We start from the raw sequence: 57,243 nt of genomic DNA, 5'->3' as shown, positions 1-57,243 counted from the left end.
CAGGTTCCTTACCACATGCCGGGTGTTCAGAACGAACAGGATGCTGGCCCCCATCAGGTAGAAGACCGCGGCGGAGGTGAAAAGGGTCAGGAAGCTTAGCCCCCAGTGGCGGAAGACCAACCTGAGCCCGTCCCTTACAGAATACCTAAAGCTCCCCATCGATCTCGTACCTTCCCCTCTTCTCGTCTCGGACTATCCGACCCATCTTCAACTCCACCACCCGCTGACGGTAGGAATCCACCAGGTACTGGTTATGGGTGGCCATGAGGATGGTGGTCCCCATGGCGTTTATGGACAGCAACAACTGCATTATCTCCTCCGCGGTGTGAAGGTCCAGGTTGCCGGTGGGCTCGTCCGCCAACAGGATCGACGGAGAGTTCACTATGGCCCTGGCTATGGCAACCCGCTGCTGCTCACCGCCGGACAGCTGGGGAGGGTACAGGAACCTGCGGCGCCACAGGTTCACCCGCTCCAGCACCTCATCGGCCCTCTCCTTCACCTCCCGGGGGGGCATCCCAAGCACCTCCAGGACGAAGGCCACGTTCTCGAACACGTTTAGGTGGGGCAAAAGACAGAAATCCTGATAGACCACCCCCACCTCCCGGCGGAAGAGGGAGAGATCCACCCGGCCTATCTTCCTTAAGCTGTAGGACCCCACCATCACCTGCCCCCTGGTTGGCAAAACCTCCCGGGTTATGGTCCTCATCAGGGTGGTCTTGCCGGACCCGGTGGGCCCCACCAAGTACACGAACTCCCCCTTGGGGATGTCCAAATATATGTCCTCAAGAGCGGTTATATCCGGGTGGAATATCTTAGTAACCCCAGATAGCCGTATGTCCATCGGCTTCTACCTCCTGCGCATGCTGAAAACCTGGACGGCGGAGCTCACTATCCGTCCAGCAGTGAGGCCGTAGAACTCCCGGAGTTCCTCCGGGGAGCCGCTCTGGCCGAACCTGTCGTCGGCGCACACCATGCCCACCGGCACCGGGTACCGGGAGGACAGGCACTGGCAAACCGCGCTGCCGAGCCCACCGTGCAGGCTGTGCTCCTCCGCCACCACGCAACACCCAGTCCGGCGGACCGACGAGAGAACAACCTGCTCCGCCAGGGGCCGGACGCTGTAACAGTCTATTACCTCCGCCTCTATCCCCTGGCTTGACAGCACCCGGGCGGCCTTCAACGCCTCGTGGACCATGATACCACACGCACATATGGTGACCCCATCTCCCCGGGTGAGGAACCTGGCGCCCCCAAGGGGGAAATCGCCGTCATCGTCCTGGTAAACCCCTGGCACGTTCCCGGCGGTGAGCCTCACGTAGGCGGGACCCTCGGATCGGGCCAGCCGCTCGATAAGGCATCGGGCGGACACCCCGTCGGAGGGGACCAGCACCGGCATGCCCGGCATGGCGGTCATGAGCCCCAGGTCCTCCACCAGCTGATGATGGGCCCCGCTGGGCCCACGGTCCAGCCACCCGAAGGGGCTAACCAGCACCACCGAAAGGGCCGGTATGGCTATGGCGGACCGTATCAGATCGTAGGACCGCCCCACCAGGAAGGGGCTCGACCAGGAGGCGAACACCTTCTTGCCCCCCAGGGCCAACCCAGCGGCGGTGAGCACCACCTCCTGCTCCGACGTGCCAGCCACGAAGAACCGGTGGGGGAACCTGTCCCTGAACTCCCCCCCCAAGGTCCCCTCCCGAGAGTCCACCACCACCAGGTGGGGCACATCCAGTGCGGAGCGGCAGAGGGCCTCCTCGTATCCGTGCCACATGGGACTAGGTCCTGTCATCCAAAGGCCCCCTCCCTTCGTACTCTATCTGGCCGATCACCGAGTCCACGTCACCCCTGGAGAGGGCATCCCCACCCCTGGGCAACGGGACGCCTCCTCCCTCGAGGGTGCGCAGGATCACCGCCTTGGGAGCGTTGGCCCCCATCACCTGCGCAAAGGCCGTCTCCATGGAGGGGAAATCGTGCCCGTCCCCCTGGGAGACCGCCCAGCCGAAGGTGGCCAGCTTGCGCCCCATGGACTCCGGGTCATCCGCGGGACCCCAGGGCTCCCCCCCGTGGTCCGTCACGTTTATCACCGCCACCAGCCGGTCAAGCCGGTGGAAGGAGGCGGAGAAGGCCGCCTCCCAGGAGAGGCCATCCCTCAGCTCCCCATCCCCCATGAGGCAGAAGACCCGGCTGGGCAGCCCGTCCATCCTGAGCGCTATGGAGAGCCCCACCGCCATCCCAAGCCCCATGCCGGAAGGGCCCGACGGGGCGTCCACCCCAGGCACCCGGCGACAATCGGGGCTACCCTGCAGAAGGGCCCCCAGCCTTCCGAAGCTCCAGAGCTCCTCCCGGGAGAAGAAGCCCCGCCGGGCCAGCACCGAGTAGAGGGCGGGGGAGCCCCTCCACTTGCTCAACACCAGCCGGTCCCGCTCGGCCATCCTGGCGTCGGCAGGGTCCACCCGCATCAACTCCCAGTAGAGGAAGACCAAAAGGTCCACCAGGGCCAGCGATACCCCAAGGCACCCCACCTTGGACAAGCCTATCATCCGGACCACGTCCTTCCGGACCTCCTTGGCCAAGGTGCCCAACTCTCGGGACCGCACTGGGTCCATCATGACCCACCCCCTATGCCCAGCTTGGACACCGCAAGACCCATGGCCTCCCTCAGAGCCCCCTGGGCCTCATCGAGCGCCGACACGTCCACCGGGTCCCCGAACTCCATGGGACGGTCCCCGGAGGACATGGGCACCAAGAACTGCCCCGCGAAGGCCTCCACCTTGGGATCGTAAGGGATGGCCACGCAGGGGATCCGGGACGCCACCGACAGCACCACCCCGTGGAGCCGCATGGAGACCGTCCCCCGAAGGGATCCCGCCACCGCTTCGAAGTCCCGAAGGGACCGCATGAGCCTCACGTCCCCCATCCTGACCCCGAAGGTCTCCAGGTCCCTCAGGGCCAACAGGTCCTCCTCCGCCAGGGCCAAACCCACCACCGGCAGGCCTTCCTTGAGCACCAGATCCCGGATGCAGTAGGCCACCTTCTTGAGACTCACCGACCGGGTGGGCCGGACGTTGACCCCTATGAAGGCCCCGGTCCTCTCCCCCACGTTTGGCCTCAAGGCCAACACCGGGTCCGGAGCCATCATCACCGCCCCTATGCCCATGGACTGGGCCAGCTTGACCGACGGGGCGTCCCTCAAGACCCTAACCTTGCAGGCCCCCAGTGACCTGGTGGCCAGCCGGCGACCCAAGGAGCTACTTAAGGGACCAAGGGACTGGCCGAAGGCCCAGGGAACCGCCCCGGCCCGGCGGGCCATGAAGGTGACTCCCCAGTAGTAGAGGGGGCTCTTGAGGCTGGTCACGTCCTGGAATAGCCCCCCTCCCCCCAGGAGCAGGGTCCTGGAGGAGGATAGGAACCTGAAGACACTCCTGGGGCTCCATCGGTCCTCGGAGCGAACCCCCAGCTCCCCTGCGGTCTGGTCCGGGGAGGCGGACAGGACCCCTATGCGGTCCCTATCCACCCCGCTGAGGCATAGGAGCTCCACCAGGGCCTTGGCCAGAAGCTCGTCCCCCAGGTTGCCGAACCCGTAGTAGCCGCAGAGGACCACGTCCAGCTCCCTCATGGGCGATCAACCCCCTTGAGCAATGGAAGCGACAGGGAGAGGGCCAGGCACCCGGCAAATCCAAGCAGAGACCCCACCCAAAGGCCGTTCAGCCCCCTCAAAAGGGTCAAGAACAGGGGGGTGTGGAGGTGACAGAAGGAGTTGAGGGCGGACGCGAAGGCCAGGGAGGAGCCGATCCTAAGCACCTCACCGAAACGCCCCCCAAGGCCCCGGCGGGAGAGCCAACCGTAGAGGAAGAGACACGGGTAGCCGATGAGCTCCTTGGTCCTGGGGCGAACCAGCAGCGCCCTCTCGAGCCACTCCCTCAGGGTCAGCTCCCACTGGGGCACCAGGGCGGTGTTGTCGCTCCTTATGGCCATGAACGCCAGGGCCAGGAGCAGCCCGGAGGCCACCAGCAGCTCCCCCCACATGGGGGGCCTCGACAGCATCTCCCGCCCCTCCGGGTAGACCCTCTTCAGCAGGTCGTTCAGGAGAACCGCCGCAGGGGGAACCACCAGGGTGAGCTTAACCCCCGAGAAGACCCCGACCCTCAACATGTAGAAGCTGAAGCCGTACATGGCCCCTATGGCGAGTCCCGCCACGGCGGTCACCGCGAAGCCCCTCATCGCTCCCCGGAGGGGGTTCTCCTCCTCCAGGGCGGTCAAGGCCCCCTCGGAGGCCCCAAGGGCCCCCAGGAGGGCGCCCAACAGCCTCATGGGCAGCCCACCGAAGGGTATCGCCAGTAGCCCTAGGGTCCCCAGGGCAGCCAGGATCCCCATGGACCCCAGGCGCCCAAGGAGGCGGGGGAAGTGGGGGGCGAACCGGGCCCGGAGCCGAAGCCAAACCCCGAGAAGGGCCAACGCGGCCCCCAGGGCCCCCAGCCAGGACCTGGGCACGTCCCCCTTGGGGGAGGGGAACCTGAGGTGGTAGCGCCGGGCCTCCAGGGAGGAGCTCAGGTGCCGCAGATCCTCCCTGAAGCTTCCCAGCCGGTCCGCCGGGTATAGGTCGTAGGGCCTGACCAAAAGGAGCCTGACGGAACGCTCGTGCACCGCCCGGACCATCCGCTCCACCAGCTGCTCCCGGGTGATGTTCTTGGAGAACACCTCGTCCTTCACCACGCTGTGGATGGGGATCACCCGGGGAAAGCTCTCCTTCACCAGGTTCGACATGCCCACCTGCTTTACGAACTCCGTCTGGGCCAGGAAGAGGCCGTTGCCCCTTATCAGCGCCCCCAGGGGCTCCAGGTCCGGGTAGCCCGCCACGGAAAGCCCCGCGGGCAGGATGCCCCTTATGGGGTAGGCCTCCATGAGCCCCTCCACCGCCATGGCCACGGAGGACCCACCCACCCCGACGCAGGGGGAGGGCCTGAATATGATCGGAAGGCCGTTGGCCCGGGCGAACTCCAACCCCTCCACGTCGGGCACCAGGCCGCCGTCGGAGGCCTCTGACATGCCCAGGGGCAGCACCACCGCCAGGTTAGCGCCGGAGGAGATCCGGCTGGAGGCGGGGAACTTGGCCTCCAGGTAACGGGCGATCAGCTGGACGCCCCGGTCCTCCGCGGGACCGAAAAGCACCGCCCTGTCCTGGGGAAGCCCCTGGGGGAACTTGAACGGCAGGTCCCTTACAGGGGAGAGCCTAACCGGGGAGAGGCCCGCCAGAAGGTCCTTGCCGGTGAGCTCGCTAACCAGGATGCCCCCAAGGCCAAGCCCTTTGAGCTCCCTCAGGAGCGCACCGGGGGACAGCGTCCCCTCCCTGGCTAGGGAGGTGAGGTCCCTGTAGTCGCACACCAGCCCCACGTTCCTGTCCCCCATCTCGGACCTCACCCGGGGTATCAGGGCAAGCGCCGATATGACCAGGGCGGCCAGCATCAGAGCCGCCGAGAGTTTGGAGAGCGAGGGCCTACTCATGGGCCTTCACCCCCAGCTGAAGGTAGAGGGGGAAACCCAGATTGTGGAGCATGCGGCTGAGACACACCATGGGGAGCCCCACCACGTTGAAGTAGCAGCCCTCGATGGACTCCACCAGCAGGGAGCCCTTCCCCTGGATAGCGTAGGCCCCCGCCTTGTCGTCCCCCTCGCCGGTGTCCACGTACGCCCAGGCCTCCTCCTCCGTCAGGGGCCTGAACCGGACCAGGGTCCTCTCCACCCGGGACTCCTCCCCGTGGGGGGACACCACCGATACGCCAGTGAGGACCCGATGCTCCCTGCCCTGGAGGGCGGTTATCATCTCGAAGGCCTCGGACCGGTCCCGGGGTTTGCCCAGGATCCTACCATCCACCTCCACCGCCGTGTCGGCCCCGATCACCCAACTCAAGGGCTCCCTAACGAACACATCCCTGGCCTTGGCCAGGGACAGCCTGAGCACCATATCCTCCACGGTCTCCCCGTCCAGAGGGGTCTCATCCACCGACGACGGAATCACCCTGAAGTCCTCGGTCACTCCCCGGAGCAGATCCCTCCTCCGGGGGCTGCCCGAGGCGAGGACCAACGTCACTTTGCGATCCAAACCCCTATCACTCCTCCGATGAAAGTCCCAAGGTTGAAGTCCATCCTGAAGCTGAAGCCCACGCTGAAGGCCATGAGATCCACCCTTCCGGTGTCCACCCCAAAGTAGAGGAGGTCCCGGAACAGGGGGGCGCTGAGGGAGAAGATCTGCAGCAACTTGCCCAGGAAGGTGCCCATCATGAGACACAGCAGCACCAGCATCCACCCGGGCACCCGGGGGGACAGCGCCCCGACCTTGGCCATGGTCAGTACACCCCCAGGAGGGAGAAGCCCACCACACCCAGGCCCACCACCGCACAGTAGGCCCCGAATACCCACCAGGCCCTGAAGAGGGACACCCTCTTGAGCACCACCAAGGAGGCGAGACCCAACAGGGAAGCGGTGGCGAAGCCGAAGACCCAGCCCTGCGGCAGGTATGCCATGAAAGCCCCCTCGAGATCCAGCCACTCCAGCAGGGTTGCCCCAACTATGGCGGGCACAGACAGGAGGAATGAGAACCGAAAAGCCTCCACCGGGGCCAGCCCCATTATGAGCCCCGCCACGATGGTCATGCCGGACCTGGAAACTCCGGGCATAACCGCCAACCCCTGGGCTAAACCCACCATCATGCCCACCAGAAGCCCCACCCGACGATCCCTCTGGGGAACGTAACGGGATAGGATCAGCACCGCCCCGGTGATCACGAGTCCGCAGCCGACCCAGAGGGAGTTCTGGGAGGCCATCTCCACCACCGGCTTGAGGGGGATCCCAAGCGCGGCGGTTACCGCCGTACCCGCCAGGATGGACCAACCGTACCGCCAACCGTCGGACCGTCGGGCCTCCGGGGAGCGGAAGCCACGGATGAACTGCTGGAGGAGGGTGGCCATGTCCCGCCCGAAGTAGGCGAAGACCGCCAGCAGGGTGGCCACGTGAAGGGCCAGGTCCAGGCTCATCTGGGGACCCTTCATCCCCATGAAGATCTGCATAAGTGCCAGGTGTCCGGAGCTACTGACCGGCAGGAACTCCGCCAGCCCCTGAACCGCACCCAGGATAATAAGGCTCAAGGTCGAGCTCAAAATACCTACCCCCTAACCTTCGCCAGGTCCATTACCACGCAGGCCAGGTTGTGGGCGTGATCACCAACTCTCTCCAGGTTGCTCAGTATGTCTATGAAGACCACCCCCGCACCGGGGCTGCACTTGCCATGGTTAAGCCGGTCTATGTGCCGGGCCCTGAGGCGCTTCTCCATCTCATCTACCCGATCCTCCAGGGCCATCACCTGATTGGCCAGGTCCAGATCCTCCCGATCCAGCGCCTCGATGCTCATGGCCACCGCCTGGTGGACCAAGGAGAACATCTCCTCGAACTCCCGTATGCCCTGGTCGGAGAACTTGAGGTTGTGATCCCTCATGTATTCGTACATCTCAACCAGGTTGGTGGCATGGTCCCCCATCCTCTCTATGTCACCCACCCCGTTTATGCAGGAGTTGAGGATGAAGGATAGGTCCTCCGAGAGCCCCTTCTGGCCTATCAGGGTGCCATAGGCCACTATCTCATGGGTTAGCTCGTTGACTATCTTCTCGGTGTTCAGAACCTCCCGGGCCTCCAAATCACTGCCATTGACTATGGCCGCCCGGCAACCCTCCAGCATGGACTTGGCGAACCGGGCCATTCGCACCATCTCCTTCTTGAGGGCGTCCAGGGCAGCGGCTGGGGATGCGGTAATCAGGTTCCGGTCCAGGAAGGCGGCCCCGTAGACCTTGACCATGCCATCGTCGGGGACCACTCGTCTCACCAGGTTGACGAAGGGCCTGGTGAAGGGCAGGAAGAGCAGGGTGTTGCCCACGTTGAATAAGGTGTGGGCGTTGGCCACCTGGCGGGATATGTCCGATGAAGTATGGGATATGAACTCCGAGTACCAGGGAAGAAAGGGCAACAGTATCAGGGTGCCCATCACGTTAAACATAACGTGGCATGTCGCCGCCTGTTTGGCAGACCGGTTGGCCCCGAGGGAGGCCAAAACGGCGGTTATGGTGGTACCTATGTTGTCACCCATGATGAACGCTATGGCCACGTTGAGGGGCATGAAGCCCTGGGCCGCCATGGCCATGGTGAGACCCACCGTGGCGGAGCTGGACTGGATCACCATGGTGACCGCAGTGCCGGCTAGGACCGCCCAGAGGGGGTGATACCTGAAGGGCATGAAAAGGTCCTGCCTTTCCTTCAGGAACGACATGGCGTCCCCCATCATGTGCATCCCGATGAATAGGACACCGAAACCCGCCAATCCAGCCCCTATCTCCCGCTGGCGCTTGTTCTTGGCCAATAGGAATACGAAGGCCCCAATCGCAACGCTGATGTAGGCCAGGTCGGTTATCTTGAAGGCCATTATCTGGGCGGTGACAGTGGTTCCTATGTTGGCCCCCATGATGACCCCAAAGGCCTGGTAGAGGGTCATGAGCCCCGCGTGGACGAAGCTTACGGTCATCACCGTGGTGGCGGAGCTGCTCTGGATTATGGTGGTCACCGCGGTGCCCACCAGCACCCCCTTCACGGGGGTGCCGGTGAGCTTGGCGATGAGGCGCCTCAGCCTGTCACCCGCCAGGTTCTGAAGCGAGTCCCCCATGACCTTTATCCCGTAGATCAACATCCCTATGCCGCCCACCAGCTGAAGGAGCACCTTCAGTGACATCTTCAAAAACCCCTCCAAGGTTTAGTTTAGAAGCTTTTACCCCCGCAGGCACCTGAATCCGGCTGGGGGAAGCGGATCCTGGATCTCAGGGTAATCCTCACCCCTGCCGGACCAGCAGGGGCACTATGGCCGGATAGCCCTTGGTGTAGCGGCTCAGCACCTCCCTGGCACTCTTGCGGATGGCGGTCCTCATGGCATCGTCCCCCATGGGGGCCTCCAGGGCCTTCACCACCGCCCTCTCCAACTCGCCGTAGAGGTCCTTGGCGTCCTGCCGGTGCAGGAAGCCCCGGCTGTCCATGTCCACGCCACGGACGGAACCGTCGGGCCCCAGGGCCACCGCTATGGTAAGGATCCCGTCCTGGGCCAGCTCCCGGCGCTCCTTGAGGAGGCTCCCCTGGAACTCACCCACCGCCAGCCCATCCACCATTATGGTGCCCGCCTGGACCCGGCCCTCCACACTGCCCTTTCCGCCCTGGGACAGGGAGAGCACATCCCCGTTGGACATTACGAAGACCCCCTTGGCGGGGACCCCCAGATCCCTGGCCAGTTGGGCATGCCTAACCTGATGCCGGTACTCTCCGTGGACCGGCACGAAGCACCGGGGATTTACCAGACTTATCATCATTTTGAGCTCCTCCCTGGAGGCGTGGCCGGACACGTGGATGGCCTGATCCCTCTCGTAGACCACCTCGCATCCGCAGGAGAAGAGCATGTTTATGGTGCGGCTCACCAGCTTCTCGTTGCCCGGTATGGGGGTTGCAGATATGACCACCAGATCTCGATTTCCGAGCTTGATCTGTCGGTGCTCTCCCTTGCTCATGAGGACCAATCCGGAGAAGGGCTCCCCCTGGCTTCCGGTGGTTAGAACCACCACCCGGTTGGGTTGCATCCCGTCCGCCTCCTGGGCAGGGATGAACAGGTCGTCCGGAGCGGAGACGTACCCCAGCTTCCTGGCCAGGTCCACGTAGGCTATCATGCTGCGCCCCACAAGGGCCACCTTCCGGTTGTACCTCATGGCTATGTTGAAGACCTGCTGGGCCCGGTGGAGGTTGCTGGCGAAGGTGGCTATAACGATCCTCTTGTCCTTGTGAAGCCGGAAGAGCTGCTCGAAGGTGCGCCCCACGGTCCTCTCCGACTGGGTGAAGCCCTCCCTCTCCACGTTGGTGGAGTCCGAGAGCATCAGCAAAACCCCCTCCCGTCCCAGCTCGGCGAAGGCCCCGTAGTCGGTGGTCCTGCCGTCTATGGGCTGGGCGTCCAGCTTGAAGTCCCCGGTGTGCAGCACCACCCCCGCGGGGGTCCTGATCCCGTAGGCAAGCGCATCGGGAATCGAGTGACAGACCGCTATGGCCCTCACCGAGAAGCTCCCCAGGTCCACCGTGTCCCCCGCCCCTATCTCGTGGAAGACCGGCTTGTAGCGGGGGCAGACCTCCGCCAGCTTGTTCTTTATGAGCCCTATGGTGAGCCGGGTGGCATAAACCGGCACGTCCAGCTTGGGCAGCACGTAGGGAAGACCCCCTATGTGGTCCTCGTGACCGTGGGTGATGAATATGCCCCTTATCTTGCCCCGGTTCTGCTCCAGGAACGACACGTCCGGGATCAGGAGATCTATCCCCAGCATGTCCTCCTCGGGGAACTTGAGGCCGCAGTCTATGACGATCATCTCGTCCCCGTACTGGAGGGCCGATATGTTCTTGCCTATCTCCCCCATCCCACCCAGGGGTATCCACTTCAGTTCCTTGCCTCGATTGGATGGCTTACCCTTCCCCCGCCGCCTGTTGGGCTTGCTGGGGGAGGATCCGCCGGATTCCTTGCCCATCCTTTCAACTCCCTTCCCAGTGGACAATCCTACCACAGTTCGGGCTAAAAATAAGCGCAAGGGGGAAACTTGCCACGAGAAAAATTCCACATCACGTCGGCCCCCCTTTGCAAAACCGAGATCCTGTGGTAAGATCCTCTATGTTCGATTGGGGAATGGTGCAACGGCAGCACGCCTGACTCTGGATCAGGTAATCCTGGTTCGAATCCAGGTTCCCCAGCCATGACATAGCGGAGGCGGCCAGAGGTCGCCTCTTTTTTTGTACCCACTGGAAGATAGGCTGGGGGCCGGACCACCAGGTCCGGCCCCCATTGGCTAGTACAGCATCATGGCGCCGATCAAACCGGCGATGATGAGGGGTATGTTGAAGTGGATGAAGGTGGGGACGCAGGTGTCCCATATGTGGTTGTGCTGCCCATCCGCGTTCAGCCCCGAGGTGGGACCCAAGGTGGAGTCCGAGGCGGGGGATCCCGCGTCCCCCAGGGCTGCGGCGGCGGCCATGACACAGGCCAGGGCCCCGGGAGTCAGCCCCAGCTTGATCCCCAATGGACAGTAGATGGCGGCCACCACCGGGATGGTGCCGAAGGAGGTCCCTATCCCCATGGTGACCAGGAGGCCCACCAGGAGCATCAGGAGAACCCCGTAGAACTTGCTCCCCCCCACCAGGGTAACCAAGCTGTTGACCAGGGCGTCCACCGCTTTGGTCTCCCTTATGACCGAGCCGTAGCCCGCCGCCACCAGCATGATCATGGCGATCATCCCCATGATGCCGATCCCGCCCGCCATGACGTCGTCCAGCTTGCGCCACCGGATGACCCCACCGGCGGCCATGAGGCCCAGGGCCACTATGGCCCCAAGGGGCAGGGAGCTGGTCTTAAGCTGGATCACGAAGGCCACCAGCACCGCCGCCAAGGTTATGTAGTGCTCCTTGGTCAGCGATTGGGCCTCGTGGACTCCCTCCATGCCGATCACCGGCTTGTCATCGTAAACCCGGTCCCGGGCATAGGTGACGAATATGGCCAACAGGAGGCCTATCACCATTCCCACCCCAAGGATCCAGGTGTAGTTCCACATGTCCCCCTTGGCCACGTTGACCCCGTTGGCCGCCATCTGGTCCGACAGGATCCCGTGGAATATGAGGCCGAACCCCGCGGGGAGAACTATGTAGGGGGCCTTGAGGCCGAAGGTGAGCGCGCAGGCCACCCCGCGGCGATCCATCTTGAGCCGGTTGAAGAGGGCCAGCATGGGGGGGATCAGTATGGGTATGAAGGCTATGTGCACCGGGATCAGGTTCTGGGAGAGACAGCTCACCGACGCTATGAGGATCAGGAGGAACGCCTTCCTGTTCCCCACCACCTTGGACAGCTTGGCGCTCAGCAGCGACGCCACCCCGGTCTGGCTTATGGCCACCGCCAGGGCGCCCAGCAGGACGTAGCTCAGCGCGGTCTCCGAGTTGCCTCCCATCCCGCCTATGAGAACCCCCATGGTGTCCCCCAGCGACATGCCGGCGGACACGCCGGCCACCAGGGCGGATATCAGAAGCGCAAGGATGATGTTCAGGTTCAGAAGACACAGGACGATCATGACTAGCACCGACAGAACCACCGGGTTGGTCAGCATCACGCACCTCGACCTCCTCGCTCCTTTTTTTCGGCCCCCGGTCTAATAAACCATCACCTCCCAAAGCAGGCCCCTATCACCTCCGGGCCCCTCGGGGACCTTATTGTACATATTAAAGCGCAACCACCCGATAGTCCACAAGGTGTTTCAAGAAAAATTCGCATGTTCGCCATCAAGGGAAAAGACTTGATGGGATACCCGCCGGGGGCTAGCGCCTCTCCAAGTGAAACCGCTCCGGCGTCAGGTACACATATCTGATGGGGTGCCCCTCCGGATCCAGGCAGTTTATCACCAGCTTGACGTTGTCCCAACCGGCGTTGAGCACGTAGGTGCCCACCGGCAGGGTCACGGTCCTGAAGCTGTCGCTTCGCCGCTGGTAAACCAGCACGTTCCTCCCCTCGGTGGAGAGGAGCCCCCCGGCGTAACGGTCCCATCCGGCCCCCTCGGCGGAGGGAGAGGGGGCCCACCACAGGACCGAAGCCAAAACCAGCCAGCGCGCAAAGGATCTCAAACTCAAGCCTAACACCCCCGAAAGCGGTTCTATGAGCCCTTATTTTATCGAACCGGCGGGGAGGAAACTGAAAGGGCGGGGAGGAACCCCGCCCTTTCGGTTTGAATCAGCCGCCCCCTATCACCGGGAAGATGCTCACCTGATCCCCCTCCTGAAGGGGGGTGTCCTCCCCCTTCAGGTGAGCCACGTGGTGTCCGTTCACCAGCACTATCACGTTGGGGGACATGGCGCCACCCTCCAGCACCGCCCGTCTGAAGGCGGGGCCGTACCGATCTGAGAGCAGGCTAAGCAGCTCCCGGACGGTGCCGGCGCTGGCCTGATCTTCCTTTCGGCCCGCCAGATCCCTGATGGTGGCGAAGAAGAGGACCTTCAACCGCACATCACCGGGCCCACTGGAGTCCCAGCTCCCTGATCTTATCCTCGGTTGGGACCCCGTCGCTGGTCCAGCCCCTGGCATCGTAGTATCTGGGCAGCATCTCCGGCACCCGGCTCACCTTGCCCTTGTGGGGCCCATGGGGCAACGGCTCCTGGGTCATCCTGGGGGGCAGCGAATCGTCCGCGGAAGTGAAGCCCTCCTTTAGGTTGAAGAGACGTTCCATGTTCCATATCCGCTCTCCCGCCTTCATAAGGGCATCCACCGAGTAGTCTATCCCGGTGGCGGCGGATAGCTGATCCGCTATCTCCTCGGCCCCTATACCGAAGGTGGTGAACAGACACATGCCCACCGAGTCAACCGCGGCGGTCAGGTCCTGGAAGACCTTGTCCCAGGTGGGCTTATCCTCTGTCGACTGGGGATCCAGCTTCTGAGGAACCCCCAGGATCTCGGGGGATATGGTGTAGCCCCTGACGTGGCAGGCCCCCCGGTTGCTGGTGGCGTAGTTCAGGCCTATGCCCTGGATGGCCCTGGGGTCGTAGGCAGGCATCTCCTGCTTCTTGGAGGTCATGGACAGCTCCGGGTGCCCAAAGTGGCTGGCCAACCGGTAGGATCCCATGGAGAGTAGCTCCCCTATCTTGCCCCTCTTGTGGGCCGCCGCCTCCACCATGGGGACCAGGGCGTCCTTGTTACCGAAGCGCAACTCCAGCCCCGCCATCTCCTTGGTTATGAGCCCCATCTCGTAGAGCTCCATGGCGCAGGCTATGGTGGACCCCATGGATATGGTGTCCAGCCCCAGCTCGTTGCACCGGTAGTTGGCCATGGCCACCGCGTCGATGTCGTCCACCCCGCAGTCCGCTCCGAAGGACCAGCTGGTCTCGTACTCCGGGCCCTCCCCGTGGTGGTCGTAACCCTCCGCGAAGGAGACCCGGCCGCAGCCGATGGAGCAGCCGAAGCAGCCCTTGTTCCTCAAGAGCCGCCCCTCCCGCTGGGCCTCGCCGCTTATCTTGTCCGCCCCCTCAAAGACCCCCTCCCGGAAGTTGCGGGTTGGGAGGCCGCCATTCTGGTTAAGGATGTTGACCAGCACGTTGGTGCCGTAGAGGGGAAGGCCGGATCCGGTGACCGGGTGTTGGGCAAGCTTCTCCCGGGCCACCTTGACTGCCCTCATGAAGGCCTCCCGGTCCGCCACGGAGACCCCCTTGGTGCCCCTCACCACCAGGGCCTTAAGGTTCTTGGCCCCCATGACCGCCCCCATGCCGCCCCGGCCTGGTGCCCGGTGCTTGTCGTTTATGATGTTGGCTATGAGGGATAGGTTCTCCCCCGCGGGACCTATGACCGCCACCTTGGCCTCCGGATCGGTCATCTCCAGGAGCCTGTCGGTGGCCTCGTGGGTCTCGGTTCCCCACAGGGAGGAGGCGTCCTCGATCCGAACCTGGTCGTTGTTGACGTAGACGTAGACCGGCTTGGGGGCCTTGCCCTCTATTACGATCATGTCCCAGCCGGCGAACTTCATCTCCGGCCCCAGGTAGCCGCCGGAGTTGGCGGCCCCTATGGTGCCCGTCAGGGGGCTCTTGGCCACCACGTTGAACCTCCCGGCGGAGGCCGCCAGGGTGCCCGTCAGGGGACCGGTGGCGAAGTAGAGGTTGTTCCCCTCCGACAGGGGATCCACCGAGGGGCCCACCTCCTCGAAGTAGTACCGGGTGCCGAGACCGCGGCCCCCCAGGTACTCCCTGGCCCACTCCTCGTTCAGGGGCTCCGACCGATAGGTACCCTCCGACAGGTTCACCCGCAGGACCCGTCCTATCCAGCCTTTCATCTAGTCCTTCACCTCCTCGAGGGCATCGGATATGCGCTTGGCGAACCTGCGCTTCTTGTTCAGCACCGCCGATTCCGCCGGCAGGTACTCGATGGCCTTGGTGGGGCAGAACTGGACGCACTGGGGATCCCCACCGCACTGGTCGCACTTTACGAGCTCCTTGGCGGACCTGTCGTAGGAGACGTTGCCGAACGGGCAGGCCATGACGCACATCCTGCAACCGATGCACTTGTCCTTGTCGAACTCCACCAGGCCACTGGTGCCCTTGTGGAGCGCCTGGGGCTTGCAGGCCTTGGCGCAAGGGGCCTCGTCGCACTGGAAGCACATCATGGGCACGTTCTGCCCCTTCTCGAACCGGTGAACCCCCACCCTGCTGACCGACGGCTTGAACTGGCCGGACTTGTTGAACGAGCAGGCCAGCTCACAGCTGCCGCACCCGATGCACCGCTCGGGCGTGACCAGAAGAACCTTATCCATGACTCACCCATCCCCCCTCTTGGCTTGGATCTCATCTATAGGCCATCCCCCGGGCACTAGCCGTCCCGGAGGGCGAGCCCCTCCTCCTCCCGGAGGCACCGGGGACACACGTCCCCCCGGTCCCTCACCAGCTCCAGCTGCTCCCGGGTGGCGAAGGGATCGCCGCACCGGGAACACCTGACCAGCTGGAACGTCCTGCCCCATATCTGCCTCTCCCCCTGGGACTCCCGGTAGGTTATGTGCCCCGTGGGGCACACCTCCGCGCAGGAAAGGCAGCCCACGCAGCTCAACGTGGGCTCCTTGAGGGGGGTGCACACCTCCCGATCCCATCCCCGGTTGGCGAAGGATATGGCCCTGGCTCCGAAGGTGGCGCAGGCCCGGACGCAACGGCCGCAGCGGATGCACAGGTCCTTCCCCTCCACGGGGCTGAGCCTGGAGGTGTCCATGGCCCCCCACCGGTCCGCCAGGGCCCGGATGGCGGGGGATGCGGGGTTCCGCCGGAGCAGAAGGCCTATGACGAACCGCCTGGCCACCTCCACCCGCCGGGTGGAGGTGTAGACCTTGAGCCCCTGGTCCCTCGCCGGGTACATGCAGGAGGCCACCAGGCGCCTCTTGCCCCGGATATCCACCTCCACCATGCACACCCGGCAGGTGCCCTCGTGGGGGAGACCCCCGTGCCTGCAGAGGGCGGGCACCTCCACCCCGGCGGAAACCATGGCATCGTACAGGAGGACGTCCCGCTCCACGTCCAGCTCCCGTCCGTCAACCCATATCTTCACTCCCTCACCCCCCGAGGAGATGGCAAAAGGGCCCCCATGGGGCAGACATCCAGGCACGCCCCGCAACCCTCACAGCGCCGATCAACCGCGAACTTGCCGGAAGGATCCCTGTGTATGGCGTCGAAGGGGCATACCTTGGCGCAGGCGCCGCAGGATACGCACAGGTCCGCCTCCACCCGGGCTACGAACATGCCCCGGCAGACCCCCGCCCGGCAGAAGCCCTGGTCCTGGTGCTCCCGGTACTCCTCCATGAAGTGGCGCAGGGTGGAGAGCACCGGGTTAGCCGCGGTCTGGCCCAGGCCGCAGAGGGCCGTGTCGGTCAGGGCGTTGCCCATGAAGAGGAGCATCTCCACGTCGCCGGGGCGGCCCCGGCGGGAGCACAGGTCCTCCAGGATCTCCCCCATGGCCTTGAGACCCTCCCTGCAGGGGGCGCACTTGCCACAGGACTCCCCCTCCAGGAACTTCACGAAGTAGCGGGCCACGTCCACCATGCAGCTCCGGTGGTCCATGACGATCATCCCCCCGGAGCCCATCATGGACCCCTCCCGGGTGAGACGGTCGAAGTCCACCGGCAGGTCCAGCTTGGACTCCGGCAGGCACCCGCCGGATGGGCCCCCGGTCTGGACCGCCTTGAACCGGTTCCGGCCCATGACCCCTCCGCCTATCTCGAAGATGATCTCCCGGAGGGTCGTCCCCATGGGGACCTCCACCAGGCCGCTCCGGCGGACCTTGCCCACCAGGGAGAAGACCTTGGTACCCGGGCTGTCCTTGGTCCCCAGGGACCTGTAGCCATCCACCCCCTCCCGGATGATGATGGGCACGTTGGCCCAGGTCTCCACGTTGTTCAGCACCGTGGGACACTCCCAGAGGCCCCGCTCGGTGGACCTTATGTACTTGACCCGGGGCTCCCCGGGCCTGCCCTCGATGGAGGCCATGAGGGCCGAGGACTCGCCGCAGACGAAGGCCCCGCCCCCCCGGCATATGTCCACGTCGAAGGAAAGGTCAGATCCAAGGATGCGCCTTCCAAGCAGCCCCAGCCGCCGGGCCTCCCGGATGGCGTGGGCCAGGTTCTCCACCGCCAGGGGGTACTCGTCCCGGACGTATATGAACCCCTTGGAGGCCCCCACCGCGTGGGCCCCGATTATCATCCCCTCCAGGATCGAGTGAGGGTCCCCCTCCATCAGGCTCCGGTCCATGAAGGCCCCCGGGTCCCCCTCATCGCCGTTGGCCAGCACGAACTTCTGGGGGCCCGAGGCGGACCTGCAGGAGGCCCACTTCTGCCCCGCCGGGAAGCCCCCACCCCCGCGGCCTCTAAGGCCCGCCCGGGTGACCCAGTCTATGACCTCCTCGGGCGACATGGACAGGGCCCTGGCCAGGGAGGCGTAGCCCCCCAGGGAGATGTAGTGGTCCACGTCCCGGGGGTCCACCTTGCCGCACCGCTCCAACACCTTCCGCCTCTGGAGGGCGTAGAAGGGGATGTGCCGCTCCTCCCGGTAGACCTCCCGGCCGTCCCGGTAGAGGAGCCGCTCCACCACCCGGTCATCCGCCAGGGCCAGGAGGATCTCCAGCGCGTCCTCCCGCCTGACCTTCCTGTAGAGGACCTCCGAATCCCCCATGCCGCAGACCACCAGGGGCCCCTCCTCGCAGAAACCGTGGCATCCGGAACACCTGGCCTGGAACTTTACCGGCGAGTCCAACCCTATCCGCCGGGCCTCCTCCACCAGGGCCTCGTAGACCCCCTGGCTACCGCCGGCGAGACACCCGGTGCCGGCGCAGACCCGGACCCACCGCTGGGGCTTAACGCGCCTAAGGAGCTGCTCCCTGTAGAGCTCCAGATCCTCCGGGGAAGAAAGCCTCATCTCCCTCTCTCCTCCTCCAACATCTCCCTCACCTTCGCGGCGGTCATGGAGCCGTAGCAGCGGTCTTCCACCATGACCACCGGCGCCAGGGCGCAGGCCCCGAGACAGTTCACCGCCTCTACCGAGAACTCCCCGTCCTGGGTGGTGCCCCCGCAGCGGACCTGCAGGGCCTCCTCTATGGTCTCCAGGACCCTTGGGGCCCCCCTGAGGTGGCACGCGGTGCCCATGCAGACCTTGATGGTCTTCCTGCCCCGGGGCACCAGGCTGAGGGCCCGGTAGAAGGTGGCCACCGAGTAGACCCGGCTCATGGGGACCATGAACCGCTCCGATGAGGCCTCCATGGCCTCCCGGGGAACGTGCTTGAACTCCCGCTGGACGTCCTGCAGGAAGGCCAGGAGGAACCTGGGGTGCCGGGGGTACCGATGCAGGATCTCCTTGAGCCTGTCATCATGGTGGTCCGCTGACATGGGATCCGCCTCCTCAAGTGCCTCGTTTCACCTCTGATGTATATCATAACAGTTTAGAATTTACAACATGAGGATACAAGTAAACCGGGGATTGACCCCGGTTCAAAAAACTATCTATAAGCCGTACCCCCGGGGGCGGTGTACCTAGACCCCGGCCTGGACCGCGGGGGACCTGGTGGAGGAAACAAGCCAGGCCTTCACGTCCTGGATGACCCGCTTGGCCCCGGAGGTCTTGGGGACGAAGCGGGAGATGCGCTCCACCACCCCCCGGCGGAGCACCTCCGCCATGGACCAGGGGAAGCTCATGTCGTACGCCCAGGATATCTGGACCAGGAGCAGGTCCGCGAGGCTCCTGACCATGGAGTAGTCGGCGGTGTGGGTGGACAGGATCTCCTCCACGATAAGGTCCGATGGCGGGGAGTCCTGGTCCACCAGCCGGGGGATTATCTTGATCATGGTTCCCCGCTCCAGGTGTCCGGTTATGACCCGGTAGACGTCCAGCCGGTCCGCATCCCGGGCCAACCGGACCCATAGTTCCTCGTCCGGGTCGAGGCCCTGGGGCACCCGGCGCTTGTTGTGGAGCCCGATGGACAACGTCAGCAGGTGCCACCACCGCTGGGGCATGAGGGCCGAAAGGTGGGAGAGGTCCGACTCCAGTATCCTGGCCCCCAGGTCCCCGTGGTCCACCGAGGCGGAGTCGTTGAAGGTGCCGTGGAGCCTATACTGCTGGAACCGGCCCAGGTCGTGCAGGAGCCCCACCGCGAAGGCCAGGGGGTGCTGATGGGGGGGCACCTGGTCTGAGTGCCTGGCGATGGACATCGCCTCCTCCCGGACCCGGTAGGAGTGGCGAAGCTTCAGATCCAGGAGGTACGGCAGCTCCCCTTGAACCCGAAAGGAGCTGGCGTACCGGTCGAAGGAGGACGACAGCTCCCTGTTGAAGGCCTCCACCATAGCATCGGACCACATGTGAATCCCTCCGGCCTGTAAGACTTTAGATATATTGATTCTAATCCCGATTTGGCAAAAGGGGAAGGCGGAAAGGCGGGTTAGGTGGTAAAATTTTTCTCACGCAACGATAACCAAAGGGGAGGCGATAGGATGCCCAAGGTACCCTCTCACATCTTCAGGGAGTACGACATCAGGGGTCTGGCGGAGGAGGAGCTCACATCCCATAACGTGCGCCTCATAGCCCAGGCGTACGGCACGTTCCTAAGGTCCAGGGGGGTAGGGACCGCCACCGTAGGGGGCGACGTGAGACACTCCACCAGGAGGATAATGGACGCCGCCATAGGGGGCCTCACCGAGGCGGGGGTGAACGTGATAGACCTGGGCACCGTGGCCACCCCTTGCTTCTACTGGAGCCTGCACCACTTCGGGGTTGACGGGGGCATCATGGTCACCGGCAGCCACAACCCCAAGGAGTTCAACGGACTTAAGCTGGCCTTCGGCAAGGTGACCCTCTACGGGGACGAGATCCAGGAGATCCGGCGGATCATCGAGGAGGACCGGATCCAGATCCCCGGCGGCGCCTCGGTTCGCCGGGAGGACATCAAGGAGGCCTACATATCCATGCTGGCCTCCAAGATAACCCTGGGGTCCAGGAAGCTGAAGGTGGTGGTGGACTCCGGCAACGGCACCGGCGGGCTCTTCGCGCCGGAGATGCTCCGTCGGATAGGCTGTGAAGTGATCGAGCTATTCAGCGAGCCGGACGGCACCTTCCCCAACCACCATCCGGACCCCACCAAGAGGGAGAACCTGCCCAAGCTCATCGAGACCGTCAGGGCCCACGGGGCCGACGCGGGGGTGGGCTTCGACGGTGACTCGGACCGGATCGGGGTTGTGGACGACCAGGGGGAGGTCATCTGGGGGGACAGGCTAATGATCCTCTACTGGTCCGAGATTCTGCCCAAGCACCCCGGGGCGGAGGTGATCGTGGAGGTCAAGAGCTCCATGGCGCTCCCAGAGGAGGCCCAGCGAATGGGGGGACGCCCCCTCTGGTGGAAGTCCGGGCACTCCCTCATAAAGGCGAAGATGAAGGAGATAAGCGCCCTCTTCGCCGGGGAGGTCTCGGGACACATGTTCTTCGCCGACGAGTTCTACGGTTTCGACGACGCCTTCTACGCGGCAGGTCGCCTCATGAGGATCCTCTCCAACACGGACGAGAAGCTGTCCCAGATCATGTCCCGGATACCCAAGTACCCGAGCACCGCCGAGACCCGGGTGGACTGCCCCAACGACCAGGTGAAGTTCCAGGTGGTGGAGCGGGTGGTGGAGCGGGCCCTCAAGGAGAAGCTTCAGACCATCACCGTGGACGGGGTAAGGATAATCTACCCCAACGGCTGGGGCCTAGTCAGGGCCTCCAACACCCAGCCGGTGCTGGTGACCCGCTGCGAGGGCAGGACCCAGGAGGACCTGGACACCATCTGCAAGGACATGAAAGCCCGGCTGCTGGAGGCAGGGCTGGGGGAGTTCGAGTGGGAGTTCTGATGCCCCTCTAGCCTCAGGCAGGATATGACCTGAAACCACGCAAACCGGCGAAAATGGGAGATATTGCCCATTTTCGCCGGTTTTTTTAGCTACAAAAAACCTAGGTCGAACTTGAAATTCACCGCCACTTCCTTGTATCATCTAGGCGAAGAGCTAGGAGGAGGGGCGATTAAAGAGAGGGTCGGGGGAACCTTCGGGTAAACGGGTCATCTCGACGCAGACTTTTGCAACGGAGGGCACGTACGAGGGTTCCGGTGGCGGTTGGGTCCCAGCGCTGAAGGGGCACCACGGGGGCGTCCGCAGGTCAACCGAAGCAGATCGCCGCACCGCTGGACCGACAGCAGAGCGGTAAGTGGGCTGGAGACCCGGTTCAGTTTCACTTTGAGCCGACCCGGTGAAGACCACAGCCGAAGGGGGGGAACGGCGGAGTAGCATGCGAAACGAAGCCTCACAACCGAATAGGGTAGCCACAACGCCGGTAGCCAGTCCGGGAAGCGGTTCCGCCGAACCGCCAGGGGAGGACCCAGATGAGGTCCTCCCCGATCATTTTCCGCCCCCCGGACCCCCATGATATAATTCTGGAAAACTTAACCCAATTACCTTCCCGCGGGGTGATGACTTGAGACCCAGATCCGCCTTGCCAATCCGCCCATGGATCCTCCTCCTGGGGCTGCTCCTGGCGTTCGTCCCCTCCCCATCCCCCTGCGCTGAGAAGCGATCCCCCAACGCCGGCGGCCTGGACCCCAGGGAGTTCAACTCCTTCGTAAGGGGCTTCCTGGAGGGGGCCATGAGGACCTGCCACGTGCCCGGCGCGGTGTTCGTGGCGGTGGCGGACGACCGGGTCATCGCCAGCTTCGGGGTGGGAATGGCGGACCTGGAGTCCAAACGGCCCATGACGGAGGAGACGGTGGTCCGAACCGCCTCCATATCCAAGGTCATAACCGCCCTCACCGCCCTCTCCCTTGAGCAACGGGGAAGGCTCTCCCTGGACCAGGACGTGAACCGATACCTCAAACACATCCAGATCCCCCCCGTCCAGGGCTGGAGGCCCATCACCATCCGGGACCTGCTCACCCACTCCGGGGGCTTCGAGGACCGATGGATCGGCACCGAGGCCCAGGACGCGCTGGAGGAGCTATCCTTCTCCCGGGCCCTGAAGAAGATGGCCCCCCGACGGATCCTCCCCCCCGGGGAGGTCTACTCCTACTCCAACTTCGGCCTGGCCCTGGTGGGCTCCGCCATCGAGGGGGCCACAAGGCGCAGCTTCCACTCCACGGTGAAGAAGAACGTCCTGGACCCCCTCAAGATGACCAAGAGCGGCTTCGTGAGCGACCAGGCCATGGACAGGGACTCCGCGGCGGGCTACTACTCCGCACCGGACCCATACCCCGCCCAGTACGCATACTTCCTGGAGGCCCCCGCCATATCCTTCAACTCCTGCGGGAGGGACATGGCCAAGCTTATCCGGGCCCTGCTCAAGGACGGCATCCTGGACGGCCGGCAGGCGCTACACCCCAAGGCGGTCCGGGAGCTGCTCACCCCCGCCTTCCACAACCACCCGTCCCTTCCGGGGGCCACGCTGGGCATGTACCAGACCTCGGTGAGGGGGCTCACGGTGCTGGAGCACGGGGGGGACCTGGACGGATTCACCAGCCTGCTGGTGCTGGTCCCCCAGCGGTCCTTCGGCTTCTTCCTGGCCATGAACGGGGACGTGCCCCAGATAAGGGATCGCCTCAAGGAGGCGCTGGTGGAACGCTACCTGGCGCCCCCGGCCATCAAGCCCCAGGGGGAGCCCAGCTCCCCGGTTCCGGCTCACCTGGAGGGGAGGTACCGACACATTCGCCGCCCCAGGACCACCGTGGACGCCGCATACCTCATGTTCGACCAGCCCATAGAGGTGTACGCCAACCAGGACGGGACCGTGTCGGTCTCCTACCCGGAGGACTGGGACCGGCCCACGTCCACCTGGATCCCCCTATCCCAGGACCTGCTGATAAGCCTGGATGGCACCGAGCGGATGGCCCTGCGCAGGGGGCCGGACGGCAAGGTCAAGTTCCTGTTCATCCGGGAGCCCTACGAGACCTACGAACCCATGCACCCCCTGGACGGCCCCACCGCCTCCCGGGCCTTCCTCTGGTCCTTCGGGGTCCTGGGGACCGCCTCCGCCCTAATATGGGCGGCGGGGGCCTTAGGACGCCTCAAGCCCCGGTACGATGAACCCTCCGAATGGCCAACCAAGTGGGGCTTCATCTCCCTCCACTGGCTGACCACCTGGGCCTTCCTGGCTGGGCTGTATCTGGCGGACCGCCTCATGGGCTACCAGCTGAGGATAGGGATCCCCTGGCAGGTGAAGGCCCTCTTCGCCCTGCCCTTCGCGGGCCTGGTGCCTCTGGGCATCTCCCTCTACCACCTGGCCAGGCCCCAGGGCAGGGGGATCCCGCTGGACACCCTGGCCTTCCTGCTCTCCCTGGCGGGGGCCCTTGGGGGCCTCTGGTTCCTCAACCACTGGAACCTTCTGGGCTTCCGGTTCTGATGGGCCCAAATGCGAGTGGCCCGGTCCTCACCGGACCGGGCCACTCAAACCCAACGCCTAGCCTACTTGGCGTTGGCCCTCTTGATGGCCTCCTCCAGCCTCCAGCGGGCTATCTTGCCATGGAGATCATGAAGCTTGTCGTGCAGACCAAGTACCTTGGCCCGGTCCACCTTCTCCTCCGTGAAGGCCATCCTCATCTGAAGGTGAAGCCTCTCCGCCTCCCTCATCAAGTCCTGGACCTCCTTGGGGACGTCCTTGGGGTCCACAGGGCCCATGAAACCGTAGGGACCCATCATCATTTGGTGCCCCCTACGGCCCCCAGGGCCACATTGGCCATCCCAGCCCCAGCCCCCGCCGTAGCCCACCCTTGGGCCCGCGAAGGCGCTGCCCGCCACCAACACCGCCAGCATGGCGGCCAAAATCCACGCTCCCGTCCTCTTCATGGATCAACTCCCCTTTCGATCAGGATCTGGGCACAATATACCCCCCATGGGAGGGTCCGTTTACGGGGATTTCCCTTATAATTGGCTAGGTAAAAACCCCTAAACCATCGGGGACCCAAGGGGTAAAAATCGGAGGAGATGCCAGTGTTCCTTAAGATGTGCAGAAGCAAGATCCACCGAGCCACGGTCACGGAGGCCAACCTCCACTACGTGGGGAGCATAACCATAGGGAAGGACCTCTTGGAGCTGTCGGGGATCCTGCCCGGCGAGGCGGTCCAAGTGGTGGACATAGACAACGGCAACCGGCTGGAGACCTACGTCATCCAGGGACCCGAGGGCACCATATGTCTGAACGGGGCCGCCGCCCGACTGGTTCAGCCGGGGGACAAGGTTATAATAATGGCCTTCTGCTGGATGACCCCCGAGGAGGCACGGGACCACAGGCTCAAGGTGGTCCTGGTGGACCAGGACAATCGGCCCACGGAGGTGACCGATCGGGAGGATCACGGCACCATATTCTGACCGGGAGGCGACAACCATGATCATCGCCAAGACCCCAGAGGAGGTACGGGACGCCCTCAAGGGGACCGGCACCGTGGGGCTGGTGCCCACCATGGGGTACCTGCACGACGGGCACCTGTCCCTGGTGAGGCGCTCCGTGGCGGAGAACCAGACCACCGCGGTATCCATATTCGTGAACCCAACCCAGTTCGGCCCCCACGAGGACCTGTCCCGCTACCCCCGGGACCTTAAGCGGGACCTGGAGCTCCTGGAACCCCTGGGGGTTGACCTGGTCTTCACCCCGGAGCCGGAGGCCATGTACCACCGGGACCACTCCACCTGGGTGGAGGAGGTGAACCTCGCCAGGGGGCTATGCGGCGCCAGCCGTCCGGGACACTTCCGGGGGGTCTGCACCGTGGTCCTGAAGCTTTTCAACATAGTGAAGCCAAACAGGGCCTACTTCGGCGAGAAGGACTACCAGCAGCTGAAGGTGATCCAGCGGATGGTGAGGGACCTGAACCTGGACGTGCAGGTGGTGGGCTGCCCCATAGCCCGGGAGGAGGACGGGCTCGCCATGAGCAGTCGGAACGTCTACCTCTCCCCGGAGGAGAGGTCCCTGGCCCTTTGCCTATCCCGGGCGGTGAACCGGGCCCAGGCGGAAGCATCCCGGGGCGTCTCAGACCCGGCTTCAATAGTCGAGGCGGCCCTCTCGGAGATACCGGACCACCCCTCCATTACGGTGGACTACATTAAGTTGGTGGACTGCGATACCCTGGAGGAGCTGGAAACGTTGAAGTCCGCGGGACGCATCCTGCTGGCGGTCCGGGTTGGATCCACCCGGCTCATAGACAACGGCATGGTAAAGCCGAACGGGGGTGTCTAGATGGACAGGCCAAAGGTCACCATCCCCGCCCTTCGGGAGATGAAGGCCCGGGGAGAGAAGATAGTGATGCACACCGCCTACAACCACTGGCAGGCCCAGATGGCGGAGCTGGCGGGGGCGGACACCATACTGGTGGGGGACTCGGCGGGGATGGTGGAGCACGGCTTCACCTCCACCGTGCCGGTCACCATGGAGATGATGCTCCTCCACTGCGCCGCGGTGGTCAGGGGCTCCAGGTCACCCTTCATCATCGGGGACATGCCCTTCATGTCCTACGAGGTCTCCATTCAGGAGGCGGTCCGAAACGCGGGGCGCCTGGTGAAGGAGGGCGGGGTGGACGCGGTTAAGCTGGAGGGTGGCACCTCCCGGGCCCAGACCATAGAGGCCATCGTAAGGGCGGGGATACCGGTGGTGGGACACGTGGGGCTCACCCCCCAGAGCGCCACCCAGCTGGGGGGCTTCAAGGTCCAGGGCAAGGACCGGGAGCGGGCCAGGCAGGTCCTTGAGGACGCCATGGCGGTCCAGGAGGCGGGGGCTTGCATGGTGGTGCTGGAGTGCGTACCTACCCCGCTGGCCAAGGTGATCACCGAGAGGCTCTCCATCCCCACCGTGGGCATAGGGGCGGGACCCCACTGCGACGGGCAGGTGCTGGTGTTCCACGACGTGCTGGGCATCTTTGACGCCTTCAAGCCCAAGTTCGTGAAGCGATACATGAACTGCCGGGATGCTATGATCCAGGCCCTCCGGGAGTACACCCAGGAGGTCCGATCCGCCGCCTTCCCCGGGGAGGAGCACGGCTTCTCCATGGACGAGGACCAGCTGGAGGGGCTCTAGTTGACCCGGGTCCTGGTGGTTGGACTGGGGGCCCTGGGGGGGAGGATCGCCTGTCAGCTCTCCGCCGCCGGGGTCCCAGTGATGGCCCTGGAGAGATCCACGCAAGGGACGAGGTCCTTGACATACGTTGGGAGGGACGGGATCGAGATCCGGGCAAACATCCGGTCCACCTCATCCCCTTGCGCCGCCCGGGACTTCGCCCCCCTGGTGGCCTTCGTCACCGTCAAGGCTTACAAGACCTGGGAGGCCGCCGAGGCGCTGTCCCAGGCGCTGCCCGGGGAGGCTTTGGCGGTTACGCTGCAGAACGGCCTGGGTAACCTGGAGACCCTGGCATCCGTCCTGGGGGAGCATAGGACGGCAGCGGGGGTCTGCACCTACGGAGCCCACCGGGAGGGGGACCGGATATTCTGGGGGGGCGACGGGCAGATAAGGATCGGCTCCCCCTGGGGAGCCTCCGTGTCGATCCCCATAGAGGTCCTTAAGGCGGGGGGCTTCGACGCCCATGAGTCCCATGACATCCGAAGGGACATCTGGACCAAGGCGGCCGTAAACTGCTGCATAAACCCTTTGACCGCCCTGCTGCGGGTGAGGAACGGGGAGCTCCGATCCTCCCCCTGGGCCATGGAGATCATCCGCTCCGTGATCCAGGAGACCGTCCAGGCCGCGGGGCTTCAGGGGGTGGCGCTGGACCCGGAGGAGGTGCGCCGGACGGTGGAGTCGGTCATGGAGGCCACGGGGGGCAACAGGTCCTCCATGCTTCAGGACGTGGAGGCCCGGCGCCCCACCGAGATAGGATCCCTGTCCCTCAAGGTGGCGGAGATCTGCCGGGACGGGGGCCTCAGTGCCCCGGTCTCCGCCGCCCTGGGCGAGCTCGTCAGGGCTCTGGAGGACCTTTCGATTCCCAAAGGGTGAGCGGCCCCGCTAGGGCAGGGGGCTGTTCCACCAGATGGGATCCCCCACCGAGAAGCCGAAGGTCAGGTTGCCCCCCTTGTCGTACACGGTCATCAGTCGGCCGTTGAAGAACTGCCCCGGGATCGACAGGGCCAGCCCCACCTCCCAGGAATCGTTGGTCCTGGTCCACCGGTTCATCACCATCCCGGCGGTGCCGAAGAGCTCCGCGTCCAGCCTGCCCCACCAGGTCTGCATCACCGTGCCGGATATCCCTACCCTCAGCCACGCGGCCTGATCCCCCGCCAGGGGGCTGTCCCCCAGGCTGTAGAGTTCCTCCTGATCCCCCAGGTAGGCCCGGTGAGGGGGATCCTCCCGGTCCCCGGTCTCGAGCCCCCCGCTTATGACCACCCGGTACCGGTCACCCCAGGGAACGTAGCGGTTGAACACCGTCCTGGAGATGACCCTGTCAAGGTTGGGGGACCAAACGTTGACCTCCAGGGCGTACCCCCTGGTGGGGTGCTGTTTGGAGTCCGTGCCGTCGTGGTACAGGTAGAGGTATGGGCCCGTCAGCGTCCTGGAGTCCTTCAAGTCCACGTTCTCCACCAGGACCCCCCAGCCGAACCGGGTCCTGCCGTTGTCCGAGTAGCGAAGGGCCCTGAGACCGTATCTCTTCCACCGCTCCTGGGACATCCCGCTGGGGGATATCTCATCCTCCCGGGCGGTCAAGGCCATCCCCCACTGGGAGTCGTCATCGTAGGGGGAGAAGTACCGAAGGACCCAGCCCCAGTGGTCCCCCAGCCTGAACTGTCCCTCCATCACGTCCCCCTGGGAGATCAAGTCCCTCTTCACTCCGGAGAGGGACATCCACCGCTGGGAGTGAAGGTTGGTGGCGTAGCCCCCCACGGAGACCTCTATGGGCGGGCGCCTCTGGAAGGACATGACCACGTCCACCCCCCGGTCGTCCCGAGGCCTGGCGTACCCGTTAACCGACACGAAGTCTTCCCGGCGGGACAGCCGGTCCGCCTCCCTCAGCACCGCCTCCATGTCCAGCCCCTTGCCGACCCAGGGCCGCAGGTGCTCCTCCACGTCCCTCGCCATCTCCGGGGGCAGGCCCTCCACTTGGACGCTCATCACCACCGGCGGCTCCTTGGCCAGGAGAGCGGGCGATGCCGGCGGGGCCCCGTCCCGAGGGCTCAGAGCGGCGATCCGATCCCCAAGCCCCCGGGCGGCCTCAACCCCGGCGGCTATTATCCTGTCGTAGCCCCCGGGGTCCAACAGGCCAAACCGCCCCACGTCGGGCTCTACCAGCAGGTCCGCCTTGGAGGCCTCGGACCGGATCGACGGGGCGGTTATTATGTTGAGGGACTGGGCCACCACGTCGTACAGGGTCCTTATCTCCCGCCGGTTCTTGACCCCCATGTCCGACAGGTTCACCGCCAGGACCTTCCTGCCCGGGAAGAGCTCCCGGGCTATGGAGACCGGCAGGTTGGCCACCAGTCCCCCATCCACCAGGAGCCGGCCATCCACCATCCAGGGGTCGAAGATGCCCGGTATGGCCATGGAGGCCCTCATGGCGTACGCCAGGTTACCCCGCCTCAGCACCACCGTCTCCCCCGTCTCCAGGTCGGTGGCCACCGCCGCGAAGGGGATCCTCAGCCGATCGAAGTCCCCCCCCTGAAACCGCTCCCCGGTCACCCGGCTCAAGAAGGACACCAGCCGGGTGGCGGACATGCCCCCCATGGGACCTACCCGGTTGTGGTCCTTATCGAAGTGGAAGTCGAACAGGCCGGAGCGGCCCTTGGGAAGCCGGTTCAGCGACGCGTCCGGGATGTCCTGGGGGGTCCGGTCGTACAGCAGGTCCAGGATGCTGTTCTCCATCACCAGCCGCTCCAGATCATGGGCGCTGTACCCGCAGGCGTAGAGGCCCCCTATTATGGCCCCCATGCTGGTGCCCACTATGCCGTCTATCCTGACCCCCGCCTCCTCCAGGACCTTGAGGACCCCTATGTGGGCCAGCCCCTTGGTGCCCCCCCCGGAGAGTACCAACACCACCCCATCCCCCTGGGACCCCATGATGGCCGATGGGGTGGCCAGATGGATCAGAAGCGAGATCCCCACGAACAAAGCCAACGTGCTTCGCCTCAACACGGTCATGAAACACCTCCGTCGCTTGAACTGGGAACCCTTGGGGGATGCCCCATCTAAGCCCTCCCCAGGAGGAAGCCCCGGGGAAACATGTCCCCGTCCTGCTCCAGCAGCAGGTTGAAGCCGGTGACGCTGGAGGTCCCCTTGATGTAGGGGATGATGGAGTCGAAGCCGCCGATCACGGGTCCGGGCCTGTAGAAGGCCCGGAAGGTGCTCCCCACTATGCCCTGGTGGACGAACTCCTCCCCGGGCTTGAGCTCCCCCAACGCCGCCAGGACCGCCATCTTGGCGGAGGTTCCGGTCCCGCAGGGGGAGCGGTCCAGGGACCCCTGCCCGAAGACCACGCAGTTCCTGGCGGACCTTTCCCCGGTCTTCAGGGAGAACTCCACCAGCTCCACCCCGCAGATCCGGGGATCCTCCGGGTGAGATGCCTCGAGCTTTCGGTTCACCAGGTCCCTTATCTCGAGCCCAAGGGCCTGGATCCGCCGGGCCTCATCGGAAACGATGGAGAGCCCCAGCTGCTGGGCGGGGACTATGGCAAAGAAGTTGCCCCCGAAGGCCACCTGGAGGGTGACGTCCGTGCCATCCGACAGCCTTACCTTCAGGTCTTCCGCATAGAGGAAGGACGGTACGTTCATGAGGGTGGCCTCCCCAATCCGACCGTCCTCCCTGATGTCCACGGTGACCCTAACGATCCCCGCGGGGGTGTCCAAAACCACATCGGCGCAGGGACTCTCGCCGGTCACCATCCCCAGCTCCAGCAGGGTCCTGGCCAGGCCGATGGAACCGTGTCCGCACATGGTGAGGCACCCGCCGGTGTCCATGAAGATGACCCCACAGTGGGCCTCATCGGAGCACGGGGGGGTTATCATGACGCCGAACATGTCCCCGTGACCCCGGGGCTCCCGCATGACGAACTCCCGGAAGGCGTCGTGGGCGGAGGCGAACTCCTCCCACCGGTCCAACATGGTCCTCCCCTTCAGGATGGGCCCCCCGGAGAGGATTATCCTGGTGGGCTCCCCACCGGTGTGGGTGTCAACCACGCTGACCATTCGACGAAGCCTCAATCGGATCACCCCCACTAGATAAGGACCTGTTCAAACTCGGACACGATCCATCCACTATGATAAGCGCAAGCCCCCTGGAGTGCCAGGGGGCTTGCTGGGGTTTCTAATCTGCTACATGGGGGACGTTATCTCCGGCCACAGGGGCATGCCCGACTGGTCCAGCCGATCCGGCTGAAGGGACGGGTAGTAGGGATCCACCGCCAGGGCCCGGTTGAAGGCGTTCCTGGCCCTCTGGTGATCCCCCATGGCCAGGTAGGCCCTGCCCAGCCAGAACCACCCGTCGGCGGATCGGGGCATCACGGTCACGTAGCGGCGCAGGTAGCGGACCGCCGAGTTCAGCTTCCCCTCCATGACCAGCTGCTGTCCCCCCCGCCAGGCCTCCGCCATCAGGGGATCCCGGGCCCGGGTGGCCACCGGGGACTTCACCGCCCGGACCTTGACCTTGGCCTCCGCCTGGGGTTGCCAGGGGGCCACGCCAAATGTCACCGCAGCTAGACCAAGACACAGCATCTTAGCAAAGTTCAAAATCGATCCCTCCCGAGGGTTCCAAAGGTCAGAACCTGCCCTTCCTGGGGGTGGTGAGGGGCATCAGGACCACGTCCCCCACCTGTACCGGGTAGTCCTTGGGCTCGCTCACCACCTGGACCACCCCGTCCCGGTCGGACAGGTAGACCACCTTGACGGTGGCCACCTTCTGGGGGTAGATCATCACCGGCTCCTCCCCGTCCACGGTCCTGGTGACGGTGGACCTAACCACCGCCAGCAGATCCCCCTCCTGAAGCGTCTCGTCCTTGCCCAGGTTCACGTGGAACCGCTTGACGTCCCTATCCCACTTGAGCCCCTCTGCCGGCCGGGCCACCGCCACGATGCGCCCCAGGACCCGGTAGCCCCGGCGGACCGACATGAGCTCCTCAGCGCACCGGTCCAGCGCGTCCCGCACGGCGGACCAGCAGACGGTCCCCTCGAAGTCCCGCCAGAAGTAGGGCTCCTTGAGGTCCCGATACTCGGGGGTCCAACGCTCCAGCTCCGAGTTGGCCACCCAGGTGTAGATCGGGTCCTTGGAGGTGGCGCCGTACACGGTCATCCTGACCGACGCGTAGGCCCTCATCCGGGACCCAACCAGGTCCTTCTTTTCGATCCTAAGGTCCTCCAAGTTAAGCTTCACCACCACGTCGTTGGGGCCGAAGCCCCTGACGGGCCATCCGGCCCCGATTTCCTTGTCCAGTAGCGTGGCCTCCACCATTGGGGCAGACTTGAGCAGGTTGTGGAAGTACTGGGTCATCCTGTCCGGTAGCCCGTCGGAGGGGTCGTACCGGGACCTCCACACCCGGACGGAGGTCAGGTTGTGTATCGGCGAGGCTATCCTTATCTTCATGTACCGGTCATCGGCCCCAACCACCTGGGCGAGGCAGGAGCTCCCCCAGAGCAGGGCCAGGGCAAGAACCGCCAAGGCTATTCGAAGAGGCTTTCTCAACGCGCAGATCCCCCAAGATGACTCGTGATTTGTGGGTCCGGTTAGGATCCCTTATACTATTCGGACCAATGACTTGCACCCATTAGGTCCCCCGAGGAGCGGACACTATCATATATCAACCCGTTTGGGGGGAAAAGCCAAGGGGGCCCTTGCTCTAGGTGCCTATGTGGTCGTAATCTACGGAAATACACACCACTTGAGGAGGAAGGTTAATGTCCGACGAAAGGTACGTAAAGACATACTCCGTTAGCTGGGATCAGCTTCAGCGGGAGTGCCGCCAGCTGGCGGCGGAGCTGTCCAGGCTTCGGCGGTGGAACAGGCTCATCGCGGTGGCCCGAGGCGGGCTTGTCCCCGCCGCCCTTATGGCCCAAGAGCTGCAGATAAAGCTGGTGGACACGGTCTGCATATCCAGCTACACCCTAAAGTCCCAGGGGGACCTGACGGTGCTCAAGAGGCCCGATCTGGAGGGGGTGGACGAGAACTGCCTCATAATCGACGACCTGGTGGACACCGGCAAGACCGCCCAGGTGGTTAGGGAGATGTTCCCCCAGGCCTACTTCGCCACCGTATACGCCAAACCGGAGGGACGCCCCCTGGTGGACAAGTTCGTCACCGAGGTGAGCCAGAACACCTGGATAATCTTCCCCTGGGAGCCCTCCCATTCGCCGATCCTCTAGCCCCGGATGGGCCCGGGCGGAGGCTCAGGGGATCTCCTCCCCCCGGAGCCTCCGCCCGGTTATGACGAAGTAAGCCAGCTCGGCCACGTTTGCACAGTGGTCCGCAACCCTCTCCAGGTGGCGTCCCACCGCCAGCAGGGATAGCAGCCCCATGGCCCAGTCCCTTCCCGATCCGCACCGATCCCCGATGGCCTCCGCGGCCCTAAGGCGCAGGCTTCCCCACAGCTGGTCCACCTGGTCATCCCGACGGAAGACCTCCACCGCCAGCTGGCCGTCGAGCCGTACCATGCTGTCCATGGCGTCATCCATCATCTCAAGGCACCTGGACCCCATCAGGGGGAGCTCCCCCCACTCCGCCAGGTCCACCGGGCCCTTGAGGTTAGACAGCTCCTCGTACACGTTCTGGGCCTCATCCCCCATGCGCTCCAGGTCCTTGGCTATCCGGAGCACCGCGAAGCAGAACCTGAGGTCCTCCCTCAGGGGCTGCCTTAAGGCCATGAGCCTAAGGCACTCCTGCTCCACCCGGACCTCCATGGAGTCCACCGGCTCATCGGGGGGCATGCCCCAGTCATCCAGGGGGCCCGAGAGGCGCCCCAGGACCGCGCTCAGGTTGTCCCTCACCAGGGCCCCCATGGAGACCAACATCCCCATGAGCAGTTCCCGGTCCCGTCGATCGAAGCCCCCAGTCTCCTGGGACCTTCCGAACAGCTTCACCCCCAGCGGAGCCTCACCCGGTCAACCATGAGCCTTAAGGGCTCCCTGGAGGGCTGACCGTTCATCATCCGGAAAGAGTGATCGACCCCGGGAAGCTCCTGCATGAACTTGTCCTCCTCCGGCAGGGGCACCAGGTCCACCAGCCGGCGGCAAGAGGCCACCCCGAAGAGGTCGTCCTCGGTCCCCCTGAAGGAGGCGAAGAAGGAGGCCTTCAGGTTCCTGGCCGCATCCTGCAGAAGGGACCTGTCGGGCAGGTTGTTGAGGATGGGCAGCTTCAGCATCCCCAGGTCCGCCGTGTCCCTAAGCACGTCGCCGGTGCCGGAGACCACCACCCCCTCCACCTCCGAGGCGGGGGAATCGACCCCCAGGGAGGAGCAGAGCCCGGAGGCTATTAGCATGGCCCCTATGCCCCCAAGGGAGAAGCCCCAGAGCCAAAGACGTGGGGCCTCAACCTCCTCCGTGGCCCCCCTGACCGCCCAGGCCAGGTCCTGGATCTCCTGGGCGAAGGTCTTGCCGGAGAAGGCCTCCACCGCCCACCGGTTCTTGTCACCCTCGAAGGCCTGCCGGTCCCGCCGCAGACGGCTGGTCTCCACCACCGCCGCGGCGGCCCCCCGCTGGGCTATCATCCGCCCCAGGTCCCCATACTTGTTCCCCTCCTCGGGAGTGGCGTTGCCGTGAACACCGTGAAACACCACCACCAGATCCCGGAACGGCTGGTCTGGGGTGAATAGGTGCAGGTGAACCTTGCGATCCCCAAAGCTACCATCAAGATAAACGGTACGAAGACGGTCAACCACATTCATCCGGAACACCCCCTAACGATCTCCTAGGACGAGGGGCTCCACCCGGCCGGACAGGACCTCCAGAGCCCCCATGGCCAGGTCCGCCAGCTCGTCCTGCCCCTTCACGGTGATAACGGGGGCAATCCAGCCACAGCGATCCTCCAGCTGGGACACCAGCCGATCCCATGCGACCATGGGACCGGTGAGCACCACCGCATCCACCTCCCCCCGGAGGACCGTGGCCCTGGCGGCGATCTCCTTGGATATGCCGGAGACGAAGGCGTCGAACACCTCCAAGGCCCTCTGGTCCCCACGCCTCACGAGGGCCTCCACCCCCATGAAGTCCCGGCATCCCAGGTGTCTTGCTAGACCACCATCCCGGGTGATCATGCCCCTGAGGTCCTCCATGTCGTGCCTGCCGCTGTAGGCCAGCTCCAAGAGACCCAAGGTGGGCAGGGATCCAGCCCTCTCCAGCGAGAAGGGCCCCTCCCCATGCAGGGCATCGTTCACCTCCACCACCAGCCCATCCAGGTGGGCCCCAACGCTTATCCCGTAGCCCAGGTGAGCCACCACCAGCCTGCAGTCCCGGTAGGCCCTGCCCAGCCGCCCGGCGGCGAACCTGGCGGCGCTCCGCTGGGACAGGGCGTGGAAGACCGGCTCCCGATGGCATCCAACCATGCCGGAAAGCCTGGCCTCGGGACATAGCTCGAAGGTGCTCACCGGGTCCCCCACCAGGGGCACGCCCCCGTAGGATCGGGAGAGCCGGTGGACCATGAGGCCCCCCAGGTTGTAGACGTGCTCCCCGAAGGTCCCATCGCCAAGGACCTCCTCCATGGCCCGGTCCACCCGGTAGAATCCACCCCTAACGGGGCCCACCAGGCCCCCGCAGGCCACGAAGGCCTCCACCGAGGACAGGTCCAAGGAGTGCTCCACCGCCACGTCCTCCACCGCCCGGATCCTGATGGGTAGCTGATCCCGGACCCGGACGAACCTGACCAGCTCCTCCCGGCGGTGGGAACGGGAGGAGACGAAGACCCGAACGGGCCCCCTGAACAGGGCCACGTCGGTGCTCAAATGCCTGGGATAGACGGAGAGAATCAGGGGATACGACAAGGGCAACACCCCTCCCCGGTGGAGTTCCCCCTCCGCCGGGGGGCGGAGGGGGCGTTTGGGGCTACTTCTTCCCGAAGGCCGCCATGGCCACCGCGGAGGCGATGGACAGGAGCTTGGTCTCCGCCGAGTCGGACCGGCTGGTGAGCACTATGGGGGCCTTGGCGCCCACCACCAGGCCCGCGGTCTTGCCCTTGGCGAAGTAGATTATGGCCTTGGCCATCATGTTCCCCGCCTCGATGTCGGGCACCATGAGGATATCCGCGTGCCCCGCCACGTCGGAGACTATGCCCTTGTGGCGGGCCGCCTCCTCGCTGACCGCATTGTCCAGCGCCAGGGGACCGTCGATCACGCAACCCTTTATCTGACCCCGGCGGTTCATCTGGACCAAGGCCGCCGCGTCCAGGGTGGGGGGCATGTCGGGGTTCACCACCTCAACCGCCGCCAGGGCCGCCACCTTGGGACAGGATATGCCGAACGAGTGGGCCACCTTCACCACGTTCTCCACGATGGAGACCTTGGCGGGCAGGTCCGGGTACATGTTGAAGGCCGGGTCGGTGATGAAGAATATGCGGTCGTAACCCTCCACGTCGTGGATGTAAACGTGGGACAGCAGGGAGCCGGTCCGGAGCCCCTTCTCCTTGTTGAGCACCGCCTTGAGGAAGTTTGCGGTCTTCACCATCCCCTTCATGAGGATGTGGGCCCTGCCGGAGGAGACCTGCTCCACCGCCACCAGCGCAGCCGCCGCCTCGCCGCCCCGCTCGTCCACCACCTCATAGTTGGAGAGGTCTATCCCCAGCTTGGACGCCACGGAGGCGATGGCCTCCCCATTGCCCACCAGGATGGCCTCCGCTATGCCCGCCTTGCGGGCCTCCTCCACCGCCTCCAGGACCTCCGCGTCCTCCGCGCAGGCCACGCTCACCTTGAGGGGGCCTACCTCCTTGGCGTAATCCAAGAGCTCCGTGAGGGAACGCAACTGCTTCATCAGAACCGGACCTCCTATGACGTGGGATTAAAACTCTAGCCCCTAGGGCTGGTTTCTATTATACTCCCCCGCAACCCGGGGAACACAGGAGCCCAGTCAATGCATATCATGATGCAACCTTGAAAATCCCAAAAATACAATAGAAATCTAAAAAATACACATCATAGCACAAAAAGGCGGGGCTTCACCGGATCGGTCCCCTGTGGTAAATTCTCACGTACTAAAGCGCGAGGAGGGATCCACATTGAAGGAAGCCAGGAGGTTCTCCACCCGGGACGTGGCCATCATGGGGTTGCTCATCGGCATGAACATAGTCCTGACCCGGGTGGCCAGTCTTAGGATAGCCATAGGATCCGTGGAGGGCATACGGATAGGCTTCGGCCAGTTGCCGGTGGTCTTCGGCTCCCTGTACCTGGGCCCCCTGGCGGGGGCGGTGATCGGAGGCCTGGGGGACCTGGTGGGCTACTGGGTCAACCCGATGGGGCCCTACATGCCCCACTTCACCGTCACCTCCACCCTGTCGGGGCTTCTCCCGGGGCTCATCTACCACCTGATACCATCGAACCGGCGGGGACTATGGACCATGGGGATCTCCATCGCCCTGCCGCACCTGGCCATATCCTGCGTCACTGTGCCCTTGCTGATCCAGCACCTGTTCTCCCTGCCCATAGGGGTCACCATGCCCCCCCGGTTCATCGCCGCCGCTTTCACCATCCCCGCCTACACCCTGGTCTGCCGGATGCTCATCGCAAGGCTTAGCGGGGCCACGGTCACCTTCCTTGGGGGTTGCAGACCCTAGACACGATCCGGGGGATGGCGTCCGACAGGACCTCTATGGACCTAAGGTAATCCCCCACGTCCAGCCTCTCCTGGTCCGAGTGGTCCAGCCTGGGGTCCCCGGGGCCGTAGACCCCCATGGGGACCCCAAGGGGGGCCAGCACGTTGAAGTCGCAGGTGCCCAGCTTGGCCAGTAGCCGGGGGTTGCGCCCCACCCCCCGGATGGAGCCCCTGAGGCAGCTGACCACCGGGTCACCGGCCCCCACCGAGTGGGGCTCCACCACCTCCAGGAGCTCCACCCGAACCCCGGAGGCCATGGGGACCAGCTCCTCCGCCAGGGCGAGGGCGGAGGCCCCCACCGGCACCCTAAGGTCCAAAGTGACCCGGGCGGACCTGCCCCCGGACTCCTCCCCCTCCATGTGGACCACCGCGGACGAGAAGCCCTCCAGATGGGACACGTGGGAGACCACCCGGGAGGCCCCCATCAGCACCCGGGTGAGGGGCCCAGAGTCGCAGGACCTGTGGGCCCCCCCATCGGAGTCGCTGAGCCTGAGGAGCACCCTTCCCCGGTAGGAGAGGGCAACCCCGTCGGTCCCGGTGGGCTCCCCCACAACCACCCCCCTTACCCCCTCCAGTTGGCCGGACGCCAGGGCGTGACGGGCCCCCCGGGAGTCCACCTCTTCCCCCACCGCCGCCACCAGGACTAGCCCAACCCCGGGGGGCAGTTCCACCCGGGATCCCGCCACCGCCATGGCGCATAAGGGGCCCTTGGCGTCCACCGAGCCCCGGCCCCAGACCTGGTCACCCCGGATCATCGGCTCCGGCCCGCCGGGCACCGTGTCCAGGTGCCCGAAGAGGGCCACCCGGCTGAGCCCATCCCCCCGGGAGGCTAACACGTTGCCCGCCGGATCGATCCAGCTCCTCTCCCAACCCAGCCCCAGAAGCGCCTCCGCCAGGACCTCCGCCGCCGGGCCCTCGTCACCGCTTGGGCTCGGAACCCGGATCAGATCGGAGAGGAAGGACACGGGATCCATCAGGACGCCCCCCTCAAGGACCGGATGAACAGGTCCAGGGCCATCTCCGCGTCCTCCCCGGTGACTTTTATGGAGGGGAGGAACCGGACCACCCGGGGCCCCGCCTGGAGGGCCAGGAGCCCCGCGGACTGGAGGGACTTCACGATCCCGGAGGAGTCCACCGGGACCTCCACACCGGTCATGGTCCCAAGGCCCCTCACCTGGACGTCCAACCCAGCCCCCGCCAGCTCCCGCCGGAAGGCCTCCATGATCCGACACGCTTCCAGGTGCTCCCCGGAGCGGATCCGCCCCATGGACAGGGCAGCCAGCGAACAGGCAAGGGGATTGCCCCCGTAGGTGGAGCCGTGTAGCCCCGGGGAGAAGTCCCCCAGATCCCGGTCCCAGAGGACCATGCCGCATGGGAAGCCCCCCGCAAGCCCCTTGGCCAGGCACACCACCTGGGGCTCAAGTCCCACCAGGTGGCTGGCCATCATCCGACCACAGCGTCCCATGCCGGTCTGGACCTCGTCGGCCACCAGGATGGCTTGGTGCTCCGCCGCGGCCCGGGTGATCCGCCTGCCCAGCTCCGCGTCCAGGGGGTGAACTCCCCCCTCCCCCTGGACGGGCTCCAGGAAGACCGCCGCCACCCGGTCATCTATGGCCTCCGGTATCCGCTCCGGGGGAAGGTGCTCCACCCTACACAGGAAGGGGTCGAACTTGGACCTGTACTTTGGGTTGAAGGTGAGGGAGAGGGCCCCCAGGGTCCTCCCGTGGAAGGCCCTCCTGGCGGCTATCAATCGGGTCCTGCCGGGCCTTAGGGCGATACATAGCTTCAGGGCGCACTCCACCGCCTCGGTCCCACTGTTGCAGACGAAGAACCGCCTCCCGGGCAGGCACCTCTCCACCTCCTCCTCCAGGGCCCTCCGGCTCGGATGATCGAAGCCGGCCCCCACGGTCCAAAGCCCCTCCGCCGCCCCCTTGAGGGCCTGGACCAGCTGGGGGTCCTGGTGGCCGAAGAGGGCGGCCCCGTGGGCGGTGAACCAGTCCACGTACTCCCGCCCCTCCCGGTCCACCACCCGGCCGAGCCTTCCGGAGACTAGCTGGACGCCGCGGCTACCGTACATGGAGCTGAGCAAAGCACCGTCCCCCTTCCCTCCAACGCCCCCGCAAGGGGCTCCTCCAGGCGGCCATCCGCCAGGATCACCCTCTGTACCCCCGCCCCCAGGGCCTCCCGGGCCGCCAGGACCTTGCGCTTCATGTTCCCCGCCGCCAGGGACTCCACCAGGTCCCACTCCTCCAGGCTGGCCATGGGAAGGACGCTGTTAGGATCCTCCAGGTCCCTCATGAGACCCGGCACGTTGGAGAGGATCACCAGCCCCTGGGCCCCCACCGCGGCGGCCACCTGGGCGGCCAGCCGGTCCCCGTCCACGTTTATGAAGAGCCCCTGACACATGGCCAGGGGGGGTATCACCGGCACCTTGGACAACTCGAGTAGCCTTCGAATGGGCTGGGGGTCCACCCGGGTCACCCGGCCGCTGTAGTTGTCCCGGAGGATCCGGACCCGCCCCCCCTCTACGGAGCGGAGGCAATCCTTCCGCTCCCCCTCGGCGGGAGTCACTATGGCGGGCTCCACCCCGCTTGACCTCAGCATGGAGGAGACCAGGTGGGACATGTGGAACGCCGCCTCCTCGAAGATCTCCCTCTCCACCGGGCCCACGTACCGGCTGGTGTAGCCCGACGGGCTGCACACGATCCGGACCTCCACCCCCCTCGAGGCACAGAGCTCCTCCATCCTTCCGCTGGCGCCGTGCACCAGGATCCACCGCTCCCCCCTGAGGACCCGGGCGGAAAGCTCCCGTACCAGGTGGTCATACCGGTTACCCCGGGCCCCTCCTATCTTCACCACTCCAAGCATCCGATTCACACCTCCATTGGATCCGCCTAGGCGGGATAAGCGGGGGGCATTATGAGCCCCTGCTCCTCCGGCAGGCGGAACATCAGGTTGGCGCACTGGACCGCGGTGCCCGCCGCCCCCTTCATCAGGTTGTCGATGGCGCAACCCACCAGGAGCCGCCGCCGGTCGTCGCTCAGTGAGAACCCCACCAGGGCCCGGTTGCTCCCCAGCACCAGCCGGGGATCCGGTAGCCTCATGTGCCCCGGGCGGGGAGGGCACAGGTCCACGAAGGGCTCCGTCCCGTAGGCGGACCTCAGGGCCCGCCAGAGGTCCCCCTCCGTCAGGGGCTCCCTCAAGGGGGCGCTAAGAAGGCACTGGACCCCCCGGACCATCTCCACCGAGGTGACCGTGAGGGACATGGCTTCCTCGGGGATCCGGAGCTCCTGGCTCACCTCCCCCAGGTGCCGGTGGGAGAAGCAGGAGACCACCCGCATGGTCCGGCTCCGGAAAACGTGCATCCCCCCCTCGTTGGGGACGCTCCCCCCCTCAGAGGATCCGACCCTACACTCGAACCACCACTGCAGGACCGCCTCCGAGAGGCCCGATCGGACCAGGGGGAGGGCCGCCAGGGTGGCGGCGGTGGCGTTGCACCCCACGCCGCTCACCAGGGAGGCGAACCGAATCTCCTCCCGATGAAGCTCCGGCAGGCCGTAGACGAAGGCCCCCCGGAGGTCCTCCGCCGGGTCCTCCCCGTACCAGCGGCGGTGGGCCTCGGTGTCCCTAAGCCGGAAGTCCCCCGATAGATCCACCAGCCTGCGCCCCCCCTCCAGGAGGGGCATCAGGCGCCGGATCCAGGGAGCGCTCTTGCGATGGGGAAGGGCAAGGAAGATCAGGTCCCATTCACCCTCCAACACCGCCTCCTCGGGGGAGAAGGTGAGGTCCCGGTAGGCGTAGGCCAGGTGAGGATGGGCCTGCCTGACCGGCCTGCCCGTCGACGAGGCGGAGGTGACCAGGGAGACCCGGAAGCCCCCATGGTTGGCCAGGATCCTTAGTATCTCTCCCCCGGCCAGGCCGGAGGCCCCCATGATGGCTACGCGATACATGGCGCCACCTCCTCGGAGGGGACAAGCCTATAGGGCCTGAAGGGGCCCAGCTCCCCCTCCCGGAGTATCCAGGAGACGAGCCCCGGTATACGGCCGCAGAAGAAGACCGCCCGGCCCGCCGAGGGGGGGAAGCCCAGGTCAAGGAGCAGCGCCCCGCAAACCCCGTCCACGTTGCCCACTATGCCCTTGGCGGACCTGAGATGATCCTGCACTCCCAGGAAGAAGCTCAGATGTGGCCGGTGCGTCAGGGCGGATCCCACCTCCACCAGGGGGCGAACCCTGGGGTCCTCCCGGTGAACCCGGTGCCCGAACCCGGGCACCCGACGTCCCCGGGAGATGAAACGGTCCGCCACCACCGAAGGGATCTCCCGGTCCCTCACGCAGGATGAGAAGAGCTCCATGGCCCTCTCGATGGCCCCCGCGTGATGATCCCCGAAGGCAAGGAGGGCCGCCGCCAGGGAACACTGCATGGGGGACCCAGACGAGGCCACCAGCCGGGCCGCCTGGGTGCTGGGCGGGGTGTCCCCGTGGTCCGCCATGGAACAGAGGATGGCCCCAAAGACCGCCGACTCCTCCTGGGAGGGGGTCCTGCCCTGGATCATCCTGAACCACATCTCCGCCGGATCCCCCCGCCGGATGAACTCCCCTATGGGTTCCCCGTCTATCTCTATGCGGTCAGGAGCTACCCGGGTTGCCAAGGCTACCACCATTCCCCATCCCTCCCCAGGTGCCCCGGATCATCCAATGTGGGGGCGTCCTCAATGACCCGGCCCACTCCCTCCCGGGGGTCCTCCAAATCAGCCGTCAGCTCCAAGGTAATGATCAGCCGCCCTCGCTCGTAAAGCTCTATAACCAACCGAAACACCTCCAATGAAAAAACCCGCCCCTCCGGGGCGGGCCTGCGCAAGGAACCATGGTGCCCTCAAGGTCATGAGGACCCCCCTGGCCGGCGCATAGCCCCGCCCATCTGGAAATCGATATCGAACGTCCCGTTAGCCTCCAAAGAACCATCCGCCCCGAAGGGCTTTCGCTTGAGCCTATCCAGATCCATGGTCACTACCTCCTATTTCAGATCCAAGAGGTGCCTCACTATGAGGCCCGGTATGTCCACACCGGTGGGGCCTATGGAGTTCTTGAACTCCCCTCCGTCGTTGACCTCATTGACCAGCCACCCGCGATCGGATCGGAACAGGTCCACCGCCAGGAAGTCCCCCCCGATGGCCCGCTGGACCCCCTCCAGGAGACGATACATCTCCACGTCCACCGGCACGTTGGAGGCCTCTCCTCCCCGGGCGGTGTTGGTTATCCAGTGGGGGCTACTGCGCCTTATGGCCGCCACGGGACGTCCACCCACCACGAAGGCCCGAACGTCGAAGCCCCCCTTCTCCACGTACTCCTGGATGAAGTAGGTCTGGTGGTTCACCCCCAGCTGGTGCTTGTGCTCCACCACCGCCTCCAGCGCATCCCGGTCGTTCACCTTGGCCAGAAGCCTTCCCCAGCTTCCGCAGAGGGGTTTGAGGACCGCCGGGAACCCCAGGTCCCCCACCGCCTCCATGGCCCCCTCGGGGGAGAGGGCCACCCGCCACCTAGGCTGGGGGATCCCCTCCGCGTCCAGCGCCAGGGCGGTAAGCATCTTGTTCCCGCACCGGGCCATCACCTCTGGCGGGTTCGACACCCTTATCCCCCGGGACTCCAGGCACCGGGCGATGGTCTCGTTCTGCCCGTGGGATATGGCCCTGCAGAGGGCCACCCCCCCGGAAGGCACGTCCAGGTCCCCGCCCAGCACCCAGTGGGTGGCGTCCACCAGCCGGGAGGGTACGCCCAGCTCCTGGGCCCGCTGGTGGAGCAGCTTCTCCTCCACCCTGAGCCGGGTGTAGATCACCAGGAGCTCCACCGCTACTCTCCCCAGTCCTCCTGGACCTCCGGAGCCTCCCCCAGCTCCAGAGGCTCCAGGGAGAGGACCTCCAGCTCCACCCCACAGTCGGGACAGACCAGGATCTCCCCCACGCAGCAACCCTCCGGCACCGACACGGAACCCTCACAGACCACGCACACCCCGCTCATACCGATCGACCTCCTCATTTTTGATAAAAAAAGGAGGCCCGTCCCCGAAGGGACGAGCCTCCACAGCTCGCGGTACCACCCAACTTGAACGGCTCACCAGGAGCCGTTCCTCTCCTGGGCCTGTGACGGGACCCACCCGGGAGTCGTACTCCGGCCCCGCCGCCCATCAGGGGGCGGGCCTTTCCGCTCCGGCTCCGCGGACCTTGGGCCTTGCGGCGAACCCAGACCCCTCTCAGCCGGTGGAGGTCACTCTCTGTAAGGTTCGGTTGCCCGCTCGGCCATCCGCATCATGGCCTTTCCGCTTCTAAACCCCTCAAGGTTCACTGAAGCCCTTGTTGAGAAGCAGAATACACCGGAGGGGCCGTCCTGTCAACACCCAAAATGCACTTAACCGGGTTGCATTTTCACTTCAGTTTACATAAGCCCGTTGATCAAAACAAACTCTAGTTTATTGCTTATCGCATTGAATTACGCTTCGTAAACCAACCGACCCTCCACGAAGACCATCCGGGGGGCCACCCTCACGTCCGTGGGGTCCCCGTCCCAAACCACCAGGTCCCCGTCCTTGCCCTCCTGGATGGACCCCATCCGGTGGGCAAGACCCAGGTGCTCCGCCGCCCGGATCGTAACCGCCCTAAGGGCCTCCAGGGGCTCAAGGCCGTGCCTCACCGCCAGGGAGACCGCCACCTGCAGCGTCTCTATGGGGATCACCGGGTGGTCGGTTATCATGCAGAACCGGACCCCAGCCCGGCTGAAGGCCACTAGGGTCTCCCACCCCTTGTTCCTCAGCTCTATCTTGCTCTTGGACGACTGGGTGGGCCCCACCGCCACGCTGACCCCCTTGGAGGCCAGCAGCTCCACCACCAGGTGCCCCTCGGTGCCGTGCTCCAACGTAAAGGGCACCTTGAACTCCTCACACACCCGGACGGCGGTGCATATGTCGTCCGCCCGGTGACAGTGGACCCTCAAGGGAACCCTCCCCTCCAACACGGGAAGCATGTTCTCGAACCCAAGGTCCAGGGAAAAGTGCTCCCCCTTCTCCGCCGCGGACCTCTTGCGCTCCCGGTAGTCCACCGCATCCTGCAGGGCCTTCCTGAGACAATAAGCGTTTCCCATCCGGGTGGACGGGAGCCGGTCCTTCCTGCCGTGAACCCGCATGGGGTTCTCCCCCAGGGCGGCCTTCATCCCCGAGTGGGACAGGACCAGCATGTCCTCCATGGTGGAGCCCCAGGTCTTCACCACCGCCCCGGTACCCCCCACCACGTTGGCGCTCCCGGGCACCACGTTGACGCAGGTCACCCCGGACGATAGGGCGTTGCGGAACGCCTCGTCGGAGGGGTTTATGGCGTCCAGGGCCCGAAGGCCCATGGTGATGGGATCGGTGGCGTCGTTGACCGGATCCGGATCCTCCGGGACCCCCTCCTCGCATATGCCCGCGTGGGTGTGGGCGTCGATGAAGCCCGGGGTCACCACCGCACCGGAGACGTCTATCACCTCCGCCCCGGGGGGCACCTCCACCGAGGACCCCACCGCCACGATCCTGCCCCGGTCCAACAGGATGGTTCCACCGGGTATCTCCCCGGCGCTCATGGTCCATATCCGTCCGTTCACAATGGCCTTCAAGGCGAACACCTCCCGAACACATAACATGAGGGACAAGGCGAGCCCGCGGGACCCCTCAGGGCACGTACCGCTGAGACCCGTCCCAGCCGGATATCTCCCCCTGGGTACCCATGAACTCCGCCAGCACCGCCGCGTCCACGAACCCGGTGTCGTAACCCTTCAGCTCCTTGAGGACCTGGTAGCCGTCCCCACCCAGGGCCAGGTAGTTGAACGTCACCAGCCGATACCTGGCCCCCATGTCCAGGGGCTTGCCCCCCACCCTCACGTCCTGGGCCCCCGAGGCTCCCCTGCGAAGCGTGAGGTTGGAGAAGTGAGGCCAGCCCCCCTTGCCGGCGGGGACCGTCACCGCGAAGTCCAGCACCCGCTTGAGCTGCTCCCCGGTGAGCTCCACCACGTAGAGGGTGCTGCCGAAGGGGAGCACGGTGAGCACGTCCCGGTAGGTCACGTCCCCGGGGGATATGGAGGCCCTCACCGCCCCTCCGTTCAGGAGCGCCACGTCCGCCCCCACCTTCCACCTCATGGCGTCCGCCACCAGGTTGGTCAGGTTGGTGTCCATGGACCTCACCCGCTCCCGCTCCCCATCGAGTAGCACCCTGGTCCTTCCAACCACCGCATCCAGCCTCTCCCGGCCCACCCGCTTGAAGTAGTCCAGGGCGGCCTCCACCTTGGGATCCGACGGTATCTCCCCCTCCAGAAACTCGAAGACCCGCTTGCCGCCCCCTGGTCCCACCGCCCTCTTGAGGTTCACCGGGATGGCCCGCCAGGACCTGCGGGTTATCCTCCCATCCTCGATGGTTAGGTCCAGCCGTCCCAGGTACCTGCCCCAGTCCCCCGCCTGGACCACCGTGGTGTGCCCTATGGTGGGGGCCTCCTTGAAGAGGGTGTGGGAATGGCCGTCCACGATCACGTCCAGGCCCGGTATCCGGGCCTCCGCCAGGGCCCGGGAGGTGCCGGGAAGGGACGGATCGTCGGACCAGCCCAGGTGCGTCAGGGCGATCACCACCCGGGCCCGGTTCTTGAGCCTGGGCACCAGCCGGCGGGACACCCCCACCGGGTCCTCCAGGGTCCACCCCTTGAGGTGCACCGGCTCCAGCTGGGCGGTCTCAGGGGTCAGAAGACCGTATATGGCCACCGACACGTCCCCAAAGTCCTTCACAACGTAGGGCTTCAAGGGGTTGAACCCCATGGAATCCACCAGGTTCGCGTTGACCACCGGGAACCGGGCAAAGTCCAGCTGGCGTTTCAACACCTCCCTTGGCTTGTCAAACTCGTGGTTACCCAGGGTAGCCGCGTCGAAGCGGATCATGTTCATGGCCACTATGTCCGGCATGGCGTCGCTCTGATCCGACTCGGGCACCCCGGTGTTGAAGTCCCCGGCGTGAAGCAAGATCACGTGCCCCCCCTTGGACTCCACCTCCCGCCGTATCCGGTCCACCAGGGTGCTCAGCGGGGCGAATCCCCCCACCGACGGACCGTCGCTGACATCGAAGGGCCACGCATGACCATGGGTATCGTTGACGTGCAGTATGGTCAGCTGGGACGCCTCCGCCATAACTCCAAGCAACAGCAACAGAAGAACCGCCACACCCCATACGGGCCGCAGAAACCTTCTCCTCAATGCAGATCCCCCCACTCACAATGATCTATTCGAAGTTTAACATTAAATATGTCTTTTGAGCACCGGGGATCGGTTAAAATATTTAGATATTTATACTGGGTAAGCTTGAGCCGTATAATTTTTCTGTCGCCTGCGGCCCTGATAGGGGTCTCCTACAAGAGGACCTACGAGGACGTCTACCAGGACAGGATCAAGGGGGTGAAGGGCATAGTGGACTTCACAACCGGCGTACTGGAGCACTGGAACTCCCAGGTGGAGCAAGGGAAGATATCCAAGGAGGAGGAGATAACCTCCTTCGTGGACACCATCTCCCGCATAGCGGACCAAACCAACCTTCTGGCGCTGAACGCCGCCATCGAGGCGGCTCGGGCGGGGGAGGCGGGCAAGGGCTTCGCGGTGGTGGCCGAGGAGGTCCGGAAGCTGGCGGAGGAGTCAAACCAGGCCTCCAGGTCCATAGGGAACCTTATAGGATCCCTCAGGGACAAGGTGGACCAGGCGGTGGGATCCATAGAGTCCGCCGGCAGGGTCCTGTCGGACACCGCCAGGACCTCCGAGGGGGCCATGGATAGGTTGGAGAGGGCCACCCAGGCGGTCAAGAGGGTCATAGAGTCCTCTCGGACCTGGCGGCAGTGTCGGAGGAGCAGTCCGCCCTGGCGTCCGAGATGGAGGGGGCGGTGGAGCACATAGCCTCCTCCACGGTCCACATATCCCAGTCGGTGGATCACATCTACCGCACCATCCGAGAGACCGTCCAGGGCACCGAGAACGTGGCCCAGCAGGCGGAGCGGCTCGCCTCCCATGCGGGGGAGCTGAAGGCCCTGATGGTCTCCTTCCGGCTCTGAACTGTCCCTCTCACCGAAAGACCAGCCGGGGGCCCCATTAGGCCCCCGGCCTCGTTCAGCACTCGGTTCCGCCAGTTATGGGCTTGTCCTCCCCGCACTCCAGGGCGGCGGCGATCCCCGCCTCAAGGCCCGTTAGGACGCAATCCAGCCCCATGCTGGGCTGACCCGACAGCCTTGCGGCCTGCTCCGGAAGGTACGGGATGTGGACGAAGCCGCCGCGCCTCACGTTGCCCTCCAGGTGGAGGTGCCTCATGAGGCCGTAGAACAGGTGGTTGCACACGAATGTGCCCGCGGTGTTGGACACCGATGCGGGGATGTGGGCCCTTCTCATGGCATCCACCATGGCCTTTATCGGCAGGGTGGAGAAGTATGCGGCGGGGCCCTTTGGATCCACCACCTCATCCACCGGCTGGTTCCCCTCGTTGTCCTTTATCCTGAAATCGTCCACGTTTATGGCCACCCTCTCGGGGGTTATCTCCGCCCTCCCCCCCGCCTGGCCCACGGATATCACCAGCAAAGGGTCCAGCTCCGCTATGGCGGATCTGACCCTCTCAACGCACTTGAACCTGACGGTGGGCACCTCCACCGCCCTCACCACGGCACCGGCGATGACCCTGCCGTCCAGACACCTCACCGCCTCAAGGGCGGGGTTCACCCTCTCCCCACCGAAGGGGTCGAATCCGGTCAGCAACACGTGTCTCATCCGCCACACCTCCAGTCAATCTCGATCAGAACGCCAGGGTGTACATGAGAACCACGTTGGCCACCAGCATGGCCAGGGCCACAGGCACCTGGGCCACGATGACCCGGTTCTTGTCCCGGATCTCCAACAGGGCCGCGGGAACCACGTTGAAGTTGGCCGCCATGGGGGTCATCAGGGTCCCGCAGTAGCCGGAAAGCATGCCTATGACCCCCGCCACCGACGGATCCGCCCCCTGCATCACCACCATGGGTATCCCTATGCCGGTGGTTATGACCGCGAAGGCGGCAAAGGCGTTGCCCATCACCATGGTGAACAGGGCCATGCCAACGCAATAGGCCACCACCGCGGCCAACCGGCTCCCATGGGGCACCACCGAGGAGACCATGCCAGCCACCACCGCCCCCACCCCCGCCTTATCGAACAGGAAGCCTAGGGCGGCTAGGAACTGGGACAGTATGGCGGACCAGCTGATGGCGTCTATGAGCCTCCTACCCTCCTCCACCGACACCAGGGGCCCCTCCCGAAGCATGAGGGCGGCGGCCACGAAACCCACCACGGTGCCTAACCCGAGGCCGACCAGGGCCCCAAGGGAGGTGAACTTGGCCACCCCGAAGGTGACCAGGGGAATGATCAGCGCTGGCAGGAAGATCCGGTTACCCATCGCCGCCGCCCGGGCCATCCTCTCCTCCCGGGTGGTCTCGCCGTAAGAGCCCCGCCCCATCATGTCGAAGCTACCCAGCGCCGCCAGTAGCACCACCATGAACCCGATCACCCGGTTCGGCACCAGGCCACCCAGAAGGAACGTGAGGCCGTAGACGCCCCAGAAGAGGCCGTTCCCCAGCCTCTTCCGGTTGCCCCCATCCAGGAAGGACCGGGCTGAGAAGGCAAGCAGAACCAGGCCGGTCAGAAGGTACATGTGATCCACCGTGAGCTTCAAATCTAGTTACCTCCTCTCTCGAGATCCCTCTTGGCGGACAAGTCGAAAAGGTGGAACCTGAGGGCCGCCATGGCGAAGGCGCAGACCGCGGTTGGGACCGCGTACATGCCCATCCTCATGAGGTCCACCGGGTGACCCGCCTGATCCATGACGCCCTTTATGAGGAGAAGCCCGCCGGAGGCTATGAAGATCAGCTGCCCGAAGAAGTTGCCGTAGTTCTCCGCCGACGCCGCCATGGCCCTCACCCGGTCCGAAAGGTCCGGATCCAGCTCCCCCCCCTTGGACAGGGCCCCCTCCGCCATGGGGGCCACTATGGGCCTAACGAAGGTGGGATGGCCACCCAACTGAAGGCCCACCGCGCAGGTCAGCTGCCTGAACAGCATGTACAGCATCATCACCCTGCCGGCAGTAGCCCCCTTGAGGGACGACACGAACCTCTCCGCCTGCTCCTTGAGGCCGTGCCTCTCCAGGACGCCTATGACCGGCAGGGTGAGCACGAAGAGGGACATGTAACGGTTCGTAACGAAGGCGTTCCCCAGGGCCTCCAAGACCTCCATGGGCCCCATGCCCCCCACCAGACCGGTGGCGAAACCCGCCACCAGAACCACCAGAAGGGGGTTGAACCGGAGTAGAAGCCCCACCACCACGATAACCACGCCCACCAGCTTTATCAAAGCCAAACACCTCCAATCTGACGGTTCAACGCACACCATCCCTCAGCCCGCTGAGCCTTCCCAGGTCCCTTAGGACCATCTCCCTGCCCCGCCTCTCTATCACCCCCATCTCAATAAGCTCCCTCAGGGCCCGGGCCACCGCAACCCTGGAACAGCCTATGTTCGATGCCAGTTCCTGCTGGGTGAGCCGAAGGACAACCGGACCGTCCCCAGAGGGGTCCGAACAGGAGGCCAGCCGGAGCAGCGCCTCCGCCACCTGTCCCAACGATCCGTTGAAAACGCTGTTGGCCAGCTGCAGGGACACTATCCTGAACTTCCTGGTCATGCTGTGGACGAACAGCCCGTATCGATCCGGCCTTCGGTCCAGAAGGGCCTCCACGTCCCGCTTGGACACGAAGGACACGGAGCTCCTCTCACGGGCCTGCAGCACGAAGGGGAAAGAGCCCCCGTCTAAGAGATCCATCTCGCCGAAGACCTCCCCGGGCCTTAGAAAGTAGAGGAGCTTCTCCCTTCCCCCGTAGCTGACCAGCGACTTGGCCACGCAGCCCCTCACCACCACCCCCATGGATGCCCTCATGGAGAGGTGATCTATCGAGGTTCCCCGGGCATAGTCCCGGATCACCCCCAGGGGGGCCACATCGTTGAGGAAGAAGGCCCTCATCCTGCCCTGACTGGCGGGATCGAAAAGATCACCGTAAAGGTCAAACCGCCCCATAGGATCCCCTCCTGTAGAACAAGGCCCCGGGTTGTGAGAAATATACACAACCCGGGGCCCATCATCTGTATCACCAGATACAAAAGAGCGCCAATCTCCTTAAAAATCCGACGACCCCTATGGAAATTAAAGTTCAGAAACCAAATATGATCCCTTCAAACCACAAGCTGAGGCGGTTCACTTCAGCCCAAGGGATATTATCTTGGCGAACGCCGCGTCGGACGACAGGTGGGACTTCCTGACCTTGTCCTCCGGGAAGAACATGACTATCCCCGACGTGGGGTTTGGGCTGGTGGGCATGAATAGGGTCAACATGGCGGTTCCGTCAGGCATCACGTCCCTCCGGGTCACGAAGGCCAGCACGTGCCCCTCTCCCACCGGCACCTCCACCACCCCAAGGTACATGTCCTTCTGGTCCTTGCCGGCGAGCCGGTCCACCAGGTCCCGCATTACCTTATACCAGGATCCCACCACGGGAAGCGCCGCCAGGAACCGGTCCACCCGGGACATGAACCACTTCTCCTGGCGCCTTATCTTGTAGCCCCCGTAGAATATGATCGCCAGGGTGACCAACATTATCCCCGCGGTGGCCTCCACCGAGTTGGTCAGGCCAAACAGCCACACCAGGATGGCCTCCACCGACGCGAAGACGAAATTGAGGACCAGGATGGTGACTATCAACGGGAAGAACACCATAAGGCCGGTCCCGAAGGTCTTCACCAGCGAAGAAAGGGCCAGCCTCACCCTCAGCAGCAGACGCCTAAAGGACCTGGAAGAACCGTTCGCCCCATCCAATTTGGATCCCCCCGTGCCTAAACTAAGGCTTTATAATCCTATCCACACCCATATATTACACCTAAAAAGGCCCTGGAGGTGTTGCCCTTGCGCACCATGGTATACTACCTGACAAAAGCGTTCCTCTGGATCTACTTTCACGCCTACCACCGCCTCCGGGTCCAGGGGCTGGATAACGTGCCCGCCTCAAACGTGATCCTGGCCCCGAACCACTGCAGCTACCTGGACCCACCGGTGGTGGGGGTAGCCTTCCCCCGCAGGATAACCGCCATCGCCTGGGAGGGGCTGTTCAGATCCAAGCCCTTCGCCCTCCTCATAACCGCCCTGGGGGCCATAAAGGTCTCCCAGTCGGACGCGGTCGGCGCCGCATCGGTCCTAAAGCTCTCGGTTGAGCTGCTTAAGTCCGGCAAGGACCTCCTCATCTTCCCCGAGGGACGGCGGAGCCTCACTGGGGAGCTGCTACCCCTGGAGGGGGGGGTGGCGCTACTATCCCTCAAGACCGGCAAGCCCGTGGTGCCGGTCCGGATAGAGGGGGCCTTCGAGGCCCTGCCCCCCTCCGGATCCTTCCCTAAGCCCCACCGGATCAGGGTCACGTTCCTGCCCCCCATATGGCCCCAGGCCTTCGAGGGGCAGGACCAGAAGGTGGCCAGGGAGATGCTTCTCCGCCGCCTGACGGAGGCCCTCAAGGGGCGCTGAGACGCCAAAGGGCCGGGGCATCCGCCCCGGCCCCACGGTGCCATACAACCCTACCTAGGCCTGAAGCTCCTCGAAGAACCGGCGCACCAGGTTGGAGGTTATCCTCTTCCGGTAGGAGGGGCTCTTCCTGGGATTCACCTCGTCGTAGGCCGCCTTGGAGGCCAGCTCCACCACCTGGGAAAGGGGCTTTCCGATCACCGCCTCCTCGGTCTTGTGAAGCCTCATGGGCAGGGGGGACATGCTCCCCGCCGCCATACGGAAGGTCTTCACCACCCCGTCCTCCTCCTCCAGGTACATGGCCAGGCTCACCCGAGAGAGGGTCAGGGCCTTGCGGGACCCCCTCTTGAAGTAGCGCTGCCTGGACCCCCTGGCGGGCACGGGGATCTCGATGGACTCCAGGATCTCCCCCGCCTCACAGGCGTTCTTCCTGTAGCTGGGCATGAACTCCTTAAGGGTCATGGTCCTGGTTCCCTTGGCGGAGGCGAGGCGCACCCGGGCATCCAGGGCCAGGAGGATCACCGGCAGGTCCGCCGCCCCGGAGGCGTTGGCCAAGTTGCCTCCCACGGTGGCCCGGTTCTGGATGGCCGGGGCGCCGCTCCTGGCGGAGGCCTCCACCAGGGCCGGCAGGTGCTCCCTGCAGAGGGAGCTGCGTATTATCTCCCCGTTGGTGGTGCAGGCCTTGATGCGGATCACGTCCCCCTCCAGCTCCACCCCGTGGAGCTCCGGCACGCCGAATAGGTTCAGCACCTTGCGGGGCTCCCCCTTGCCGTTCTTGATGTCCGGCAGTATGTCTGTGCCCCCCGCCAGCAACCTGCAATCCGGGTGCTCCGCCAGCACATTCAGGGCCTCGCTGAGGCTCCTGGGGGAGAAGTACCTGCCCTCCTCCTCTTTGGAGAACTGGGGCTCCCGCTTGTCGCACCGGTTGGTCCTGGGCTTGAAGGTCTTGGTGTAGCCCAGCTTGACCGCCTTGTCCACCGCCCGGTAGATCTTCTCGTAGCCGGTGCAGCGGCACAGGTTCCCCGACAGGGCCACCCGGACCTGGTCCAGGGTGGGCTCCGGCACCTCCTCCAGCAGGGCCCGGGAGGCCATGATCATCCCCGGGGTACAGAAGCCGCAGTGGACCGCCCCCTCGTCCACAAAGGACACCTGGAGCTGGTCCGGGTTGGCGTCGTCCCCAAGACCCTCTATGGTGAATATCTCGCTGCCCGCCGCCTGGATGGCGGGGACACAACAGGCGTTCACCAGCAGCCCGTCCATCATTATGGAGCAGGCACCACACTCACCCTCGCCGCACCCCTCCTTGGTGCCCGTGAGCCCCAGGTCCTCCCGGAGGACCCGAAGCAGGGGTCGCAGGGGGTGAACATCCGCCTCCATCACCTTGCCGTTTACGGTCATCTGTATCCTCATGGCCTTAACCTCCTAGCAGCCCTTCTCCTCAAGGAGCTTGAAAAGCTTCTCCCCGGTCAGCGGCACCTCGGTACCGAACACCCCAACCGCGCTTTGGACCGCCGCCACGAAGGCAGGAGCCCCTCCATCCATGGGCAACTCCCCAAGGCCCTTGGCACCATGGGGACCCACTTGACAGGTGGCGGGCTCCAAAATCTCGACGTTCCACTCTGGGGTGTCGATGGTGGTGGGGATCAGATAGGCGTTCAGGTGCTCCGCCGATATGTGCCCCTCGGAAGTGAGGGTCATGTCCTCTATGTGGCTCCAGCCTATGGCCTGAAGGAGCCCGCCATGAACCTGCCCCTCCACCAGGACCGGGTGCACCGCCTTGCCTATCTCCGCCACCACGGTAGCCTTAACCGGCTGGACCTCGAAGGTGTCCGTGTCCACCTCCACCTCTATGGCCTGGGCGATCCAGGAGTAGTCCTTGTAGGCCTCTCCCCGGAAGGCATCCTGATCCCACTCGCCGGTGCAGCCCGGCGGCAGGGTGCCCAGCACCTTGAACTCTCCCCTCTCGCCGAAGCAGGCCTTGGCGGCCTCCAGGACGGAGAACCTTCCGTTGGGGGTCTCAAAGAAGCCATCGGAGAAGGTGGCCTGGCCGTGTTTGGCCTTCAGGAAATCCCCCAGCTCGGCGATGACGTTCTTTGCCGCCTCCTGGACCACCCGACCAACGTACATGGTGCTCCTGGACGCCACGGTGGGGCCGCTGTTGGGGGTAACGCTGGTGTCCGGCCTGGGGCTGAACACCACATCGTAGGGCACGTGCAGGGCCTCGGCGGCGATCATGGGGTGAACGGTGGCTATGCCCTGACCCATGTCGGTGCTGCTGGCGTGGACGTTGAACCGCTCCCCGTCGAAGTCGATCTTGACCATCGTGCCCATGTTGGTCTCCCCAGCCCCGGTGAAGCCCCCGCCGTGCATGGCCAAGCTGATCCCAATTCCCCTGCGCACCCGACCGGTCCCCTTGGCGTACTCCGCCCTCTTGCGCCGGTAGTCCGACAGCTCCGCTGCCTTGAGGAGCACATCCTCGGCGAAGACCGGCAACTTGAGCTCCTGGCCGCAGGGCATGTAGTCCCCGGCCTTGAGCACGTTCTTGAGCCTCACATCAAGGGGGTCCATGCCCAACAAGTCCGCTATCTTGTCCATGTGCCTCTCGATTGCAAACAGGGACTGGGGAGCACCGAAACCTCGATAGGCCCCGCTGGGGACCATGTTGGTGGCCACCGCCATGGAGTGGATGGACACGTTGGGCACCCGATAACACCCGTGAGCGTGCAGGGTTCCCCGCTGGAGAACCACCCGGCTCATGGTGGTGAAGGCCCCGCCGTCCAGGATGAACTCTATCTGAAGGGCCGTCAGGGTCCCGTCCTTCTTGACCCCCGCCTTGATCCTGGTCCTGGAGGGGTGCCGCTTGGGGGTGCCCTTCAGGTCATCGGACCTGTCGTAGATGAGCCTCACCGGCTTGCCACTGGCCAGGGACAGGTTGGCCACCCACAGGGCTATGGCGGAGGGGAAGTCCTCCTTGCCGCCAAAGCCACCGCCGGTGGCAGCCTGGCGCACCCTTACCCTCTCGGGCTCCCAGCCCAGGGACTGGACCAGGGCACCGTGCACGTAGTAGGGGCACTGCATGGAGCCCACCACCTCCAGGGTGCCGTCCTCCTTGGGAATGGCCATCATGCCCTGGGTCTCCAGGTAAACGTGCTCGTGGAGACCGGTCCGATAGGTGCCCTCCACGATCAGGTCCGCCTCGGCGAAGCCCTTCTCCAGGTCCCCCCGGTCGATCCGGTACTCGTCCAGGATGTTGTCCTCCCCCCAGATGACCGCCACCTTGGTCAGGGAGTCCTCGATGGAGAGCACCGGGGTGAGGGGCTCTATTATGGGCTTCACCGCCTTGAGGGCCCCCTTCAGGGTCTCCTCGTCCGGGGCGGCCACCAAAGCCAGCCCCTGGGTGGCGTAGGTGATCCGCTCCTCGGCCAGGATGGGGAAGTCGTCCCGGATCATGTGGACGAAATTCTTCCCCTTCAGGTCCTTGGCGGTGAGGAACACCACCTTCGACCAGTCGAATGACGGGTCCTTCTCAAAGCCCTTGAGTATCCCGTGAGGCACCGGGGAGCCTATCACCGCCCCCTCCCAGCAGCCGGGCACCCGCATGTCCGCCACGAACGGAGCCTTCCCGGTGGCCTTCTCGATGCCATCCTTCCGCGGTACCGAGGTCCCAACAACCTTGCACTTCATCTCAAGATCCCCTCCCGAAGGTGCTCATATGGGGCCCGGGAGGTTCCCCGGGCCCCCTCCTTAAGCCTGCTTCCTCTTATCGTAGGGAGTTCCAACCAGGGGCAGCTCGGTCCTCTCAACCCCGTCGAACCGCTTGTAGGCCAGGGCTATGGCCGGAGCGGGAGGGACCAGGGAGATCTCCCCGACACCCTTAGCGCCGAAAACCACATCCCCGCCCTTGGCATAGCACAGCTTCACCTCTATGGGGGGCACGTCGGTGGCCCTCCAGAGCCCCAGGGTGCCGTACTTCTTCACCGGGTAGCCTCCGGGGGTGGGGAACTCCTCGGTGAGGGCGTATCCCATTCCCATCACTACGCCGCCCTCGATCTGGCCCTCCATGGACTTGATGTTTATAGGCTGCCCCGAATCGTGACAGGCCACGTACCTCTCCAGCTTGCCCTCCTGGTTAAGGATCACCACGTGGGTGGCGTAGCCATAGGCTATGTGGCTCACCGGATTGGGCTTGTCGGACCCCATGGGATCACTCTTGAAATCGAACTCCTGGTAATAGTCCTTCCCCTCCAGGGCCTCCAGGGAACCCGCATCCAATAGATCCTGCCTCAGGAGCTCCGCGCACCTCCTGGTGGCCTCACCGGTGAAGACCGTCTGACGGGATGCGGTGCTGGTCCCCGCGTCGGGGGTCAGCTTGGTGTCCGCCGGCATGTGCTTGATCTTCGAGACCGGAAGCCCGGTCACGTGGCTAACTATCTGGGTGGTCATGGTGGCTATGCCCTGCCCCATGCAGGCCGCGCTGGTGTAGATGTGGACCACCCCGTTGCGGACCTCCAGCCTAACCCGGGACACGTCGGGAACCCCCACGCCCAGGCCGCTGTTCTTCATGCCGCAGGCTATCCCCGCGTAGGGGCTTGACTCGAAGGCCTCCTTGGCGGCCATCAGCGTCTCTTTCAAACGCACATCGGGACCAGCGATCTGGCCATTGCTCATCACGTCCCCGGGCTCTATGGCGTTCCGCCAGCGAATCTCCCAGTAAGAAATGCCCACCTTCTCCGCCAGAAGGTTGAGGTTGCCCTCCACCGCGAAGGCGGACTGGGTCACCCCGAAGCCCCGGAAGGCGCCGCAGGGGGGGTTGTTGGTGTAAACCCCAACTCCCTCTATGTCTATGTTGGGCACCTTGTAGGGACCGCCCGCGTGGGTGCAAGCCCTCTGAAGGACCGGACCGCCCAGGGACGAGTAGGCCCCGGTATCGGAAGTTATGCGGATCCTGTGGGCGGTTAGGCGTCCCTCCTCGTCGCAGCCGGAGGTTATCTCGATGGTCATGGGGTGCCGCTTGGGATGGACCCTGAGGCTCTCCTCCCTGGTCCAGGTGAGCTTAACGGGCTTCTTGGTGATCCACGCCATCAGGGCCGCATGATGCTGCACCGACATGTCCTCCTTGCCGCCGAAACCGCCACCTACCATGGCGGTGATGCAGCGCACCTTTTCAGCGGGGATGCCCAGCATGGCGCTTATCTGCCGGTTCTCGTCGTAGACCCCCTGGCCGCCGGTGTATACCACTATCCCGTCGTCCACCACCTCCGCCAGGGCGGACTCGGGCTCCATGAAGGCGTGGTCCACCCGCTGGGTCTTGTAGACCCGGGTCACCACGTGGGCGGACTTGGCCAGCGCCTCGTCCACGTCGCCCCGCTTCACGTGGGTCTTGACCTCCACCTTGTTGCCCCAGGGATGGATCTTAGGCGCATCAGGGGCCAGGGCCTCCTCGGGGGTAAGCAGGGGCTTGAGCTCCTCTATATCCACCTTTATGCGCTTCACCGCCTCCCGGGCGATGTGCACGTCCCGGGCGGCCACCAGCGCCAGGGCATCCCCCACATAGCGGGTCTCCTCCCCCTCCGCCACCAGGACCGGCCAGTCCTGTACCAGGTGTCCCACGATCCTCTTGCCCGGGATGTCTCTCCAGGTTATGACCGCCTCGACCCCTTCCATGGCCTTGGCCTCGGAGACGTCGATCTTCTTCACCAGCCCCCGGGGGACCGGAGAGCGGAGCACCGCCCCGTAGAGCATGCCCGGCAGGGACAGGTCGTCCACGAACTTGGCCAC

At 64.9% G+C, this 57,243-nt stretch carries 58 protein-coding genes, 1 tRNA gene and 1 pseudogene (2 of these 60 only partly in view); 12 read left to right on the top strand and 48 right to left on the bottom strand.

What is annotated here, in order from left to right:
• From TACI_RS02445 to TACI_RS02395, 11 genes are all read right to left on the bottom strand, one after another.
• Positions 1-159 carry the beginning of a cell division protein FtsX gene (locus TACI_RS02445; protein WP_012869240.1) on the bottom strand. It extends 726 nt beyond the left edge of the window, so the window shows 159 of its 885 coding nt (coding positions 1-159); its start codon is at positions 157-159; the stop codon falls past the left edge of the window.
• Positions 146-841, bottom strand: a complete 696-nt coding sequence (locus tag TACI_RS02440; RefSeq protein WP_012869239.1) for a cell division ATP-binding protein FtsE — start codon at positions 839-841, stop codon at positions 146-148. Before TACI_RS02440 ends, TACI_RS02445 begins: the two co-directional genes overlap by 14 nt.
• A gap of 6 nt (positions 842-847) precedes the next feature.
• Positions 848-1,789, bottom strand: a complete 942-nt coding sequence (locus tag TACI_RS02435) for a transketolase family protein (RefSeq protein ID WP_012869238.1) — start codon at positions 1,787-1,789, stop codon at positions 848-850.
• On the bottom strand, positions 1,776-2,609 hold the full coding sequence (locus tag TACI_RS02430; protein ID WP_012869237.1) for a thiamine pyrophosphate-dependent enzyme: 834 nt from the start codon (positions 2,607-2,609) through the stop codon (positions 1,776-1,778). Before TACI_RS02430 ends, TACI_RS02435 begins: the two co-directional genes overlap by 14 nt.
• Positions 2,606-3,616 carry a polysaccharide pyruvyl transferase CsaB gene (gene csaB, locus TACI_RS02425; RefSeq protein ID WP_012869236.1) on the bottom strand — a complete coding sequence of 337 codons (1,011 nt, stop codon included), beginning with the start codon at positions 3,614-3,616 and terminating at the stop codon, positions 2,606-2,608. Before csaB ends, TACI_RS02430 begins: the two co-directional genes overlap by 4 nt.
• A complete protein-coding gene (locus tag TACI_RS02420; RefSeq protein ID WP_012869235.1) occupies positions 3,613-5,502 on the bottom strand; it encodes a DUF5693 family protein in 1,890 nt (629 codons plus the stop codon). Before TACI_RS02420 ends, csaB begins: the two co-directional genes overlap by 4 nt.
• Complete coding sequence (locus TACI_RS02415; protein WP_012869234.1) at positions 5,495-6,100, bottom strand: Maf family protein; 606 nt, start codon at positions 6,098-6,100, stop codon at positions 5,495-5,497. The genes TACI_RS02420 and TACI_RS02415 overlap by 8 nt, the downstream gene beginning before the upstream one ends.
• Entirely contained in the window at positions 6,085-6,342 is a 258-nt protein-coding gene (locus tag TACI_RS02410; protein WP_012869233.1) for a hypothetical protein, read from the bottom strand. Before TACI_RS02410 ends, TACI_RS02415 begins: the two co-directional genes overlap by 16 nt.
• A 2-nt stretch (positions 6,343-6,344) precedes the next feature.
• Positions 6,345-7,154: an undecaprenyl-diphosphate phosphatase gene (locus tag TACI_RS02405; protein WP_012869232.1), complete on the bottom strand. Its 810-nt coding sequence runs from the start codon at positions 7,152-7,154 to the stop codon at positions 6,345-6,347.
• Between the two features lie 5 nt (positions 7,155-7,159).
• Positions 7,160-8,770, bottom strand: a complete 1,611-nt coding sequence (locus TACI_RS02400) for a Na/Pi cotransporter family protein (RefSeq protein ID WP_164925110.1) — start codon at positions 8,768-8,770, stop codon at positions 7,160-7,162.
• A gap of 97 nt (positions 8,771-8,867) precedes the next feature.
• A complete protein-coding gene (locus tag TACI_RS02395) occupies positions 8,868-10,586 on the bottom strand; it encodes a ribonuclease J (RefSeq protein ID WP_012869230.1) in 1,719 nt (572 codons plus the stop codon).
• Between the two features lie 149 nt (positions 10,587-10,735).
• On the opposite strand from TACI_RS02395, the gene TACI_RS02390 reads away from it, so the two are divergent.
• A tRNA-Gln gene (locus TACI_RS02390) sits at positions 10,736-10,809 on the top strand.
• Positions 10,810-10,901: 92 nt separating this feature from the next.
• On the opposite strand, the gene TACI_RS02385 is transcribed toward TACI_RS02390, so the two are convergent.
• From TACI_RS02385 to TACI_RS02345, 9 genes are all read right to left on the bottom strand, one after another.
• A complete protein-coding gene (locus TACI_RS02385; RefSeq protein WP_012869229.1) occupies positions 10,902-12,206 on the bottom strand; it encodes a Na+/H+ antiporter family protein in 1,305 nt (434 codons plus the stop codon).
• Between the two features lie 208 nt (positions 12,207-12,414).
• On the bottom strand, positions 12,415-12,732 hold the full coding sequence (locus TACI_RS02380; protein ID WP_423218556.1) for a hypothetical protein: 318 nt from the start codon (positions 12,730-12,732) through the stop codon (positions 12,415-12,417).
• A gap of 91 nt (positions 12,733-12,823) precedes the next feature.
• Positions 12,824-13,096, bottom strand: a complete 273-nt coding sequence (locus tag TACI_RS02375) for a MoaD family protein (protein WP_242601139.1) — start codon at positions 13,094-13,096, stop codon at positions 12,824-12,826.
• Position 13,097: 1 nt separating this feature from the next.
• Positions 13,098-14,906: an aldehyde ferredoxin oxidoreductase family protein gene (locus TACI_RS02370; protein ID WP_012869226.1), complete on the bottom strand. Its 1,809-nt coding sequence runs from the start codon at positions 14,904-14,906 to the stop codon at positions 13,098-13,100.
• Positions 14,907-15,383: a 4Fe-4S dicluster domain-containing protein gene (locus TACI_RS02365; protein ID WP_012869225.1), complete on the bottom strand. Its 477-nt coding sequence runs from the start codon at positions 15,381-15,383 to the stop codon at positions 14,907-14,909.
• A gap of 56 nt (positions 15,384-15,439) precedes the next feature.
• Positions 15,440-16,162, bottom strand: coding sequence for a 2Fe-2S iron-sulfur cluster-binding protein (locus TACI_RS02360; protein WP_012869224.1), 723 nt, complete (start codon positions 16,160-16,162; stop codon positions 15,440-15,442).
• Entirely contained in the window at positions 16,159-18,021 is a 1,863-nt protein-coding gene (locus TACI_RS02355) for a (2Fe-2S) ferredoxin domain-containing protein (protein WP_012869223.1), read from the bottom strand. The genes TACI_RS02360 and TACI_RS02355 overlap by 4 nt, the downstream gene beginning before the upstream one ends.
• Entirely contained in the window at positions 18,018-18,488 is a 471-nt protein-coding gene (locus tag TACI_RS02350) for an NADH-quinone oxidoreductase subunit NuoE family protein (RefSeq protein ID WP_012869222.1), read from the bottom strand. Before TACI_RS02350 ends, TACI_RS02355 begins: the two co-directional genes overlap by 4 nt.
• Before the next feature lie 144 nt (positions 18,489-18,632).
• Complete coding sequence (locus tag TACI_RS02345; RefSeq protein ID WP_012869221.1) at positions 18,633-19,454, bottom strand: HD domain-containing protein; 822 nt, start codon at positions 19,452-19,454, stop codon at positions 18,633-18,635.
• Positions 19,455-19,586: 132 nt separating this feature from the next.
• On the opposite strand from TACI_RS02345, the gene TACI_RS02340 reads away from it, so the two are divergent.
• On the top strand, positions 19,587-20,975 hold the full coding sequence (locus TACI_RS02340) for a phosphomannomutase/phosphoglucomutase (protein WP_012869220.1): 1,389 nt from the start codon (positions 19,587-19,589) through the stop codon (positions 20,973-20,975).
• Between the two features lie 619 nt (positions 20,976-21,594).
• Entirely contained in the window at positions 21,595-23,508 is a 1,914-nt protein-coding gene (locus tag TACI_RS02335; RefSeq protein ID WP_012869219.1) for a serine hydrolase domain-containing protein, read from the top strand.
• Between the two features lie 62 nt (positions 23,509-23,570).
• On the opposite strand, the gene TACI_RS02330 is transcribed toward TACI_RS02335, so the two are convergent.
• Positions 23,571-23,951: a hypothetical protein gene (locus TACI_RS02330; protein ID WP_164925108.1), complete on the bottom strand. Its 381-nt coding sequence runs from the start codon at positions 23,949-23,951 to the stop codon at positions 23,571-23,573.
• A gap of 144 nt (positions 23,952-24,095) precedes the next feature.
• Here TACI_RS02330 and panD point away from each other — a divergent pair, with 144 nt between their 5' ends.
• From panD to TACI_RS02310, 4 genes are read left to right on the top strand one after another with little or no spacing between them, the layout of a single operon-like run.
• Positions 24,096-24,473, top strand: coding sequence for an aspartate 1-decarboxylase (gene panD, locus TACI_RS02325; protein WP_012869217.1), 378 nt, complete (start codon positions 24,096-24,098; stop codon positions 24,471-24,473).
• A gap of 16 nt (positions 24,474-24,489) precedes the next feature.
• Positions 24,490-25,335, top strand: coding sequence for a pantoate--beta-alanine ligase (gene panC / locus TACI_RS02320; RefSeq protein ID WP_012869216.1), 846 nt, complete (start codon positions 24,490-24,492; stop codon positions 25,333-25,335).
• Positions 25,336-26,169: a 3-methyl-2-oxobutanoate hydroxymethyltransferase gene (gene panB / locus TACI_RS02315; RefSeq protein ID WP_012869215.1), complete on the top strand. Its 834-nt coding sequence runs from the start codon at positions 25,336-25,338 to the stop codon at positions 26,167-26,169.
• Complete coding sequence (locus TACI_RS02310) at positions 26,170-27,081, top strand: ketopantoate reductase family protein (protein ID WP_012869214.1); 912 nt, start codon at positions 26,170-26,172, stop codon at positions 27,079-27,081.
• Positions 27,082-27,090: 9 nt separating this feature from the next.
• Here TACI_RS02310 and TACI_RS02305 read toward each other — a convergent pair whose 3' ends face one another.
• The 4 genes from TACI_RS02305 to TACI_RS02290 all read right to left on the bottom strand — a co-directional run bounded on the left by TACI_RS02305 (position 27,091) and on the right by TACI_RS02290 (position 31,746).
• Positions 27,091-29,214, bottom strand: a complete 2,124-nt coding sequence (locus TACI_RS02305; RefSeq protein ID WP_012869213.1) for a patatin-like phospholipase family protein — start codon at positions 29,212-29,214, stop codon at positions 27,091-27,093.
• Between the two features lie 47 nt (positions 29,215-29,261).
• Positions 29,262-30,281 (bottom strand): proline racemase family protein, encoded by a 1,020-nt coding sequence (locus TACI_RS02300; protein WP_423218555.1) that lies wholly within the window; start codon positions 30,279-30,281, stop codon positions 29,262-29,264.
• Positions 30,282-30,383: 102 nt separating this feature from the next.
• Positions 30,384-30,797, bottom strand: coding sequence for a tetratricopeptide repeat protein (locus TACI_RS02295; RefSeq protein WP_012869211.1), 414 nt, complete (start codon positions 30,795-30,797; stop codon positions 30,384-30,386).
• Between the two features lie 28 nt (positions 30,798-30,825).
• Positions 30,826-31,746: a FlgT C-terminal domain-containing protein gene (locus TACI_RS02290; RefSeq protein WP_012869210.1), complete on the bottom strand. Its 921-nt coding sequence runs from the start codon at positions 31,744-31,746 to the stop codon at positions 30,826-30,828.
• A gap of 212 nt (positions 31,747-31,958) precedes the next feature.
• Here TACI_RS02290 and gpt point away from each other — a divergent pair, with 212 nt between their 5' ends.
• Positions 31,959-32,423, top strand: coding sequence for a xanthine phosphoribosyltransferase (gpt, locus tag TACI_RS02285; RefSeq protein WP_012869209.1), 465 nt, complete (start codon positions 31,959-31,961; stop codon positions 32,421-32,423).
• Between the two features lie 24 nt (positions 32,424-32,447).
• On the opposite strand, the gene TACI_RS02280 is transcribed toward gpt, so the two are convergent.
• The 4 genes from TACI_RS02280 to ptb are packed head-to-tail and all read right to left on the bottom strand — an operon-like array spanning position 32,448 to position 36,014.
• Positions 32,448-33,137, bottom strand: a complete 690-nt coding sequence (locus tag TACI_RS02280; RefSeq protein WP_012869208.1) for a phosphate signaling complex PhoU family protein — start codon at positions 33,135-33,137, stop codon at positions 32,448-32,450.
• Positions 33,134-33,940, bottom strand: coding sequence for an alpha/beta fold hydrolase (locus tag TACI_RS02275; RefSeq protein ID WP_012869207.1), 807 nt, complete (start codon positions 33,938-33,940; stop codon positions 33,134-33,136). The genes TACI_RS02280 and TACI_RS02275 overlap by 4 nt, the downstream gene beginning before the upstream one ends.
• A gap of 12 nt (positions 33,941-33,952) precedes the next feature.
• Entirely contained in the window at positions 33,953-35,041 is a 1,089-nt protein-coding gene (gene buk / locus TACI_RS02270) for a butyrate kinase (RefSeq protein WP_416340836.1), read from the bottom strand.
• A 52-nt stretch (positions 35,042-35,093) separates the two neighbouring features.
• Positions 35,094-36,014: a phosphate butyryltransferase gene (gene ptb / locus TACI_RS02265; RefSeq protein WP_012869205.1), complete on the bottom strand. Its 921-nt coding sequence runs from the start codon at positions 36,012-36,014 to the stop codon at positions 35,094-35,096.
• A gap of 244 nt (positions 36,015-36,258) precedes the next feature.
• Between ptb and TACI_RS02260 the strand changes: the two genes are divergently transcribed.
• Positions 36,259-36,813 carry a folate family ECF transporter S component gene (locus TACI_RS02260; protein WP_012869204.1) on the top strand — a complete coding sequence of 185 codons (555 nt, stop codon included), beginning with the start codon at positions 36,259-36,261 and terminating at the stop codon, positions 36,811-36,813.
• Here the strand turns inward: TACI_RS02260 and TACI_RS02255 are convergent.
• The 11 genes from TACI_RS02255 to TACI_RS02210 all read right to left on the bottom strand — a co-directional run bounded on the left by TACI_RS02255 (position 36,785) and on the right by TACI_RS02210 (position 46,106).
• Positions 36,785-37,825 (bottom strand): M20/M25/M40 family metallo-hydrolase, encoded by a 1,041-nt coding sequence (locus TACI_RS02255; RefSeq protein ID WP_012869203.1) that lies wholly within the window; start codon positions 37,823-37,825, stop codon positions 36,785-36,787. The genes TACI_RS02260 and TACI_RS02255 overlap by 29 nt on opposite strands.
• Positions 37,825-38,940: an aspartate aminotransferase family protein gene (locus tag TACI_RS02250; protein ID WP_012869202.1), complete on the bottom strand. Its 1,116-nt coding sequence runs from the start codon at positions 38,938-38,940 to the stop codon at positions 37,825-37,827. Before TACI_RS02250 ends, TACI_RS02255 begins: the two co-directional genes overlap by 1 nt.
• A complete protein-coding gene (locus tag TACI_RS02245; protein WP_012869201.1) occupies positions 38,901-39,719 on the bottom strand; it encodes a [LysW]-aminoadipate kinase in 819 nt (272 codons plus the stop codon). The genes TACI_RS02250 and TACI_RS02245 overlap by 40 nt, the downstream gene beginning before the upstream one ends.
• A 26-nt stretch (positions 39,720-39,745) precedes the next feature.
• On the bottom strand, positions 39,746-40,801 hold the full coding sequence (gene argC / locus TACI_RS02240) for an N-acetyl-gamma-glutamyl-phosphate reductase (RefSeq protein ID WP_012869200.1): 1,056 nt from the start codon (positions 40,799-40,801) through the stop codon (positions 39,746-39,748).
• On the bottom strand, positions 40,789-41,511 hold the full coding sequence (locus tag TACI_RS02235) for a citrate/2-methylcitrate synthase (RefSeq protein WP_012869199.1): 723 nt from the start codon (positions 41,509-41,511) through the stop codon (positions 40,789-40,791). Before TACI_RS02235 ends, argC begins: the two co-directional genes overlap by 13 nt.
• On the bottom strand, positions 41,502-41,657 hold the full coding sequence (locus TACI_RS02230) for a hypothetical protein (RefSeq protein WP_012869198.1): 156 nt from the start codon (positions 41,655-41,657) through the stop codon (positions 41,502-41,504). Before TACI_RS02230 ends, TACI_RS02235 begins: the two co-directional genes overlap by 10 nt.
• A 72-nt stretch (positions 41,658-41,729) precedes the next feature.
• A complete protein-coding gene (locus TACI_RS09395; protein WP_012869197.1) occupies positions 41,730-41,852 on the bottom strand; it encodes a hypothetical protein in 123 nt (40 codons plus the stop codon).
• Between the two features lie 12 nt (positions 41,853-41,864).
• Entirely contained in the window at positions 41,865-42,695 is an 831-nt protein-coding gene (locus TACI_RS02225) for a RimK family alpha-L-glutamate ligase (protein WP_333645057.1), read from the bottom strand.
• 2 nt (positions 42,696-42,697) lie between these two features.
• Positions 42,698-42,865, bottom strand: a complete 168-nt coding sequence (locus TACI_RS02220; RefSeq protein WP_012869195.1) for a hypothetical protein — start codon at positions 42,863-42,865, stop codon at positions 42,698-42,700.
• A gap of 468 nt (positions 42,866-43,333) precedes the next feature.
• The gene (locus TACI_RS02215) at positions 43,334-44,497 is read right to left on the bottom strand and encodes an amidohydrolase (protein ID WP_416340839.1); all 1,164 of its coding nucleotides are present in this window, start codon (positions 44,495-44,497) and stop codon (positions 43,334-43,336) included.
• Positions 44,498-44,543: 46 nt separating this feature from the next.
• Positions 44,544-46,106 (bottom strand): bifunctional UDP-sugar hydrolase/5'-nucleotidase, encoded by a 1,563-nt coding sequence (locus TACI_RS02210; RefSeq protein WP_012869193.1) that lies wholly within the window; start codon positions 46,104-46,106, stop codon positions 44,544-44,546.
• 306 nt (positions 46,107-46,412) lie between these two features.
• On the opposite strand from TACI_RS02210, the pseudogene TACI_RS09225 reads away from it, so the two are divergent.
• Together TACI_RS09225 and TACI_RS02200 are read left to right on the top strand one after the other, a co-directional pair.
• Positions 46,413-46,793, top strand: a pseudogene (locus TACI_RS09225) (methyl-accepting chemotaxis protein); the annotation flags it as partial.
• Positions 46,736-46,948 (top strand): hypothetical protein, encoded by a 213-nt coding sequence (locus TACI_RS02200; protein ID WP_164925106.1) that lies wholly within the window; start codon positions 46,736-46,738, stop codon positions 46,946-46,948. The pseudogene TACI_RS09225 and the gene TACI_RS02200, both read left to right, overlap by 58 nt.
• A 55-nt stretch (positions 46,949-47,003) precedes the next feature.
• On the opposite strand, the gene pcp is transcribed toward TACI_RS02200, so the two are convergent.
• From pcp to TACI_RS02175, 5 genes are all read right to left on the bottom strand, one after another.
• A complete protein-coding gene (pcp, locus tag TACI_RS02195) occupies positions 47,004-47,651 on the bottom strand; it encodes a pyroglutamyl-peptidase I (RefSeq protein ID WP_012869192.1) in 648 nt (215 codons plus the stop codon).
• 25 nt (positions 47,652-47,676) lie between these two features.
• Entirely contained in the window at positions 47,677-48,588 is a 912-nt protein-coding gene (locus tag TACI_RS02190) for a DUF979 domain-containing protein (RefSeq protein ID WP_012869191.1), read from the bottom strand.
• Between the two features lie 2 nt (positions 48,589-48,590).
• Positions 48,591-49,262, bottom strand: coding sequence for a DUF969 domain-containing protein (locus tag TACI_RS02185; RefSeq protein WP_012869190.1), 672 nt, complete (start codon positions 49,260-49,262; stop codon positions 48,591-48,593).
• A gap of 25 nt (positions 49,263-49,287) precedes the next feature.
• Entirely contained in the window at positions 49,288-49,977 is a 690-nt protein-coding gene (locus TACI_RS02180; RefSeq protein ID WP_012869189.1) for a Crp/Fnr family transcriptional regulator, read from the bottom strand.
• 177 nt (positions 49,978-50,154) lie between these two features.
• On the bottom strand, positions 50,155-50,772 hold the full coding sequence (locus TACI_RS02175) for a DUF502 domain-containing protein (protein ID WP_012869188.1): 618 nt from the start codon (positions 50,770-50,772) through the stop codon (positions 50,155-50,157).
• A 96-nt stretch (positions 50,773-50,868) separates the two neighbouring features.
• Between TACI_RS02175 and TACI_RS02170 the strand changes: the two genes are divergently transcribed.
• The gene (locus TACI_RS02170) at positions 50,869-51,468 is read left to right on the top strand and encodes a lysophospholipid acyltransferase family protein (RefSeq protein WP_242601177.1); all 600 of its coding nucleotides are present in this window, start codon (positions 50,869-50,871) and stop codon (positions 51,466-51,468) included.
• A 54-nt stretch (positions 51,469-51,522) separates the two neighbouring features.
• Here the strand turns inward: TACI_RS02170 and TACI_RS02165 are convergent, their stop codons facing one another.
• The 3 genes in view from TACI_RS02165 to xdh are tightly spaced (at most 60 nt apart) and all read right to left on the bottom strand, a layout consistent with a single transcriptional unit that may run on beyond the window.
• Positions 51,523-52,875, bottom strand: a complete 1,353-nt coding sequence (locus TACI_RS02165; RefSeq protein ID WP_012869186.1) for an FAD binding domain-containing protein — start codon at positions 52,873-52,875, stop codon at positions 51,523-51,525.
• Between the two features lie 12 nt (positions 52,876-52,887).
• A complete protein-coding gene (locus TACI_RS02160; protein WP_012869185.1) occupies positions 52,888-55,149 on the bottom strand; it encodes a xanthine dehydrogenase family protein molybdopterin-binding subunit in 2,262 nt (753 codons plus the stop codon).
• 60 nt (positions 55,150-55,209) lie between these two features.
• On the bottom strand, positions 55,210-57,243 hold the 3' portion of the coding sequence (gene xdh, locus TACI_RS02155) for a selenium-dependent xanthine dehydrogenase (RefSeq protein ID WP_012869184.1). Its footprint extends 534 nt past the window's final position; the window shows 2,034 of its 2,568 coding nt (coding positions 535-2,568); its start codon lies off the right edge, out of view — the gene reads right to left on this strand; it ends in the stop codon at positions 55,210-55,212.

The sequence above is a fragment of the Thermanaerovibrio acidaminovorans DSM 6589 genome (genome assembly GCF_000024905.1).
GTDB classification, from domain to species: domain Bacteria; phylum Synergistota; class Synergistia; order Synergistales; family Synergistaceae; genus Thermanaerovibrio; species Thermanaerovibrio acidaminovorans.
This window is presented reverse-complemented; position numbering and strand designations above follow the sequence as displayed.

Coding starts and splice junctions, on each gene's coding strand:
- TACI_RS02305 (WP_012869213.1), bottom strand. CDS start 29,214: ATGACCGTGTTGAGGCGAAGCACGTTGGCTTTGTTCGTGGGGATCTCG.
- argC (WP_012869200.1), bottom strand. CDS start 40,801: ATGTATCGCGTAGCCATCATGGGGGCCTCCGGCCTGGCCGGGGGAGAG.
- TACI_RS02330 (WP_164925108.1), bottom strand. CDS start 23,951: ATGAAGAGGACGGGAGCGTGGATTTTGGCCGCCATGCTGGCGGTGTTG.
- TACI_RS02395 (WP_012869230.1), bottom strand. CDS start 10,586: ATGGGCAAGGAATCCGGCGGATCCTCCCCCAGCAAGCCCAACAGGCGG.
- TACI_RS02245 (WP_012869201.1), bottom strand. CDS start 39,719: ATGCTTGGAGTGGTGAAGATAGGAGGGGCCCGGGGTAACCGGTATGAC.
- TACI_RS02440 (WP_012869239.1), bottom strand. CDS start 841: ATGGACATACGGCTATCTGGGGTTACTAAGATATTCCACCCGGATATA.
- TACI_RS02160 (WP_012869185.1), bottom strand. CDS start 55,149: ATGAAGTGCAAGGTTGTTGGGACCTCGGTACCGCGGAAGGATGGCATC.
- TACI_RS02165 (WP_012869186.1), bottom strand. CDS start 52,875: ATGAGGATACAGATGACCGTAAACGGCAAGGTGATGGAGGCGGATGTT.
- TACI_RS02365 (WP_012869225.1), bottom strand. CDS start 15,383: ATGGATAAGGTTCTTCTGGTCACGCCCGAGCGGTGCATCGGGTGCGGC.
- TACI_RS02435 (WP_012869238.1), bottom strand. CDS start 1,789: ATGACAGGACCTAGTCCCATGTGGCACGGATACGAGGAGGCCCTCTGC.
- TACI_RS02345 (WP_012869221.1), bottom strand. CDS start 19,454: ATGTGGTCCGATGCTATGGTGGAGGCCTTCAACAGGGAGCTGTCGTCC.
- TACI_RS02430 (WP_012869237.1), bottom strand. CDS start 2,609: ATGATGGACCCAGTGCGGTCCCGAGAGTTGGGCACCTTGGCCAAGGAG.
- csaB (WP_012869236.1), bottom strand. CDS start 3,616: ATGAGGGAGCTGGACGTGGTCCTCTGCGGCTACTACGGGTTCGGCAAC.
- TACI_RS09395 (WP_012869197.1), bottom strand. CDS start 41,852: ATGGATCTGGATAGGCTCAAGCGAAAGCCCTTCGGGGCGGATGGTTCT.
- TACI_RS02235 (WP_012869199.1), bottom strand. CDS start 41,511: ATGGTGGTAGCCTTGGCAACCCGGGTAGCTCCTGACCGCATAGAGATA.
- TACI_RS02410 (WP_012869233.1), bottom strand. CDS start 6,342: ATGGCCAAGGTCGGGGCGCTGTCCCCCCGGGTGCCCGGGTGGATGCTG.
- TACI_RS02420 (WP_012869235.1), bottom strand. CDS start 5,502: ATGAGTAGGCCCTCGCTCTCCAAACTCTCGGCGGCTCTGATGCTGGCC.
- TACI_RS02385 (WP_012869229.1), bottom strand. CDS start 12,206: ATGCTGACCAACCCGGTGGTTCTGTCGGTGCTAGTCATGATCGTCCTG.
- TACI_RS02370 (WP_012869226.1), bottom strand. CDS start 14,906: ATGAAAGGCTGGATAGGACGGGTCCTGCGGGTGAACCTGTCGGAGGGT.
- TACI_RS02400 (WP_164925110.1), bottom strand. CDS start 8,770: ATGTCACTGAAGGTGCTCCTTCAGCTGGTGGGCGGCATAGGGATGTTG.
- pcp (WP_012869192.1), bottom strand. CDS start 47,651: ATGAGACACGTGTTGCTGACCGGATTCGACCCCTTCGGTGGGGAGAGG.
- TACI_RS02275 (WP_012869207.1), bottom strand. CDS start 33,940: ATGAATGTGGTTGACCGTCTTCGTACCGTTTATCTTGATGGTAGCTTT.
- TACI_RS02170 (WP_242601177.1), top strand. CDS start 50,869: ATGGTATACTACCTGACAAAAGCGTTCCTCTGGATCTACTTTCACGCC.
- TACI_RS02350 (WP_012869222.1), bottom strand. CDS start 18,488: ATGTCAGCGGACCACCATGATGACAGGCTCAAGGAGATCCTGCATCGG.
- TACI_RS02180 (WP_012869189.1), bottom strand. CDS start 49,977: ATGGGGCGGTTTGACCTTTACGGTGATCTTTTCGATCCCGCCAGTCAG.
- ptb (WP_012869205.1), bottom strand. CDS start 36,014: ATGAAGCAGTTGCGTTCCCTCACGGAGCTCTTGGATTACGCCAAGGAG.
- panB (WP_012869215.1), top strand. CDS start 25,336: ATGGACAGGCCAAAGGTCACCATCCCCGCCCTTCGGGAGATGAAGGCC.
- TACI_RS02255 (WP_012869203.1), bottom strand. CDS start 37,825: ATGGATCCCGTGTCCTTCCTCTCCGATCTGATCCGGGTTCCGAGCCCA.
- TACI_RS02220 (WP_012869195.1), bottom strand. CDS start 42,865: ATGAGCGGGGTGTGCGTGGTCTGTGAGGGTTCCGTGTCGGTGCCGGAG.
- TACI_RS02340 (WP_012869220.1), top strand. CDS start 19,587: ATGCCCAAGGTACCCTCTCACATCTTCAGGGAGTACGACATCAGGGGT.
- panC (WP_012869216.1), top strand. CDS start 24,490: ATGATCATCGCCAAGACCCCAGAGGAGGTACGGGACGCCCTCAAGGGG.
- TACI_RS02355 (WP_012869223.1), bottom strand. CDS start 18,021: ATGAGGCTTTCTTCCCCGGAGGATCTGGAGCTCTACAGGGAGCAGCTC.
- gpt (WP_012869209.1), top strand. CDS start 31,959: ATGTCCGACGAAAGGTACGTAAAGACATACTCCGTTAGCTGGGATCAG.